This window comes from Pseudomonas brassicacearum (assembly GCF_009601685.2).
Classification (GTDB): domain Bacteria; phylum Pseudomonadota; class Gammaproteobacteria; order Pseudomonadales; family Pseudomonadaceae; genus Aquipseudomonas; species Aquipseudomonas kilonensis_B.
In genome coordinates, this window is record NZ_CP045701.2 from 5,450,714 (window position 1) to 5,506,051 (window position 55,338).

A 55,338-nucleotide genomic window follows, 5' to 3' on the forward strand; every position below is an offset into this window, starting at 1 on the left:
TTGGCCACGACCTTATTCCAGCGCCGCCGCCGGGCCGAAGAATTCGTAACGGCTCTGCTGGTCCGGCACACCCAAGGCCTTGAGATGGCGCTTGACGGCGCTCATGAAACCTTTCGGCCCGAGGAAATAGGCGTCCAGGTCACGTTGTTGCGGCAACCATTGCGCCAGTTGTTCCTGGCTCAACAGCCCCACCTTGTCGGCCGCCGGGCTCAAGCCGTCGTCTTCGTCGTAGCAGTAAAAGCGCTTGAGCTGCGGATGCCGCTTGGCCAGGTCGTCGATCCAGTCGCGGAACGCATGGGCACCGCCGTTGCGCGCGCAGTGAATGAAATGCACCGGCCGCTCGGTTTGCAGCGCCGCCTGCAACATGGCCAGGGTCGGGGTGATGCCGACGCCGCCACTGATCAGCACCAGCGGTTTGTCGCTGGCCGTCAGGTAGAAATCCCCGGACGGCGGGAACAACTGGATGCGACTGCCGACTCCGAACTGATGATGCAAGTGGTTGGACACCCGCCCGCCCGGCTCGCGCTTGACGCTGATACGGTATTGACCATTGTCCGCCAGGGCTGACAGTGAATAGTTGCGGCGTACTTCCTCGCCATCGAGCATGAGCTTCATACCGATGTACTGACCCGGCTCGGCCACCAGGATCGGGCCCTGGTCCGCCGGTTCGAAGTAGAACGAGGTGATCTCCGCGCTTTCCTGGACCTTGGCCGTCAGGATGAATTCACGCTCCCCACGCCAGCCGCCCGGCGCCTCGGCCTTCTTGTCGTACATGCCCGCTTCGGCACCGATGAGGATATCGGCCAACTGGTTGTAGGCTGCGCCCCACGCCGCAATCACTTCGGGCGTGGCGATCTCTGCGCCCAGCACTTCGGCGATTGCCCGCAGCAGGCACGAACCGACAATCGGGTAGTGCTCCGGCAGAATCTGCAAGGCAACGTGCTTGTTGACGATCTTCGCCACCAGGTCGCCCAATTGATCGAGCTGGTCAATATGGCGCGCATACATCAACACGCCGTTGGCCAATGCCCGCGGTTGATCGCCACTGGCTTGGTGAGCCTGGTTGAACAGTGGGCGCACCTGCGGGTATTCGGACAGCATCATGCGATAGAAGTGAGTGATCAGCGCCTCACCGCCACTTTCAAGCAACGGAACGGTGGAGCGAATGATGGCGCGTTCTTCTCGACTGAGCATAGGGTGACTCCTGGCGTAAGGCCGATAACAAGTTACGTAAGCCTTATCAGTTTTCATGCCATAAATTTTTATCTTTAATATCAGCAAGTTAAAAACAGTGTAGTCATATAGACACACCACGCCTTATAGTCGTTAAGACTATATGGAGTCATTATGACCGCAACCGCCCTGCTGACCTCCCTGCTGCCGCTGGTAGCCGATCTGTCCCGCGAGCTGCCTGAGGGCGAACGTTATCGTCGCCTGCTCGGTACCTTGCGAGCCTTGCTGCCCTGCGATGCGGCGGCGCTGTTGCGCCTGGAGGGCGACTGCCTGGTGCCGCTCGCCGTGGATGGCTTGAGCACCGATACATTGGGCCGGCGATTCCGGATCAATGAACATCCGCGCTTCGAAGCGCTGCTGGCCAACCCACAGCCCACCCGCTTCGCTGCCGACAGCGGCCTGCCCGATCCGTACGATGGGCTGGTCGAGGGGCTCGCCGAGCATCTGGAGGTTCACGACTGCATGGGCTGCCCGCTGTTCGTCGACGAACGGCCCTGGGGCCTGCTGACCCTGGATTCGCTGGATCCGGAGCGCTTCGAGCCCATCGACCTGAGTGCCCTGCAGGCCTTCGCCAGCCTCGCCGCAGCCACCGTCAGTGCCGCCGAACGCATCGAGCGCCTGGCCTTGAAGGCCGAGGACGAGCACCGCCGCGCCGAGGTCTATCGCCAGGCCAGCGGCCAGCAGCCTCGCGACATGATCGGCCAGAGCAAGGCCCACAAGCGTTTGGTGGAAGAGATCGCGCTGGTGGGCGGCAGCGACCTGACGGTACTGATCACCGGCGAAACCGGCGTGGGCAAGGAACTGGTCGCCCAGGCCATCCATGCCGCATCGAAACGCGCCGAGCAGCCACTCATCAGCCTCAATTGCGCCGCCCTGCCCGATACGCTGGTGGAAAGCGAACTCTTCGGCCATGTACGCGGCGCCTTCACCGGGGCCACGAGCGACCGGCGCGGCAAGTTCGAACTGGCCGACGGCGGCACCCTGTTTCTCGACGAAGTGGGCGAGTTGTCCCTGACCGTCCAGGCCAAGTTGCTGCGAGTGCTGCAGAGCGGCCAACTGCAACGCCTGGGCTCGGACAAGGAACACCGGGTCGACGTGCGCCTGATCGCAGCCACCAATCGCGACTTGGCCGAAGAAGTGCGCAACGGCCGTTATCGTGCCGACTTCTACCATCGCTTGAGTGTGTATCCGCTGCAGGTGCCGGCGCTGCGCGATCGCGGGCGGGACGTGCTGCTGCTCAGCGGTTTTTTCCTGGAACAAAATCGTTCGCGCATGGGCCTGGGCAGCCTGCGCCTGACCAGTGACGCCCAGGCCGCACTGCTGGCCTACGACTGGCCGGGCAATGTGCGCGAACTGGAACACCTGATCGGCCGTAGTGCCTTGAAGGCCTTGGGCCGGTGCGCGACGCGCCCAAAAATCCTCAGCCTCAGCGCCCAAGACCTGGATTTGCCCCAGGCGCCTGAGCACAACCCCGCGCCTTCGTCCATCAGCCCGGCACCGGCCATGGCGAACGTGACGGGGGATTTGCGTGAAGCGGTGGACGAGTTCCAGCGCAAGCTGATCGCTGCCTGCCTGGAGCGTCACCAGCACAACTGGGCCAGCGCCGCCCGGGAGCTGGGGCTGGACCGGGCGAACCTGGGACGGATGGCAAAACGGCTTGGCCTGAAATAGTGGCCGGGTGCGCTTTTGTGGCAAGGGAGCTTGCTCCCGCTGGGCTGCGCCGTAGGAGCCGCGTAGGAGCTGTGTAGCTGTCGAGTGCAACGAGGCTGCGATCTTTCCACTGGCAATTGAGTCGAGAGCAAAAGATCAAGAGCAAAAGATCAAGATCAAAAGATCGCAGGCTTCGCCAGCTCCTACAGAGCCGAGCAGGAGCAAGCTCGGGAGCCACAAAAGCGGGCTTGTTACAGCGATCCTCGTTATTGACAGTTTTCACCCTAAAGCCTGTCCCCAACGAGTCGATAACCCAATATCAAAAGCTGTTTTGGCGATCGGTATGTTCGCCCCACCTTTTTCCACAGAAGGTTTTTATGTCTTCCAACAAAGCCCGCGCAGATTCACTTTCGCTTCTGCTGTTTACCTTGCGCAGCGGCAAGCTGATGGCAATCAACCTGCTCAAGGTCAGTGAAATCATTCCCTGCCCATTGTTGACCAAACTGCCGGAGTCGCATCCGCACGTCAAAGGCATCGCCACCCTGCGCGGGGCATCGTTGTCGGTGATCGACCTGAGCCGCGCCATTGGCGAGCGGCCGCTGGAAGACCCGGATGGCGGCTGCCTGATCGTCACTGACGTCAGCCGCTCCAAACAGGGTTTGCATGTGCAGGCGGTGAGCAAGATCGTGCATTGCCTGACCACTGACATCAAACCGCCGCCCTATGGCTCCGGCGGTGTGCGTTCGTTCATCACCGGCGTGACCTCGGTGGATGGCACGCTGGTGCAGGTGCTGGACATCGAAAAGGTCATCCATGGCATCGCACCGGCTCAGATCGAAACCGCGCCGACCGAGCTGAGCATGGAAGACGCCGAGGTGCTGGGCAACGCACGGATCCTGGTGGTCGATGACAGCCAGGTCGCGCTGCAGCAATCGGTGCACACCTTGCGCAACCTGGGCCTGCAATGCCACACCGCACGCAGCGCCAAGGAAGCCATCGAGTGCCTGCTGGACCTGCAAGGCACGGCCGAACAGATCAACCTGATCGTCTCCGACATCGAGATGTCGGAGATGGACGGCTACGCCCTCACCCGGACGCTGCGCGAAACGCCGGACTTCGCCCACCTCTACGTGTTGCTGCACACCTCGCTGGACAGCGCCATGAACAGCGAAAAAGCCCGGCTGTCGGGTGCCAACGGCGTGCTCACCAAGTTCTCCTCGCCGGAACTGACCAAGTGCCTGATCACGGCGGCCAAGGCCGTTGCCGAGCAAGGTCACTGAGTCCTATCGGTTGCTCGCTTCTGCGTTCCAGCGCGGGAGCGATCACTGTCCGATAACCTCAGGCATACTCTTGTCCTGGCTTTCCTGGAACAAGGCTCCCTGATGAACATCCGCCTCTTGACGCTCCTTGGCTTCACTGTCCTGGCCTCCCAGGCCCACGCCTCCAGCCCGGACGCCTGGGCCACCTACGACAAAGCCGTGCTGGCCAGTTGCATCAAGGCCAGCGGTTTGAAAAGCGCTGAGCCGGTGGGTACCGCCGCTCAATTCGACGACCGCGTCGGCTACACCGCATTGTTGCTGCAAGGCCAATATCCGCAGAAACACATGAAAGGCGCGATCGGCAACGAGTTGTGCCTCTACCGCAAGAAAACCAAAACCGCCTACGTGACTGAGTGGGACTCGATCCGCCCCGCCGCTACCGAGCAGTGAGTGGCGCATAACTTGCTTCGCACGGTCCATCACGGCGTTTTTCTGTCGCCGTCCCCTGCTTTCTGCGACCGGGCGTTCAATGAACACAACGTTTTCCTGTGTAGGGTGCGGCAAATGCTGCACCGATCACCATGTTCCCCTGACCCTCGACGAGGCCCGGATGTGGGCGGACGACGGCGGCCAGGTGATCGTCCTGGCGGAAGCCTTCCTGCCCAACGGCCTCGGCCTGCCGGCAGGGCAACGCGAGCACGCCGAGCGCCGCTCGGCAGTGGTCCACAGCGGCAGCACCGAGGCCCTTTTGGCGATCACCTTTGCCGCCTACAACGTCGGCCGTTGTCGGAATCTTGACGAAGAAAACCTGTGCCGCATCTATGAGCGCCGCCCCTTGGTATGCCGCATCTATCCGATGGAAATCAACCCGCACATTCCCCTCAACATCGCCGTCAAGGAATGCCCTCCAGAGTCGTGGGAAACCGGGCCACAATTGATACTCGGCGGTGAACTGGTCGACCAGGAACTGGCGCGGTTGATCGAGCGCTCACGCCAGGCCGATCGTGAGGAGATCGCCATCAAGGAGCGCATCTGTTCCGCCCTGGGCATCGGCACCACCGCGCTCAAGGGCGACGGGTTCACTGCGTATCTGCCGGACATGAGCGCATTCGTGGCCGCCCTCGATCAGGCACGCCTGCAACCTGCGCAACAGCACGCCAGTCAATGGCAGTTCCATCTGTCTGGCGATGATGTGGCCAGCCAGGTATTGGCCAGCGGCGCGCAGGTGGTTACTGAGGCGCCGGTCAATTACGCCTTTATTTCGCTGCGGGCGGCATAAGACCCCGGAACGGGCATAACGCCCCTGTGGGAGCGGGCTTGCTCGCGAAAGCGGTGGCACATTCAAGATCACCGTCTCAGGCAGATCGCCTTCGCGAGCAAGCCCGCGCCCACAGGGTTTTGCCGCATCCCAATCAAGATCCCCCCTCGCCTAACCCTCGCCAGGAATGTTAGCGTGCTTGGTATCTTCTCCCCGATGAGCCTTGCACGATGAAAAAAACCGTACTTGCCTTCAGCCGTATCACGCCCCAGGTGGTCGAGCGCCTGCAACAGGACTTCGACGTGATCGTGCCGAGCCCGTCCAAGGGCGATATCAACGCACAGTTCAACGAAGCCCTGCCCCACGCCCACGGGCTGATCGGGGTCGGTCGCAAGCTCGGGCGCGAGCAACTGCAAGGCGCTGCGAACCTGCAAGTGGTGTCCAGTGTGTCGGTGGGCTACGACAACTATGACCTGGCCTACTTCAATGAGCGCGGGATCATGCTCACCAACACCCCCGACGTACTCACCGAAAGCACCGCCGACCTGGCCTTCGCCCTACTGATGAGCAGCGCCCGGCGCGTGGCCGAACTGGACGCCTGGACCAAGGCCGGGCAATGGCAGGCGACGGTCGGCCCGCAACTGTTCGGCAGCGATGTACATGGCAAGACCCTGGGTATCGTCGGCATGGGCAACATCGGCGCGGCCATTGCCCGGCGTGGCCGGCTGGGATTCAACATGCCGATCCTCTACAGCGGCAACAGCCGCAAGACCGAGCTGGAAAGCCAGTTGGGCGCACAATTTCGCGAACTGGACCAGTTGCTGGCCGAAGCGGACTTCGTCTGCCTCGTCGTGCCATTGAGCGACAAAACTCGCCATCTGATCGGCCAGCGCGAACTGGGCCTGATGAAACCGAGCGCCATCCTGGTCAACATTTCCCGGGGCCCGGTGGTGGATGAACCGGCGCTGATCGAAGCCCTGCAGAACAATCGCATCCGCGGTGCCGGGCTGGATGTCTACGAGAAAGAACCGCTGGCCGAATCGCCGCTGTTCCAGTTGAAAAACGCCGTCACCCTGCCCCATATCGGCTCGGCCACCCACGAAACCCGTGCCGCCATGGCCGATCTTGCTGTGGATAACCTGCGCAGTGCATTGCTGGGCGAGCGACCGAAGAACCTGGTCAACCCGCAAGTCTGGAAATAGAACAAACGGTGGCGAGGGAGCTTGCTCCCGCTGGGCTGCGCCTGTAGGAGCTGTCGAGCGAAGCGAGGCTGCGATCTTGTTCCAGACAATTGAGTCGTGAGCGAAAGATCAAGAGATCGCAGGCTTCGCCAGCTCCTACACGCCCAGCGCGACTTTCGCGGCAACTGGCCGGGGTTTGCGAAACACCAGCACGTTCCCCAGCATCACCAGCACCAGCCCCACCAATGCCGGGGCCGTCCACTGATAGCCTTCGGCAAACGCCGAGACGTTCAACGCCACCACTGGGAACAGGACCGTGCAATACGCCGCGCGCTCCGGCCCCATGCGCCCCACCAGCGTCAAATAGGCAGTGAAGCCGATCACCGAACCCGGGATCACCAGGTACAACAGCGAGCCGATGTAGCGCGTGTTCCATTCCATGTCGAACGGGATGCCTTTGAACGCGCACCACACCGCCAACATCGCCGCGCCATAGGCCATGCCCCAGGCATTGGTGGTCAACGGCTTGAGACCGGCCTTCTGTTGCAGGCTCGACAGCATGTTGCCTGCCGAAAAGCACAAGGTGCCCAGCAACGCCAACGCCAACCCAAGCAAGGTTTGCGGGCTTGCGCTATGGCCGGCCAGCTCCGGCCAGAACAGCAGCGCCAGCCCCGAAAGCCCCAAGGCACCGCCCAACAGCACGTTACGCGCAATCCGCTGACCGAAGAACACGCGGGCATTGAGGGCATTCCAGAGCGTGGCGGTGGAAAACACCACGGCGACCAACCCACTGGGAATCCACTGGCTGGCGGTCAGGAAGCACATGAAATTGATGCAGAACAGGCACAGGCCCTGGGCAACGCAAATCAAGTGACCGCGTCGGTTCATCACCTGCAAGCGCCGGCTGAGCAAGAGCATCGCAAACAGGATCAGGGCCGCAAGGCCGAAGCGATAGACAATCGACACCGGGATGGCGACGACGCCCAATTGCAGTTTCAGGGCAATCCAGGTGGTGCCCCAGATGAGCACGGTAAGCAGGTACAACGAGAGGTTCATGGCGACGGCTCCTGACAATGACGCCCAGTGTCACGCCACTGCTGCTGCAGCACTTGCGTAAACTTGCGGTTTTTGTCCGCTGCCAGGCTGGCACGGATGGGCCGACGGAGTAGGATGCAGGCGTTGGAGAACCGATCATGTCCACACTGCAAACCCTGCAAGTCTTTCAAGCCCTCAACAGCTCGCCCAATGCTCGTCTGGAGCACAGCGCCGAGCTCGGGGACGGCTTGGCGGCCGCTTTGTGGAGCAATCACCACGACGCCCGGGACTACGAGGCGCCAACGCACCATACGCTGTCGTGCTACATCGCGGGCGGCACCGGTACGTTTCGCCGCGAGCGGCCCGACACCACAGGGGCGCCCGACAAACTCTGCATCCTGCCGGCCGGGCATGAGTCAGCCTGGGTCATCAACGGCGACATTCGCCTCGCTCACCTGTATTTCAGCGCTGAACAATTTGCCCTTGGTTGCGTCACGCTGCTGGACCGCGAGCCCAGGCAGGTACAACTGCACGAGGAGACTTTCCTCGACGACCCGCGACAGGCACAGCGTTTTCGCCAGTTGATCGCGCTGAACTGGGACGAACCCGGTGAGCGCTTGCTGACCACCAGCCTGGCCCATGACTTGCTCAATCACCTGCTGCTCAGCCAGGTTGGCCAGCGCCAGGGGCTTCGCCTCAAAGGTGGCCTGGCCGCTCATCAGCGGCGGTTGCTGGTGGATTACGTCGACAGCCACCTGGCCGACGCCATCAGCCTTGGCCAATTGGCGGCGCTGTGTGCGTTGTCCGAATATCACTTCGCTCGGATGTTCCGCGAAAGCTTCGGGCTGCCACCTCATCAATATGTACTGGCTAGGCGCTTGACCTGCGCGCGGCATTTGCTGCGCACCACCTCACAACCGCTGGGCGACGTGGCATTGGCCTGCGGATTCGCCAGCGCCAGCCACTTCACCAATCGTTTCCGCCAAGCCCTGGGGGCGACGCCTGGGGAGTATCGGCAGGCGTTTTTGCGCTAGCGCCGGCTATCGGCATCGCGAGCAAGCCCGCTCCCACAGGAGAATGTGATCACTGCAGGAGCGCGAGACCGATAAAAACAAAACGGGCCTGCGATTGCAGGCCCGTTTTTCAGTCGCACGTGAAATGAACGAAGTTTCAGCCGTGAAGGGCAGCCCGTTCGTTCTCCAGGAATTCCTCTTCCAGCAGCGCATCGGCCAAGGCTACGGATTCAGTTGGCGTCGAATCGGCTGCGCGCTTGCCGCGCAGTTTGCCGAACAAATGCTCCAGGGCATTTTCAAGTTTGGTGGCCGCGCCTTCTATCGCCAGCTCCAGCGATTCGGCCTTGTGCGTCACGGAGACCGGCTGATGGCCCTTCGGCCGAGCTTCAAGCTGGCAACGCAGATCATGGGGACCCGGCTTATCGCCGTTCTCGTCCCGCAGATGAACCTCGACCCGTGTCAGGTCCTCTTCATAACGTTCGAGCGTGCTTTCGATGGTAGTACGTACCCACTCCTCCAGTCGGATGCTGCTTTGAATATGGTTATCGCTGTTGACTTGGATTTGCATAGTTCATCCCTTATTTCAGCTAGCTCGCCGGGAGCCGTCGACGTTGATGCAACGGCCCCTTGAATACAGAGTCGGGCTGGCGGAAGAACAATTCAAGCCCTAAAAAAAGATAAATATTCATATGCAAATAAAGCCAGACAACGGGCAAAAGCGCTGTTAATGTCGGGAGTTGCCCCGCCCCGCTATCCCACCGCCTATCGCCTCCCCTCCTGCACCGTCAGCGAACATCCACGCTTTATTGCCCCGAAACGGGCAGCGGCCACAGCCGCATTCCAGAGCGTTTGGCGCCCAGGCTCCGGGATCATTGTCCGACAGTTTTTCCGGCATGCCACTTGCTAACTCCCTGTAGGAGCTGCCGCAGGCTGCGATCTTTTGATCTTGAGGCCTGCCCGGCCCCTGGAATCTTGAGATGAATACGATCATGGAATGGCCGGTGGTCCGGTGTTGCGAACTAATCCCGATCACGGCCGGTCAACAACTGCACGTTCAATCAGGCGGTGACGCATCATGGACAACCCTTTTCAGATCATTACCGACGCCTTTGCGCCGCATTATCAAATCAACCTGAGTATCCAAGGCCTGGACGGCAGCATCATGCTGACCCTGTCCAAGAGCGGGCGCATCGTCGCCAAACGCATGATCAGCGCCCAGCAGCGCAACGACCCGGAGCGGCTCAAGCGCCTGGTGCAAAGCATTCAGTTCGGTATCGCCATCGAGCAGGGCCACAGCGCCGTGGCCATCCTCGAAGCCATGACCGGCGGTGACAACATCAAGCTGCCACCACCGCACGCGCAGGGGCCGGCGTCCTCTGCCGCCGGGATCTAGATTTCTCCTTTCTCCACTTCGGCATGCTCGCTGGAACCCGCGCCGACCTTGCGGTGTGGGTGCTCGATCTTCACCGAGGGGAACTGCGACGAAGCGTAGCGCACCACCAGGATCGAAAACGCCAGCAGCAGGATGCCCCCGCACAGGTAGATGATCCCCAGGTCTGGCGGGCTGTGATGGGAAACGTTGGAAATCAGCAGTCGCGTCAGCGCCGTGATCGCCACGTAGATCAAAAACCGCACCGGCATGTGGTTGGTCTTGAAGTAGATCCCGACCATCGCCCCCAATTCCAGGTAGATGAACAGCAGCAGGATGTCATCGATCTTGATGTGCCCCGCCTCGATCATCTGCAAAAATTCCATCACTGCCGCCCACGCGGTCACCGCACCGATGGCGAACAGGGCCAGGTAATGGAAGGTCTCGACGAACAGGTTGCCCAGGGATTCGGCCAGCTGATGCACGTTCTGGCGCAGATTCTCGGCCCAGTTGATTTTCACGATGTAGTTTCCTTAGGTCGGCTCGACCGGATGATGCGGGTTGGACGTGACGGTTGTTCTGCATGCAGAAAAAAGGCCAGCGACTGAGGGTGAGATGGCGATAGGCTGGCATCCGGCACTTTTGCGAGCTTCATGCGGCCTTATCGCGAGCAAGCTTTGCTCCCACACAAGCTTTGCTCCTGCACAAGCCTTGTCCTCACATGTCGAAATCGGTCTACATTAAAAAGCCACTATCCAAAGCAACAGGATTCGCTTATTCTTTTGCCTGTATATAAATACAGTAGTCACAAAGACAACCAATGTGAAGGCATGTGAGGTGGTGAATGGCCGTCGAAGTGGTATACCGCAGCAGCCGAGATCTGGAGCGCTTGTTCATGGATAAAGCCGAAGCTGACCGTCATGACAAAATGCTGGAACTCGCCGAATTGCTGGCCGAGGTGTTGCAAAAAGCCGTTCCATCGCTGAGCGAGCAACAGGTCGAGGAAGCCGGGATCTACATGGCGAAGAATCGCGATGTGTTTGCCAAGGCATTCAAGAGCCAGCCGGACGCCTTGTCCGAACTGCTCAATCCGTCGGACGAATGACCAAAAGATCGCAGCCTTCGGCAGCGCCTACACCGCGTAGGCGCTGCCGAAGGCTGCGATCTTTTTTTAGTAATAACGGCGCGGATCCGAATCGATCAGGCTCGCCAGCTTGGTCAGGGCGAAACGCAGTTCGTCCTGGCTGGTAGGGGACATCAACACCAGCCGTACACAGCGGGTGGTCCCTGAGCGCTCAGCCTGGAACTGGGTGCCGCTGAGCACCAATACGCCGTTGGCCCGGGCGAGCATGGTGAACTCGTCGCTGGTCCAGGGCTCCGGCAGCGTCAACCAGACATGATAGGAATATGGCTGGGTCTTGAGCTCGAAATTGGCAAAGATTTCCCGGGCGATGGCTTGTCTTCCCGCCGCCTCGTTGCGCTGGATACGAATCAGCTTCTTGTCCAGGCCCTCGGTAATCACATTGCTGGCCAACTGCGCGGTCAATGGTGACGGCATCCAGACGCTGCTGCGCACCATCGAGGTCAGGCGCGACAGCAGTTTCGGCGGGCTGTAGATATAACCGACGCGAAGCGCCGGCATGACCGATTTCGACAAGCTGGTCAGGTAGACCGAACGGTCCGGCGCAAAAGCCGACAGTGGTTTGATAGACGGATCGGTGGCAAGGAAACCATAGATGTCATCGTCCAGGATGATGAAATCGAACTCCTCGGCAAGCGCGGCGATCTGGGCCCGACGCTTCTGCGACATGATCGCCGCTGTCGGGTTCTGGCAGGTCGCCACGCAGACCAGCATCGCCGGCTTCTCTCGCAGGCACAGTTCGCGCAATGCTTCGGGAATGATGCCTTCGTCATCCATAGGCACGCCACGCAGGCGGCGTTCCAGGCCATGGGCCAGGGAAATGATCCCCGGGTAGCAAAGCGCTTCGCAGAGCACCAGGTCACCGGCGTTGGTCAGGGCGCTCATCGCCACCATCAAGCCATGCTGGGCCCCTGCCGTAATCACCACTTGCTGCCATTGCGCGTCGGGCAATGAATGACGCAACCATTGCGCCCCGGCCTCGCGATGCGCCGGGTGCCCACCATCCGGCGCGTAATCGAGTGCGCGCGCGAAATCGGTGCTCTTTGCCATGCCCACCAGCGCGCCACGCAACCAGTACTCCAGGGTTTCGCTGTAGGGCTTGATGATCGAAAGGTCGAGCAGTTCGGATTGCCCCAGGTTCAGCGGCGCGGCGGCGCTGTTGCTGGCCGGCAGCTCCAGTTGCTTCTGGTTGAGCACGTAGGTGCCACGCCCCACTTCCCCCTGCACCAACCGACGCCGATGAGCTTCGCTATAGGCCCGGCTGATGGTGCCCGGCGTGACATTCAAGGTGGTGGCCAGCTCCCGCAAGGTCGGCAGGCGATCGCCCTCGTTCAGCACGCCGTTGTTGATATCGCGCGCCAACGCATCGGCAATCGACAAATACATCGGCTGGCTGAACTCGCTTAGCTGGGGAACCCACATGAATGATCACTGCCCATCGTAGAAATGATGAATATCCGAGCATATCACATGGAGGTTAGGCAACTAATAATTCGACACAATCAGCCATTTGAATCGATTGATTCGATTATTGAATCGTTTCTCAATGCGACACGAATAAATTTTTAGAACAAATATTATTATTAAAAATCAATCAGTTAACTTTAAAAAATCGCAAAAACCGTCCGTCATAGCAGAAAAATATCTCGTAACAATCCAGCTTCCTATTGAATCAACTCAATTCATTCAAATACACTGATTCCGAATCGAAGCAATCGACTCAATCATTCACTGCGTGCTTCTGTCGCGCCAAGTCGAGACATCATGGACACATTCAGAAAGGATCTATCCCTGTCAGCGGTCATCGCGGGTTTCATCGCCGTGATCATCTCCTACGCCGGCCCGCTCATCATCGTGTTCCAGGCAGCCAAGGAAGCGCACCTACCCAACGACGTGGTGTCTTCATGGATCTGGGCCATTTCCATCGGCAGCGGAATTACCGGCCTGTTCCTGAGCTGGCGCCTGCGTGTTCCGGTCATCACCGCGTGGTCGACACCGGGGGCAGCTTTGCTGGTGTCGATGCTGCCCACCGTGACCCTGCCCCAGGCCATCGGTGCCTATGTGGTGGCGTCGGTGATCATCGCGCTGGTCGGTCTGTCCGGTGCGTTCGACAAACTGATGAGCCGCCTGCCCAAGGCCATTGCCGCCGCCATGCTCGCCGGCATCCTGTTCCGCTTCGGCGCCGAGCTGTTCACCTCGATCAAGCTGCAGCCGGCATTGGTGCTGGCGATGATCGCGGCGTACCTGGTCTTCAAGCGCTTTTCGCCACGCTACGCGATCCTGTCGGTGCTGATCGTCGGTTGCGCAGTGGCCGCCTCATTCGGTGAACTCAACAGCAGCTCGATCACCATCGCCGTGGCCCAACCGGTCTTCATCGCCCCCGAATGGAACTGGCACGCAATCATCAACATCGGCCTGCCACTGGCACTGGTGACCTTGACCGGCCAGTACGTGCCAGGCATGGCGGTGTTGCGCACCTCGGGCTACAACACGCCAGCACGCTCGATCATTTCGGTCACCGCGATTGGCTCGGTCCTGATGGCCCCGTTCGGTTCCCACGGCTTTAACCTGGCGGCCATTACCGCAGCGATCTGCACCGGCCGCGAAGCCCACGAAGACCGCGACAAACGCTACATGGCCGGGATCGCCTGCGGGGTGTTCTACATTCTGATGGGTACCTTCGGCGCCACCCTGGCCTCGGTGTTCTCCGCACTGCCCAAAGAATTGATCGCCTCCCTCGCCGGCCTCGCCTTGTTTGGCGCGATCAGTGCCGGGCTGACCGGCGCCATGGCTGACGAAAAACAACGCGAAGCGGCACTGATCACCTTCCTGGTGACGGCTTCGGGCATGAGCTTCCTGGGCCTGGCCGCCGCATTCTGGGGCTTGATCTTCGGCCTCGTGGCGCACTTCGTGCTGACCTACACCCGCGAACGCAAAGCCGCCGTTATCGCCGAGGGCAGCCGACCATGACCGCTCGTTACGACTTCATTGTGGTGGGTGGCGGTATCGCCGGCGTGTCTGTCGCTTATGAATTGGCGGCCCATGGCAGTGTCTGCCTGCTCGAACAGGAACAACAACTGGCTTATCACACCACAGGGCGTTCAGCCGCGATCTCGATGGAAAGCTATGGCAACCAACAGATCCGCTCACTGACCTGCGCGTCCCGGCGCTTTTTCGAAAATCCCCCCGAGGGCCTGGCCGAGCATCCGCTATGGGCGCCCCGGGGCGCGCTGATCGTGGCCCAAGCGGCACGGGTGGACAAACTCAAAGCGCGTTTCAGCGCCGTCTTGGGCCAAGTGCCCACGGCCGAGTTGCTCGACGACAAGCAAGTGCAGGAGCTGGTCCCCTATCTCGCCGAAGGCGCCTGGAGCGCCGGGATCTACGAGCCCAGCGCCTTCGATCTGGATGTGCACGGTATTCACGGCGCCTACCTCGGTGGGCTGCGGGCCCGCGGTGGCGTGATCAAGCGTGAGACCGAAGTGCTGCGTGGCGAATATCGCGACGGGCACTGGCACCTGCAGACCCAGGACGGCCAGCCATTGCAAGCAGCCATCGTGGTCAACGCCGCCGGAGCCTGGGCCGATGAACTCGCCGAGCGCTGCGGCGTGCCCAAGGTCGGTGTCCGACCGTTGCGGCGCACCGTGCTGGCGGTCGACCCACAATGTGACGTGCATCACACGCCCTACCTGGGCACGGTCGACGAGGATATTTTCATCAAGCCTGAAGCCGGGCGGCTGATCGTCTCCCCTTGCGATGAAAGCCCCTCGTTGCCCTGCGACGCCCTGCCGGAAGAGCTTGACCTGGCCATCACCATGGATCGCCTGCAAAACACCACGCGCCTGCGCCCACGCTCGATCATCAACAAATGGGCGGGATTGCGAACCTTCGTCGCCGACCGCTCGCCGGTGCTCGGCCAAGATCCGCAGCAAGAGAGTTTTATCTGGCTCGCCGCCCTCGGTGGCTACGGCATCCAGGCCGCGCCCGCCATTGCACGCCTGTGCAGCCATGCGGCGCTGGGCATCGCCATGCCGGACGACCTGGCGGCGCTGCAACTCAATTACCAGCATTTTTCCCCGGCCCGTTGCCGCGACGAGGAATTTTCCAGCCTGGCCGTCAAGCAGGTTGCCGATTTGCATTAACCCCAATCCACTTAACAAGGAACGTCACTATGCAAACCACCGCTCACATCCAGCCCGCCGCCAAACCTTTCCTTGGCGAAGAGAACGTGATTTTCACCGACAAGGCGCCATTGCCGCTGGGTACCTATTCCCAGGGTATCAAGGTCAATCACGGGCAGACCATCTACCTGTCGGCGCAGACCCCGGTCTCGGCGTTGAACAACGAAGTGCTGGCCAAGGATTTCGAAGGCCAACTGCGCCAGACCCTCGACAACCTGGTGCAAATGGCCGAAGCGGCAGGCGGCACCCTGGCGAACGTGGTCAAGGTCACGGCGTTCATCACTGACTTGAATGAATTCCCGACCCTCAACCGCGTCATGGAAGAGTACTTCACCAAACCCTACCCGGCCCGCACCACCGCCGGCGCCAGTGCACTGGCACGCAATACCCTGGTTGCCATCGACGCCATCATGGTGATCTGAAACACCTTCCGTCAGCGGAGTGCCCGTCGGTCCGGCGAATTGGACCGACGTTGGCAAGGAAAGCACCAGCACAGCGTACTTTCAGAGGGTGACCATGAAAAATTCGTACAGAGAGTATGTATTGCAGTGCCTGGTTTGCGATCGAAGCTACCAGCCCCATGAGGTCAGCTATTACTGCCCTCATTGCAAAGTCGATGGTGCCCTGGACGCGCTTTACGACTACCCGACACTCAAGCGCGAATGGTCCCGGGACAGCCTGGCCCATGACCACGCCCGTGGCATGTGGCGCTATGACCGCTTGATGCCGTTGAGCTCGACGCAGTTCATTCCACCGTTACTGGTGGGCAACACGCCGCTGTACTCGCGCCCGGAATTGCTCGGTAAAGGCGCCCGGATCAAAGTCTTCGTAAAAGACGAATCGCGACAACCGACCGGGTCGTTGAAAGATCGCGCCAGCGCCCTGGCGGTGGCCCACGCCATGCAATCCGGCGCCCGCACCGTGGCGGTGGCCAGCACTGGCAATGCCGCCTCGGCATTGGCCGGAATGAGCGCCAGCCTGGGCTTGCGCAACGTCATCTACCTGCCCAAGAGCGCGCCCCGTGAAAAGCTCGCGCAGATGCAGGGCTACGGCGCCGAGATCGTGCTGGTCGACGGGCAATATGACGAAGCTTTCGAGCAATGCCTCAACGCCTGCGAAGAGCACGGCTGGTACAACCGCACCACCGGGATCAACTCGTACATGAGCGAAGGCAAGAAAACCGTCGCCTTCGAGATGTGCGAACAACTCAACTGGCAGGTGCCGGACCTGGTGTTCGTGCCCGTCGGCAACGGCTGCATCCTGGGTTCGGTCTACAAAGGCTTTTTCGACTTGCTGCAATTGGGCTGGATCGAACGCATCCCACGCTTGATCGGGGTGCAGGCCGAGCACAGCAATTTCATGTACCGCGCCTGGCGCAACGACCGCTCGATGCAGAAAACCGAACGCCGCCCCCCCACCAGCCTGGCCAGCAGCATCAATGTGGCGCTGCCGCGTGATCGCCTCAAGGCCATGCGTGCGGTCACCGCCAGCGGCGGTGAGTTCATCTGTGTCAGCGACCCGAGCATCGTCGCAGCCGCCTCGAGATTGGCCGCCAGCACCGGCGTGTTTCCAGAAGCCGGCGCCGCCAGTGCCTTCGCCGGTCTGCTCAAGTACGCCGAAACACACCCCGACACACCGCAAACCGCCGTGATCCTGATCACCGGCAGCGGTTTGAAAGACACCTCCATTTTTCTATCCGACTCGACCAAAAGCCAGCCACGGGTGTTGCCGCATCACGTGACTGCGCCGCTGGCCGAAGCGCTTATCTAAGGAATCGCACCATGAGCCTGCAAAATTTCGACCCCGCCATTGCCCGCCTGATCGACCGCGAGCGCAACCGCCAGGAAACCCACCTGGAGCTGATCGCTTCGGAAAACTATGTCAGCGAAGAAGTGCTCCAGGCCCAGGGCTCAGTGCTCACCAACAAATACGCCGAAGGCTATCCGGGCAAGCGTTACTACGGCGGCTGCAAGGTCGTCGATGAAATCGAGAACCTGGCCATCGAACGGGCTCGCAAATTGTTCGACTGCGAATACGTCAACGTGCAGCCGCACTCCGGCTCCCAGGCCAACCAGGCGGTTTTCCTGGCGGTACTTGAACCCGGCGATACCATCCTGGGCATGTCCCTGGCCCATGGCGGCCATCTGACCCATGGCGCCTCGGTGAATTTTTCCGGCAAGATCTACCGGGCATTTTCCTATGGCCTGGACACGGAAACCGAAACCCTCGACTACGAAGAAATGGAAGCCCTGGCCAGGGAACACCGGCCGAAGATGATCATCGCCGGAGCCTCGGCCTATTCGCGCACCATCGACTTCCAGCGCTTTCGCAAGATCTGCGATGAAATCGGCGCCTACCTGATGGTGGACATGGCCCACTACGCCGGCCTGATCGCCGCCGGCGTGTATCCGTCGCCGGTTGGCATCGCCGACTTCATCACCTCCACCACCCACAAGACCTTGCGCGGCCCGCGGGGCGGTCTGATCCTGGCCAAGGCGCAATATGGCGCCCTGCTCGACAAGACGATTTTCCCGGTGTACCAGGGCGGCCCGCTGATGCACGTCATCGCCGCCAAGGCCGTGGCGTTCAACGAAGCCTTGGGCGACGGGTTCAAGCACTACCAGCAGCGAGTCATCGACAACGCCCGCGTCATGGCCGACGTCCTGACCCGACGCGGCTTGCGGGTGGTGTCCGGCGGTACCGACTGCCACATGTTTCTGCTCGATCTGCGCGCGATGAACATCACCGGCAAAGACGCCGAGGCGCTGCTGGAAAGTGCTCATATCACCTTGAACAAAAATGCGATCCCCAACGATCCGCAGAAACCGGCCATCACCAGCGGCATTCGCATCGGCACGCCGGCACTGACCACACGCGGATTTGGCGAAGCGGAATGTGCCGAAGTGGCGAACTTGATCGCCGACCTGCTGGAACAGCCAGACAACGCAGCACGCCTGGATAACACCCGGCGCCGGGTGATGCACCTGTGCGAATGCTTTCCGGTGTATCTGCTGAGGTAGGCAGCGGCACACTGTAGGAGCTGGCGAAGCCTGCGATCTTTTGATCTTTTGATCTTTTGATCTTTTGATCTTTTGATCTTTTGATCTTTTGATCTTTTGATCTTTTGATCTTTTGATCTTTTGATCTTTCGCTTGAGATTCAAGTGTCTGGGGAAAGATCGCAGCCTCGTTGCACTCGACAGCTCCTACACAGCTCCTACACAGCTTCTGCGCAGCTCCTGCGCAGCTTCTGCGCAGCCCGGCAGGAGCAAGCTCTGGGCACTTTGATGTTTAACGGTACAGCAAACGCTCCGCCAGCTCATCGGCCACCCGGGCCGGTGAGCGCTTCTCCGCCTGGGCGTGGGCAAAGACCTCTGTGAGCCGGGCACCGATCTTCGACAAGTGCGCGGTGATCGTCGACAGTTCTTCTCCGCGATGCTTCAGGGCGACGTAGATCAGGCCGCCGGAGTTGATCACATAGTCCGGCGCATAGAGGATTCCACGTCTTTCCAATTGGTCGGCCACCTGCAGGTTGCTCAACTGATTATGGGCCGAGCCGGCAACGGCCGAGCAGCGCAGTTGCGCCACGCTTTGGCTGTTGAGCACCCCGCCCAGCCCGCAAGGAGCAAGGATGTCGCAGGGGGTGCTGAGCAACGCGTCGTTGGCGATCGGATGAGCGCCCAGTTGCTCCATCGCCAATTGCACCTTGCCAGGGTCGATGTCGCTGACTAGCAGCTCGGCACCCGCCGCGTGCAGTTGTTCGGCCAGGGCATAACCGACATTGCCCAGGCCCTGGATCGCCACCCGCAGGCTTTCGAGGTTATCGCTGCCCAGACGGGCCATGGCAGTGGCACGGATGCCGGCAAATACCCCCATTGCCGCGTGGGGGGCGGGGTCTCCCGAGGCGGTGGTGCTGGTGACGTGGCGAGTCTGCTGGGCGATGCAATCCATATCGGCCACCGACGTGCCGCTGTCGATGGCCGTGATATAGCGACCGTCCAACTGCTCGATACAGCGACCAAAGGCTTCGAACAACGCCGCCCGACTCTCGACATGGGCCGGGCGCATGATCACCGCCGCCCCGCCGCCGACGGGCAAGCCGGCCAATGCCGCCTTGTAGCTCATGCCCTGGGCCAGGCGCACAGCGTCAGCCACGGCACTTTCGTCGTCGGGGTAGGCAAGATAACGACAGCCCCCCAGGGCGGGCCCCGGACGACTGCAATGAATGGCAATCACCGCCTTCAACCCGGTTGCCGGGTCTACGCTTAGGTGCAGCGATTCAAGGCGGGAGCTTTGCATGAGAGCAAACATCGAAAGGCTCCCGAATCACTTTTGTTTGTTTCGCCAGTATAGGCGTGCGGTCAAAATTTGCTGGAGCACGCCGGAATAAGTCGCCGGGGTTGTCAGTCTATTTCGGCATAACCTGTTACCGCCTCTGCCCGAGGCTGGACGAAAACCCATGGCAGGATTAAAACGGGAACATAGCCCGGAGAGTTTGATGAAACCGCGCCAAGCTTTTTTTGATTGTCTGCACCGCTCACCGCCGGCACTGTTCGAAGCGGCGCTGTGGATCGCTGCCGAACACGATCGCGAGGTCGACGTACCGGCCTTGCTGAAGGATTTCAAAGAACTGCAACAGCGCGTCAGCCACGACCTGCCGATGCTGCCTGTCAGCGAACTGGGCCAGCCTTTGCTGCGACAGCTCAATGACCTGGGCTTCGCCCAAGACGACTTCACGCCCTTGCGGCCACGAGCGGCGTTGCTGGACAAAGTCCTGGCACGCAAGCGCGGGCAGCCCCTGGCCCTCGGGCTGATTGCCCTGGAACTGGCCCGAAGCCTGGAAATTCCGATGGTCGGTGTCAATTTCCCAGGGCATTTCCTGTTGAAGGTGCCCGGCGCCGATCACCTGCTCGATCCCTGCGGCGGCCGCCGGTTGTACCCCAATGACTGCCGGGAACTGCTACAGCGCCAATACGGCGCGAACATGCCACTCAAGGCTGAGCACCTGCTCAACGCCGAGCCGACGCAGATGCTGCAGCGCCTGTCGCGCAACCTGCGTCAACTGCACCTGGCGAACGACGATTACATCGCAGCCCTGATCGACGCCGAACGGGTACTGGAACTGGGCAACGCCAGCGCCGCCGACTACCTGGCCCGCGCCAGCCTGTATCAACGACTCGATTGCCCCAACGCCGAACGCTTCGACCTGGAACATGCCCTGATGCTCAGCGACGATCCGATCCAGCGCATCCGGCTGACGGAGCGGCTGGGGCATTTGCCGCCGAATTCGGTTGTGCATTGAGCGGTTGCAGGCGAGCAGATTCAAGTTGCTTATTGAATCGCCATCGAGAGCAAGCTCCACAGTTGACCCGAGTGTACGCAGATCAAATGTGGGAGCGAGCTTGCTCGCGATGGCGATGGAACGACCTACATCAATATCAAGTAGGGGTATCCGGCTGATTCGCCGGATGCGCCTGTTGGAACGCCGCATGCCCGGCTGCCAACGTCGCAACACGACGGATCCGCGGATACGCCAGCAACGAAACATTGAACCGCTCGGCGGCGTACAACTGCGGGATCAGGTACACGTCCGCCAGCCCCGGCGCCGCACCGAAGCAATAGCCGTCGTCGCCAATCAACTGCTCCACCGCCGCCAATCCCTGGCTGATCCATTGCCCGATCCACTCCGTCACCTGCGTTTCATCGTGGCCCCACTGCCGCAGTTTGTTGAGCACGCTGACGTTGTGCAGGGGGTGAATATCGCAACCGATCAGCGCGGCGACGCCACGCTCGTGGGCGCGTACCGCCAGGTCGGCGCTGAGCAGCGGCATTTGGGGATAACGCTCCTCCAGGTATTCGATAATGGCGGGCGATTGCACCAGCAACTCGCCCTCATCGGTACGCAGCGCCGGCACCCGGCCCTGAGGGTTGATCGCCAGATAGGCCGGCTGGCGATGCTCGCCCCCAGGCGCAGCGATCAGATTAACCGGCAAGGCCTGGTAATCCAGGCCCTTGAGCGCCAACGCAATGCGCACCCGGTAGGACGAGGTGGAACGGTAGTAGGTATAGAGTTCCATGCCCTGCCCCTCAACGTGCCGGCAGGATCTTGCCCCGGCACTCGCCGAAACCGATGGAGGCGAAACCCTCGCGGCGGCAACGGGCGCGCAAGATGATTTCGTCACCGTCCTCGAGGAATCGGCGCACTTCGCCAGACGCCAGTTCGATCGGTTTTTTACCGCCTTCGGTGATTTCCAGCAGGCTGCCGAATTGATGGTTTTCAGGCCCCGACAAGGTGCCCGAGCCAAACAGGTCGCCGGCCTGCAACTGGCAACCGTTGACACTGTGATGCGCGACCATTTGCGCCACGGTCCAGTACATGTACTGGGTGTTGCTCAGGGTCAGGCGCTGGGCCGGCAGATTTTGCTCGACCATGGCCTCGGTCAGCAACAGCACCTCCAGTTCGATATCGAAGGCACCGCCGGCCTGGTCACGCTTGTCCAGCAGGTACGGCAGCGGTTGCGGATCGCCTTCCGGGCGCGCCGGTTGCGGGCGACGGAACGGTTCCAGGGCTTCAGCCGTTACCACCCACGGCGAAATACTGGTCAGGAAACTCTTCGACAGAAATGGCCCCAAAGGCTGGTATTCCCACGCCTGGATATCCCGGGCCGACCAGTCGTTGAGCAGGCAGAACCCGCCGATGTGCTCGGCGGCATCGCCGATAGGGATCGGTTCACCCAGGGCATTACCCTTGCCGATCCAGATGCCCAGCTCCAGCTCATAGTCCAGACGCGCACACGGGCCGAAGGTCGGCTCGGCCTGGCCGGCCGGCAGGGTCTGGCCCTTGGGACGGCGCACGTCGGTACCGGACGGGCGAATGGTCGAGGCGCGACCGTGGTAGCCGATGGGGACGTATTTGTAGTTGGGCAGCAATGGATTGTCGGGGCGAAACAACTTGCCGACATTCTGCGCGTGCTCGATACCAACGTAGAAGTCGGTGTAGTCGTTGATCCTGGCCGGCAGGTGCATTTGGCAGTCGGCAGCGAGCAGCAGCAGTTTCGCGCCCTGGGCTTCGACCTTGCCACGCAGGGGGCTGTCCTCGCGCAGCAGTTCCAGCAGTCGTTCACGCAGGGCAGCCCGGGCGCCGCGGCCCAGGTCGAAAAACCCATTCAACTGGCCGTCGGCCATGGCTTCGACGGCTCGACGTGCCGCGCCGTCAAACAAACCTGCATGCAGCGCCGCCTGCAGGTCGAAAATCCGCTCGCCAATCGCCACGCCGCTGCGCAGGGCACCGCCATCGACACTGAAGATACCCAATGGCAGGTTCTGCAACGGGAAGTCGGCGTGGCCGTTGGCGCTGGCGACCCAGCTACGGGCAGGGGAAAGTTGAGTCATGGGTTATCTCCGGGTCGGGTCGAACGTGACAGGCAGCGAGGCCCAACATGCATCGTAGTCGGTTTGCAGTTGCGGACAGTCCAGGGCGAAACGGCTTGGACGCAGCACCTGGCTGGTCTCGAACATGAACGCCATGGTGTTGTCGATTTTTGCCGGCTGAAGATCGGCGTTGATCGCCTTGGTACAGGTCTCGCCGTCCGGGCCATGGGCGCTCATGCAACTGTGCAAGGACGCGCCGCCCGGCAGGAAACCTTCGGCCTTGGCATCGTAGGCGCCCTGGATCAGGCCCATGAATTCGTTCATCAGGTTGCGGTGGAACCACGGTGGACGGAAGGTGTTCTCTGCCACCATCCAGCGTGGCGGGAAAATCACGAAATCGAGGTTGGCCAGGCCGTGAACGCTGGTGGGCGAGGTCAACACGGTGAAAATCGATGGGTCCGGGTGATCGAAGCTGACCGTGCCCATGGTGTTGAAGCGGCGCAGATCATATTTATACGGCACGTTGTTGCCGTGCCAGGCCACCACATCGAGGGGCGAATGATCCAGCTCGCACCCCCACAACTCACCGAGGAATTTCTGCACCAGGGTGGTCGGTTGCGCGAGGTTCTCGTAATGGGCGACCGGCGTCAGGAAGTCACGCGGGTTCGCCAGGCCATTGCTGCCGATGGGGCCGAGGTCCGGCAGGCGCAGCGGCGCGCCATGGTTTTCGGCGAGGTAACCACGGGCCTGCGGGTCGAGCAGTTCAATGCGAAATTTCAGGCCCCGGGGCAGCACGACGATTTCCAGCGGTGCCAGTTCCAGCACGCCCAACTCCGTGGCGATCCGCAGCCGTCCCAGTTGCGGCACGATCAGCCATTCACCGTCGGCATTGAAAAACACTCGCTTCATGGAACGGTTGGCCCGGTACTGATAAAGGCTGATGCCGGCCGGTTTGTCCGCACCGGCATTGGCCGCCATGCACACCAGCCCGTCGATGAAGTCGGTGGACTCGGCAGGAATCTCCAGCGGGTTCCAACGCAGGCGATTAGGCGTGACGTCGCCCAATGGGCCGCCCGCCAATTGCCGTTCGAGCTTGGTGAAGGCCGGGTGATTGGCCGACGGCCGGATGCGATACATCCAGGTACGCCGCGCTTCGCTGCGGGCCATGGTGAACGCCGTGCCGGAGAACAACTCGGCATAGAGACCGTACGGGGCTTTCTGCGGCGAGTTCTGGCCGACGGGCAAGGCGCCGGGCAAGGCTTCGCTGGCAAATTCGTTGCCGAAGCCTGATTGGTAAGCCAGGTCCGACGCTGGGGAATCGAGGTTCATGGAGCCTCCAGGGAATGCGGCCCGTCACTCAACGGAGTGGTTGAGGCGCACCGGGTTATTTTTATCGTAATTCGATTACGCATAACGTAATTTGCTCGACAGCGACCGTCAAGCTATAAAGACGCCCATTCGCCTCTGGACCCAGCGCCTCCATGGAAATCCCGCTCAGCAACGGTAAACAGAAAGTCCGCTCGGCCGAAGTCGGCACCGACATCCTCAAGGCCCTGGCTGAACTATCGCCCTCCACGTCGCTGTCGCGGCTGGCCGAACACGTGCAAATGCCGGCGAGCAAGGTTCATCGGTATCTGCAGGCCTTGATCGCCAGCGGGTTTGCCGAGCAGAACGCCGCCACCAACCACTACGGCCTGGGCCGCGAGGCCCTGCGCGTAGGCCTGGCAGCGCTCAACGGCATGGACGTGCTGCAAGTGGCCGCCCTGCCCCTGGCCGAATTGCGCGACGACTTGAACGAAACCTGCTTCCTGGCGGTGTGGGGCAACCATGGCGCGACCGTGGTGCGTATCGAACCCGCCGTACGGGCCGTGACCGTGGTGACGCAACTGGGTTCGGTATTGCCGCTGCTCAGTTCGTCCACGGGGCTGGTGTTCAGCGCTTATCTGCCGGAGCGCGAGACCATCGGCCTGCGCGAGCAGGAAGTGCAAGGCACCGAGCATCACGCCCTCGCCGACGACCGCGCTTATGCCGCGTTGTGCGAGCAGATTCGCAGTCGCGGCCTGCACCATGTGCATGGCTTGCTGATGCCAGGCGTGGATGCCTTGTCCGCCCCGGTATTCAATGCCGTCGGCGAGGTGAAAGCGGTGATGACGATCGTTGGACCGACCTCGCTGTTCCACGCCGACGAAAATGGCCCGGCGGCGCAACGCCTGTTGGCGGCGACCCGGGCCGTGAGTTGGCGGATGGGGTATGAAGCGAGTCCAGGATCAGCCCAGGAAATCCGGGACAATCTTGATCAGTAAATCGTTGAGGTGAGCGGGGGCCAGCCGCGGATGGAGATGACGTTCTTCGCCGCTGAAGGCAACCATATAAATAGCCTGGTGATCACCTTGGCAATGATAGGGAATATCGTTATTGCTGAAATGGTCCAGTAGATAGTCGACCAACCGCTGAGAAGACGACACCACTCGCTCACCCGTGTCATGGTGTATAAAGCCAGTGATATAGACTTTATCCAGATCGACTTCGGGCAAGTGCACTTTCAATGCGCCATGAACGTCCTCGGCGGACAATGGCATGATGGATCGCCAGGATAAATCCATCGACGGTTTTTCAGTCAGGCTGGTGACAATGTCCGCTACGATTTTTTCAAACGCTATCAAACTCAATCCCTTGATACGGTCTTGCGCGGCAAAGGAATAACGCTTGCTGAAAATGTTACTGGCGCCTTGCGTATAGTGGGGCATCTGTTGTTTTTCAACCCAGGCCATCGCCTCATCGAACAGGGTTTCGGACGATTCCACTTCAGGATTCGCAAAGGCCGCCAATGTATTCAGGTAAGTGCTGAGCGGGTTGACGCCCGACGCCTCCAGATAACGCCCCAACAACACCTGCACGGCAAAATCCACGCGAGTACGCTTCAGTGCGAGCAGTTTTTCAGAGTAAGAAGAAAATAACTGAGTGTTCATAAACATCCTTGTCATGTCATGGTCGAACTTCCTGTTCGATCCGTCGACTCAGTTATACATCAGCCAAGCCCATTACTGTAAAAAGACAAATGTAAGAACGCGTAAAGACGGCCACCCTTTTTTTCAAACTAACTCATCACCCCCATGACTTTCGCTTTCGCGACCGCTTGTGTACGCCGTTGTACCCCCAACTTGCTATGTATTCGACGCGCATGGGTTTTTACTGTGTGCAACGATATGAACAGCTGTTCGGCAATCTGTTGGTTTGAATGACCTTGTGCAATCAACTCCAGCACTTCAAGTTCCCGGTGACTGAGCAAGGTATCTTCGGCGCCAGGGGCCCGCGGTTCGATGGGCTCAGCTGACTGCGTCCAGTGCAACAGCTCAGGTTGGCGCAAACGCAACTCACGCAAGGCTTGCTGAGCCCGATAACAGGCAACTCGTTTGAGGCCCTCTTGCAGGAGCGCGTGAACCTGGCAACGATCGCTGGACAACCAGACCACTTCAACCAGCGCCAGTTGCAATTCGGTTTCCAGCCCATGCATTTCCAATTGCTGCGCCTGGGCGATCATGGCCTCCAGGCGGGCCTGCGGGTCCCGCTCCCGATGCAGGTAGACCTCGGCCAGCACCAGCAGATATTCCAGGCGCGGAATCAACTCCAGTGTCGCAGGCGGCGCGTGCTTGGCCTGCGGCCCGCGAAAATGCCGCAACACCCGGGTCAAGGCTTCATGGGCCAGTTCCGGACGTCCTTGCTGCAACCAGAATTGACAGCTGGTTTGCAGTAACACGCCGCGGTACACCGTGTCGGGGATGTGCCGCTGCTGCATGATCCGCTCGGCATCGCGCAGCTGCATGAACGCTTCAGCGTAATCACCTTGGTTGGCGGCCAGGGTCGCTTTACCGAGAAAGCCATAAAGCACTTGTTTGTCCTGGCTAAGCAGACCGGTTTCCAGGCCGGTTTGAAACTGCTCGGCGGCCAACTCGTCAAACCCCATGCGCATTGCCAGACGCCCGCGCCGCAGGGCGATACGTCCCGACAACGCCGAAAAATCCTGGCCAGGCTTATCAAGCAATGCCAGGACTGCGCTCAGCAGATGATCGGCCCGATGGGGAGCCCCACGCTGTTCCAGCACTTGGGCGTGATCCAGTTCCAGCAGCCCTTCAAACACCAGCGAGCCATGGGCCCGCGCCAGGCATAACGCCTGCCGGTTGATCCACTGGGCAGAAGCCAGTTCCCCCTTGAGCAGCGCTTGCTGCGTCAGCCCTGACAGGCACAGCAGCCGTAAGGCCCAGGCTTCTGGTTCCAGGCTGGCCTGGGCCTGGAGGAAATGCTCGCGTGCCGGTTCGCCATCGCCCGAGAGATGCAGCAGCCACCCCCGCAAGACCTGCCAGCGCGCCAGCACCTGTCGCTGCTGGCAGGCCTGGGGTTGCGGCACGAACCTGGCCAATTGCTCGATGCACGCCGAAGCCTGATCGAAGCGCCCGGCGAACAGCAGGGCCGCAGTCACCAACCCGACTGACTGTGGCGTGCCGAGCATCAACGCTTCACCTTGCTGGTCATGCAGGTTCAGCAACAGCACCACGTTGTTGCGCTGCAATACGTGCTCGAAGTTCAGGTGCTGTAAAAAGCTGACGGCGTTCTCAAACTCTTCGGCCAACATGGCTTGCTCGAATGCCATCTGCCAGTCCTGCTCGGCGGCGAACCACTGGCAGGCCCGCCGATGCCAGGAGCGCCCCTGCGGCCAAGGCTCCTCACGTACCAGCCGGGCCAGGGCCGGGAAGATCTGCAACCAGTCCGACGTCTGCTCCCATGGCTCGATGAAACATCCCAGCTCCAGCAACAAAGGCAGGCATTGCGCGCCTACGGTGTCGCCGAACAGATGCTCGCACAGCCGGGCATTGAAGCGTGGCAGATGCGCCAGCACGCGCCAGGCCTGCGCCAGATCCTGGGTCAGCGTGCTGAACAGCTCGTACTCCAGGTAGTCGACCAAGGTCCCCGGCCGTCCCGGCGTTGCATGACTGCGCGCCCATTCGCAGCGCTCCAGCAGCGTGATGCGCACCCCGGCACACCAGCCGCCACTGCGCTGAATCACCTCGCGGGCAGTGCGGGCAGCCTGGGGGCCGGGCAGATGACGCAGCAATGGCAGGATATCGTCAGGGGTGAAGAACAACGCCTGCGCATCGAACTCGTGCAACTCGTCGTCGAGCAACAGCCGCGGCCAGTTGCAGTGGGGACGGCGGCGGCCATTGAGCCACAGGTGCAACGCAGGACTGCTGCTGTTCAACAGACGATCGAGCAACTGGTCCAGCTCGGGATTCGGCACCCGGCAGTAATCATCCAGAAACAACCAGGTGGGTGCCTGCAAACGCGCCAGGTGGGCCAACAGTCCCGCTTCATCCAGCATCGGCAGCCCGAGGGCCTGGGCCAGGCGCTCGCACATTTGCACCGCGTTCAACGCCGCGCCGCCCAGTGGCAACCAATGCAGCCGACACCCGTCAGGCGCCTGCAGGAAACACTCGGCGAACAGCGCACTCTTGCCACTGCCCGCTGGCGCGCAGAGCAGTTTTACCCGCGCTTCGGAAGTCAGCAGCGGCTCGCTCAGGGACCGCCGCGGCACGTGCGTCGAGGACAGGCGGGGCAGCAATCCTGGACGGTCCGGACACGGGGTCATGGCGGTCATGTGTGAAGATCCTGTTTATTGTTATTTCACCACCCTAGTCCTGTGTCGCCGAGCTTTGGAGAAGTATTCAGCGCGCTGATTGGCGCCCATAAAAAAACGACCGGCAGGAGCGCTGCCGGTCGTTAACAAATCTCAAGCCAGAGCTTGCTTGCGCTGGCCGTAGGAGCTGCCGAAGGCTGCGAGCTTTTGATCTTTCGCTTTAGATGCAAGTGTCTTTGGAAAGATCGCAGCCTCGTTGCACTCGACAGCTCCTACACAGTTCCTACACAGCTCCTACATCCCAGCAGGGCCAAGTTCCATCGCTGCGGGTCCTCTCTATCGAACCCCGGTCGAACGCAGCGCTGCCGGTGTGTAGTCGGCGGCCCTGGCTTCGAAGTCGTACTCGTAGCTGTGTCTCTCTTCGTTCTTCATGCCCAGCGCGATGTAGCGGCCGGCGATGATGTCGTAGAGCGCCTCGAGGGTGTAGCCCGGGTTCTGATGGTCGTAGTAGAACTGGGCATGCCCCTCGGCCACCCGCCACAGTTGGCCGCGACCGTCGTAGTGATCCACCAGCGCCGCCTGCCAGCTGTCCTCGTCGAAGTACATGTGGCGCTTGGCATAGATGTGCCGCTCGCTCGGCTTGACCGTGCCGACCACTTCCCAGACCCGGTGCAACTCATAACGAGTCAGGTCCTGGTTGATGTGGCCGGCCTTGATCACATCGTCGTACTTGAGGCTTGGCGAATCGAGCTTGTAGCTGTTGTAAGGAATATACATTTCCTTCTTGCCGATCAACTTCCAGTCGTAGCGGTCCGGCGCACCGGAAAACAGGTCGAAGTTGTCGGAGGTGCGCAACCCATCGGCGGCGGTGCCCGGGCCGTCGTAGGCCACTTGCGGAGCACGACGCACGCGACGCTGGCCGGCGTTGTAGATCCAGGCCAGGCGCGGCTCCTTCACCTGATCGAGGGTTTCATGCACCAACAGCACGTTGCCGGCCAGGCGCGCCGGGGCGGTGACCGACTGCTTGAAATAAGTCAGCACGTTGCTGGCCTTTTCCGGGTCGGCATCCTTGATCAGGAACGGCACGGCGATTTCTTCTTCGAAACGGATCGGCGTGAAGCTGCCATTGGTCTGCGGTGTGGCCTGGGTGATGACACGTCGCAGATTGCCACCGTGATAGCGAGTGATGTGGTTCCACAACACTTCAACGCCGCTCTTGGGAATCGGGAAGGCGTAGTAGCGGTTGCCGGTGAAATTGGCCAGGCCATTGCCGTCGTTGATGGCGTTCACGTTGAGGGCGCTACGCTTGGCCGCCTCGTAGATCTCCGGCGGCAGGCCCACGCTGCGATGCGTCGGGTAGACCGGGATCTTGTAGGTCTCTGGGTAGCGCTTGAACATCGCGACCTGGCCTTCGGACAGCTTGTCCTTGTACTGGTCCACGGTCGCGGCGGTGATGGTGAACAGCGGCTTTTCATTGGCGAACGGGTCGGCCAAAAAGCCCTTGCTGTCCACGGCACCGGCGTTTTTCGGGATGCCGCCGGTCCAGGCCGGAATCGAGCCATCGGCATTGCCGGCTTTTTCCGCGCCCAACGGCGTAAGGCTGGTACCCAGTTTGTTCGCTTCCTCCGGCGAGACCGCCGCCATCACGTTCGCGGCCAGCAGGCTCAGGGCCAGGGCACCGCATTGCAGGATCATCTTGCGCATTGGGTTTTCCTTGTCAGCCAGATCAGAAGTTCACGCCGAAGCTCAACGCGAGGAAATCGCGGTCTTCGAGAACGTTGTAATCGCCGCCAAAAAAGTCGGTGTAGCTCAGGCTGGCGGTGTAGGTGTTGCGGTAGTCGGCATCGACACCGACGCTGATAGCCTTGGCACCTTCGTTGAACAAACCGTTGGGACCATAGCCGGCCACGTCGTGGGACCAGGAGACGTTGGGCTTGAAGTTCACCCCGCCGATCACGTTGGCGTAGTCGAGAATCGCCCGGGCGCGATAACCCCAGGACGTCGAGGTAACGAAGCCATCGGTGTCGCCATTGAACCCGTACTGGCCATAGACAGAATCGCGGCCGTAACGCAGCTTGTCCTTGGACTCCAGCCCGCCGACGTGCACCACCGCCGCCTCGCCCACCAGCGTCAGGCGTTCGGCGCCCAGTACCTGATCGACAAAATGCGTCAGGGTGCTCTGGACCTGGGTGATTTCCTTGCGCCGGTAACCGGTATTGTCCGCCCCGGCCGAGGTCGCGATGGGTGAAGCCGCGCCTCCGGCAATCGGGTTGAGCAGCGCCAGGGTCAGGTCGTTGGTGTTGAGCTGTACCGGTGCATTGGGGCGATAACTGATTTCCCCGGTCCATGCGGTGCCGGTGGGCAGCGTAGTGGCGAAACTGGCACCGTACAGGCGAATGTCTTCGGGGTATTCAAGGTAATACTGCCCGCGTCCCAGCATCACGCTTTGCGCCAGCCCCGCACCGCTACCGGGGGCCAGCCCATTGGCAATCGCAACCATTCCGGGCAACGCCGCCAGCGTCGAGAGCCCCGCCGTGGTGGTCCCGACGGTAGGCGTGCGGCTGTGGTAGTTCATGAAGTACAGGCCGTATTCGGTGTCATCGCCGAGCCAGCGCAGCGCGGTGCCCCACTGGCCGGAGTCACGGGCATCGCGGTCGCCACCGCGAGCAATGACAACGCCTTCGTCATTCACCTGGATGCCTTGGCCAAAGGCCTGGGTCAGGGGTACGAATGGCGCAATCGCCGGGCTGCCTACGGTGTAGCCACTGGTGCAACCATCGGCCACCACATCGTTACCGAAGAACGTGCCGCAGTTATCCACCACCGTCTGGTCCCACTCCAACTGGTAGAAACCTTCGATGGTGAGCTTGTCGGTCAGGCCCTGGGACGCGAACAGCATGTTCACCGGGATCAGACCTTCCTTGATCTCCGCACCGGGGCGACGGAACGCGGACACGTCCACCGGGTTGATGCTGTTGATGGAGTTGCCGATGAAAGTACTTTCCCCCCAACTGACCACCTGCTTGCCGGCGCGCACGGTGCCCGGCAAATCGGCGATGGAATAGTTGTGATAGACGAAGGCATCGAGAATCTGCGCGCCTGACGACTTGGCGCCTTCCTTGCGATTGCTGTCGCTGATGTCCTTGAACGGACGGCTTTCGTCCTTGAGTTCGAAGTCATACCAGTACTTGCCCCGCACGAACACGCCGGTATCGCCGTACTTGAGTTCGAGGTCGTGCAGGCCTTTGAAGATTTTGGAAAAGGTCTCGCCCTTCTTGAAATTCAACCGCCCATCATCACCGGTGGAGGATTGCCCCCGACCGCCGTTGACCGTGCCGATCAAGTCCTTGTCGGCATCGCGCATGCCCCAGCTTGCGCCCACGGACAGCGACGAATCGAACTGACCCTCGATCTCGCCAATGTTGAATGAAACGGCCTGCGCCTGGGCACAGCAACCCAAGGCCACCGCAGCGGCCAGCGCCTGCGGCTTGAAGATGGCGCGCATTGTTATTGTTGTCATGCGTCTTCCCCGGTGAGTGACAGAGCCTTCACCCTACTGCCGCACGCTATAGGCGATAAGCGCACCAAGGAGGTATTCGCGCTGTACCTAAAAAGGATTACAGCCCATGCGAGGCGGGCCTTTGCGCGGCGCATGGATGGACTGGATGATGGGTCATCAGCGCCGCGCATACTCATGCCCGGCCTTCGACTGTTACGCGCCCTGCAACGGTGCATGTCTGGATCCGGGCTGTTTCCCGCAAGGCTCGATGCCTATGCTTGCCGGGCTTTCAGGGTAACGGGCCTGCAAGCACTAGCCTCATGGCATCCCTCATGCCTGGCGCACCGTCTTCGGATGGATTGGCGTATCGGTCCATCATCCCGTGTGTACCGACGTTGGTTTGTAGCTCCTTTGCAACGTCACGCTTAGGCCGCTGCTTTTTGCAGCGGCCTTTTTTATGTGGAAAACCAACGCGCCTGACATGCGGGGATGAAAAGTTGGGGGGGGAAATCGAGATAACCTGAACGAAGCCTTGAAAGGCGCTTCAGCGCCCTGCCCGATCAACCGGCAAATCGAGGCGATCGAAAGGCTGGCCCTGGTCTTCCAGCAGCACGTCCATCCGCAGAAATATGACGGTGTGATGGATATCGAAACCGCCGCGAAGCGGGCGGCCCTGGGAAAGGTATTGTCCATGAGCGCGGTTGCCGCAGCTGACGGCAACCGGCCCGGGCAATGAGGCTTAGATGGCGTAGCGTTGCAGGTTGGCCATCATTTCTTTCAAGGCTTCCAGGTTGTCGTTCGGGTGCACGGCATTTTCAAAGTCGCAGATCTGCTGCCAATGGGCGGCGACGTCTTCAGGCGAAAACCCTTTGCGCGGATCGAAGCCCGCCCCCAGGCTGCGCTCCCAGCGCACCTTGCCCATCCAGCCGCCGCCCACTTCGAACAAGCCGGAGGTTTCCTGGCAGGTCTCGCTGGCCAGGTACACCACCAGCGGGCTGACGAGTTCGGGCTTGAGTTGTTCGAATACCTGCGGCGGGATCAGGCCTTCGGTCATGCGGGTGCCGCCGGTGGGGGCGATGGCATTGACCAGGATGTTGTTCTTGCGGCCTTCGATGGCCAGGGTCCGGGTCAGGCCATAAAGGCCGAGCTTGGCCATGCCGTAGTTGGATTGGCCGAAGTTGCCGTAGATGCCGGAGGTGGAAGCGGTGAAGATCACCCGCCCATAGTTCTGCTCACGCAGGTGCGGCCACGCGGCGCGGGTTACCTTGTAGGCGCCCTCGACGTGGACACGGTAGACCAGGTCCCAATCGGCGTCGTCCATCTTGTGGAACGTCTTGTCCCGCAGGATCCCGGCATTGTTGACCACCACATCGACGCGACCGAACGCATCGAGCGCGTTTTGTACCAGCTTGTCGCCATCGGTCACCGAGTCGTGGTTGGCCTCGGCGATGCCGCCCGCCTCACGGATTTCGGCGACCACCCGGTCTGCTGCCGAGGCGTTGGCCCCTTCCCCTTGAGCCGAGCCACCCAGGTCGTTGACCAGCACTTTCGCCCCTTGTCTGGCGAACAGCAGCGCATGGGCGCGCCCCAGGCCACCGCCGGCTCCGGTGACGATCACGACTTTATCTTCGAAGCGCACAGACTCACTCATGGCAGAACTCCAGCAGGCGGATAGGACAATGGGCATGAGTGTCCGGCACAAGTCGGCCGGTCACAATCAACACGGTTGCAAGTGAATGGTGGCCGATAAGGTGAGGGGATGATGCAGGCCCAGGCCACGGCGGCGCATTCGATTTCCGGCACCGCTATCGCGAGCAAGCTCGCTCCCACAAGGGATTTGCAGTGGAATGCAATCTCGTAAACACCCGCTCCCACAGATTGCTGCCGTGCCAAGTCGTCATGAACAAGCCATTTGTCGGCGCGGCGCGGCGATGGCTTCGCGAAACGCCAGGTAATGCTCGAGCACCTGCACCGGCGCCTCGGTATGCGGGTAGTGACCGATGTCGGGCAACAACACCGTGTCTGGGTTTGGAATCAGGGCTTCGTAGCGCGCCACCATGTGTTTACCGGAAATCGGGTCGACTGCGCCGTCGATCACCCGCAACGGCACGTCGCCGCGCTGCATCGCCTGTACCCAGCGATCACGCTGCACACGACGTTCGGGAATATAGGCGATGAGCTTGTGCATGATCCGCGGGCCACGATTGGCTTCTACCAGGCTCCAGAAATCATCCAGCTCGCTTTCAGTGGGGCCGGTGCCGGGGCCGAAAATCTGCCGGAAACTGCTGACCAGACTTTCCCGGGAGAACGCCCGCCCCAGCAGCCACCCCAGGGGGCTGAGCAAGAGTTTCTGGGCCCAGACCGGATGATGGGTTTCCGGGAACAGGCCGCCATTGAGAAAGACGCAACTGGCCAGGTGGATGCGTGCTTCGTAATGCCGTGCCAGCAGCTCCTGGGCCACGCTGTCACCGTAATCGTGGGCCAGCACATGCAGCGCCCCCCTCACATTCAGGTGCGCCAGCAAGGCCTGTTGCAGATCGGCCTGCTCCAACAGGCTGTAGACGTGATCCGTCGGTTTGGCGGAGTCGCCGAAACCGAGCATGTCACAGGCGATCACCCGGTAGCGTTGCGCCAACGGTTGCCAAAGGTAATGCCAATCCCAACTGGCGGTAGGAAAACCGTGGATCAGCAGCAGCGGCTCGCCCTGCCCGGCCACCCAGTAACGGATGGCATGGCCACGGAACATGAATATCTGGCTGCGCTGGCGCCAGATACGCAGGGGAATCTGGGCCAGGGCCATCAACTTCTATACCCGGCGTCTTGCTGATCGAGCTTGCGCAGCAACGCCGGCCAGGCCAACGCGCCGCCCATGCCTTGGGCGCTTTTGGTCACCCCGGCGATCATCGCCCGGGCGCCGGCCAGGATCTGCGGCTCGATGGCAATCAGTTCGGCCCCGCCGCTCTGCGCCATGACCTGGATGTCACAGGCACGTTGAAAGGTGAACATCATCAGGAAGGTATCGGCGATGGTCCCGCCGCAGGTCAGCAGGCCATGGTTGTGCAGCATCAGGAAGTTGCTCTCGCCCAGGTCCGCCTGCAGGCGAGCCTTTTCTTCGTGATTCAAGGCCACCCCTTCGTAGGCGTGATAGGCCAGGCTCGACAGCACGAACAGCGATTGCTGACTGATCGGCAGCACCCCCTGCTTCTGGGCCGATACCGCCACGCCAGCGGCGGTATGGGTGTGCAGCACACAGGCCACATCATGGCGCACCTCATGCACCGCGCTGTGGATGGTGTAGCCGGCCGGGTTGATCTCGTAGGGGCTGTCCATCAACTTGTTGCCGGCCTGATCGACCTTGACCAGGCTCGAGGCGGTGATTTCATGGAACATCATCCCGAACGGGTTGATCAGGAAATCCTCGGTACCGGGAACCTTCGCCGAAATATGGGTGAAGATCAGGTCATCCCAACCATGCAACGCGACAAGCCGATAACAGGCGGCAAGGTCCACCCGGGTCTGCCATTCGGCCGCACTGACCTGATCCTTGATGCTGAGTGTCGTTTGGATGGGTGCTACGCTCACGGCTCTGACCTCTGGTTTCTTGTTATATGTCTCGATCGAAACGTCATACGCAAGAAAATCAGTCTAGTCAGCTCTTCCAGAGGCGGTAGTTGCATTGGCAGCCAGCTTACTGGCCGAACGAGTCAGCGCATCCGCGTCAAGGTCGCAACGTATCGACCAACTCAGCGAGCCACGGCTCGGCGTCGGTTTCCGGCGTGACGCTTTCGCTGGCATCCAGACGCAGCATCGGCAGCACCTCACGTACACCCAATTCGACGAACAGCTCGCGCATCTGCTCGCCGCCGGCGCAGAAGGTATCCCCATAGCTGGCGTCACCCAGGCCGATCACCGCGCCAGGCAAACCGCGAAAGAACCCGGGCAACTGATCGCGGATAATTGAATACAACGGCATCAAATTGTCCGGCAACTCGCCCATGCCGGTGGTAGAAGTCACTGCCAGTACGGCCTCTGGCGCGAATTCCTGCACATCCGCCAGGGTCGCACGAGGGTTGTGCCAGGTTTCAAAGCCTGCTTCGCGAAGCAGTTTGGCGGCGTGCCGGGCGACTTCTTCGGCGGTGCCATACACCGAGCCGGAAAGAATGGCGACTTTCATCAATCTGATCCTGAACCTGAAAAAAGAGCCGGGATAGTAACAGTTGCACCTGTCAGGCTGCGAATGGCTCTCAACGGCCCTAATGGCCAGTGGACAGCCTATCGATTTCTTTTAGAATGCTGCTCCTACAAGGACGTTCAAAGGATTATCCCCATGATCAACGCTCAACTGATGCAACTGGTCATCAACGCTTCGAACGACGGGATTGTCATCGCCGAAAAAGAAGGCGAAGACAATATCCTGATCTACGTGAACCCGGCCTTCGAACGATTGACCGGTTATCACCGCGACGAGATCCTTTACCAGGATTGCCGGTTCCTGCAATCGGGTGATCGGGACCAGCCCTCGCTGGAGCCCATTCGCAAAGCCTTGAAAGAGGGTGGCGCCTGTCGCGAGGTGCTGCGCAACTACCGCAAGGACGGCACGCCGTTCTGGAATGAGTTGTCACTGTCCACGGTCAAAAACCAGGCTGACGGGCATACCTATTTCGTGGGAGTGCAAAAAGACGTCACGATCCAGGTCAAGGCCCAACAGCGTGTCGCCCAGCTGGAAAAGGAACTGGCCGAAGCGCGGGAGACCATTGCCCGGCTTGAAGCGACGAACGGTTCAAACAAAACCACGAATTAACGGTCAGTCACTACAATCACCAGTGAACACGTAAATAATCATTTCGAGCAGATCATGCAGCGCGATGCCCTCCTGACGCAGGATGAACTTGATTTCATCCGGACCATGCAACACAACCCGCAGTTGAACGAGCGGGATGTCACGTCGAGCTTGCTGGTTAACGGTGGGTCGCAGATTCGTGACTTGCTGACACGTCTGGCGGCAAATGAGCAGGTTACGCTGCAAGCCAATTTCGAAAACCAGCAAATGACCTTTCCGCTGCATCTGGTGGAAGACGAATTCCATGCGATGCACCTGCGCCTGGGTGTGCCGAGCATCTACGAGGACGGACCGAAGATACGCCCGTGGCGCCTGACGCTCGAAGAGCCGGTGGCGCTGGAAAATATCAAGGGGCAGCCGGGACCGTTGTGGGTCCACGAAGTCTCCTGCAAGGGCGTCTTGCTGCAAAACCACAGTCGCGCCAAGCCGCCGAAGCAGTTTGCCTTGTGGTTCAGCCCATCAGGCTACGAGAGAATTTCGTTGCGAGGCACCTTTGAACGGGAAACCGATCGCGGTCTGTTTGCCTACCACCTGAGCCAGAATGACCAGGACGAGACGGAGCGTCTGCGCCAGTACATCCTGCAGCAACACCGCCTGACCCATCCGACCATGCATCTCTAAGTATCCAGGTTGCCTGCCAGAAATTGACGCAGGCGCTGGCGCATCACTGTCCCCTCATTGCCCAGGCAACCGATTGACGACCCCGTCAGGCTTTCCTGCGCCAAGTCGGATGCATCACCAGCGAGCATCAACGGACAGTCCAGGCTCATCGCCAACTTGCCCAGGCGCTTGGGCAGGTCTGGAGCTGGCGCATGATTGGAAACCAGCACCAATGCCACAGGCTGGACCTTCTGGCACACCAGGGTCAGTTCCTCGAACGGCAGACCGATGGACAACAGCCTGACGCCCACCTCCGCCTTGGACAGGAACAGCGCCGTAACCAGCAACTCCAGCTCATGGCAATGATCGGCAATCGCGCAGACCAGCACACGCGGGGATGCACCTTCGCGCTTGAGCAAAAGCCGTTGGATAATGCGCGAACGCAGGAAACCGTCGAAAAACACCCATTCACTGATCTGCCCGAATTCCGGTTGGCGATGCAGCAGTTGTCGCCAAAGCGGCATCAGGATGTCCTGGAAGACGATCGGCACGGTGTAGGTGGAAAAGACCTGCCCATAGACGCGATCCAGCTCCACATCGTCAAAGTTGCTGACCGCGTCCGCCACCTGTTGTTGCCAGCGGGCATGATCGGCCCTGATCAGATCGGATGAGATCAGCGTGGAGACCGGTTGCACCGACTCGGTCTTGGCCAGGATCTTTCCCACCTTGCTGACGGCCACCCCGCGTTCTATCCATGCCAGGATGCTGCGCACCTTTTCGATATCGCCCAACGAATACAGGCGGTGCCCACTTTCGGTGCGGGTGGGCTGGATCAAACCATAGCGCCGCTCCCAGGCGCGCAGGGTCACGGGGTTCACGCCGGTCATGCGCGCGACCTCCCGAATGGGAAACAGGTCTTCCCGTTTCAAGGCACTTGATGCCTGGAAAACAAAGCCATCTTCTGTGATTGCACTCATTTTGGCAGACAATTCCGGCTGGCAAATTGGATCCCAGTTTACTCCCCCCAAGACATGTCATGACAAGGACAAACGTATTCGATGCGCGGTTTTGTTGATTGATGTGCAATCGGGAATAATCCTTGCCTGCTTTTTTGGCGACCAGACGCTACCCACCACCCCGGGGCGTCTCCCCGCGAACCTCCTACCCGGAGTGCCGTGCCTGTCTTACGGAGATACATAATGTCTACCTCACCCGTCACCTTGATGGTTGCCCGCCGTGTCGCCAATGGACGCTATCAGGATCTGATCGCCTGGCTGCGCGAAGGCGAACAACTGGCAACCGACTTTCCCGGCTACTTGGGTTCCGGCGTTCTCGCGCCACCGCCCCAGGACGATGAATTCCAGATCATCTTCCGTTTTGCCGACGAGCAGACGCTGCATGCCTGGGAATACTCTGCCTCCCGCACGGCCTGGCTGGGACGGGGCAGCGAGCTGTTTGCCCATCCCTCCGAACACCGGGTGCGGGGCATCGATGGCTGGTTCGGCGCGGTCGGCCAACGTCCGCCACGTTGGAAACAGGCCGTGGCCATCTGGCTCGCGTTCTTTCCCGTGTCGCTGTTGTTCAATTTCCTGTTGGGGCCGCTGCTGGGCGAACTGGGCCTATTGAGCCGCGTGCTCATCAGCACGCTGATCCTGACACCACTGATGGTCTACCTGTTCATCCCATTGTCGACCCATCTGCTGGCGAACTGGCTCAATGGTGCGCCGCCGCGGGCGTTACCGGCTACGCAGAATCATTGATGTCGCCAGCCTGCGCATTGATCGCTGTGGGAGCCTCGGCTTCATGGGCGACAAAAAACCTGTGGGAGCGAGCTGCTCGCGATGAGGCCGGTATATCCACACCAGATGTTGCCCGTCAGTCCGCTATCGCGAGCAAGCTCGCTCCCACAGGGGAACTCTGGATTCACCTTTGTACATAGGAGGCGCCCCGCGTCGCTGTTATAGTTTTGCTCTTGCCGTGAACCGAGCCATCCTATGTCCAGCGCCATCGCTCCGATCCTGATCACTGGCGCAGCCCAGCGCGTCGGCCTGCATTGCGCCCGGCGATTGCTGGAAGACGGGCAACCGGTGATCGCAACCTATCGCACCGAACGCCCCGGCGTGCAGACGCTGCGGGACCTGGGCGCGGTCATGTTGTTTGCCGACTTCTCCAGCGAAGCGGGTATCCTGGCCTTTATCGAACAACTCAAGCAGCACACCGACCGGCTGCGGGCCATCGTACACAACGCCTCGGCCTGGCTGGCCGAAGACCCAGGCAGCGAAGCGGCGGCCTTCAACGCCATGTTCGGCGTGCACATGCTTGCGCCTTACCTGATCAACCTGCACTGCGCCGAGTTGCTGCAGCGCTCGACCCCGGCGGATATCGTGCACATCAGCGATGACGTCACCCGCAAGGGCAGCGCCCGGCATATCGCTTATTGCGCCACCAAGGCCGGCCTGGATAGCCTGACCCTGTCGTTCGCGGCGAAGTTCGCCCCGGCGATCAAGGTCAACGGCATCGCCCCGGCCCTGCTACTGTTCAACCCCGAAGACGACGCGGCTTATCGCGCCAAGGCCCTGGCCAAGTCCGCGCTGGGTATAGAACCTGGCAGCGAAGTGATCTACCAGAGCCTGCGTTATCTGCTGGACAACCCTTATGTCACCGGCACGACCCTGACCGTCAACGGCGGGCGGCACGTCAAATAGCCTTGTTTCGAGGATGCACCATGACGCTATCCCTGCCCCAGAACTACCGCGAGATCCTGATCGGCCTGGGGGAAAACCCCGAGCGCGAGGGTTTGCTCGATACCCCGGTCCGTGCCGCCAAGGCCATGCAGTACCTCTGCCATGGTTATGAACAAAGCGTCGAGCAGATCGTCAATGGCGCGCTGTTCGCCTCTGACAGCGATGAAATGGTGATCGTCGCCGACATCGAACTTTACTCACTCTGCGAACATCACCTGTTGCCCTTCATCGGCAAGGCCCATGTGGCTTATATTCCTACGGGCAAGGTCCTGGGGCTGTCGAAGATCGCCCGGTTGGTGGACATGTTCGCCCGCCGCCTGCAAATCCAGGAGAACCTGACCCGGCAAATCGCCGACGCGGTGCAGCAGGTCACCCAGGCCGCCGGCGTGGCGGTGGTGATCGAGGCCCAGCACATGTGCATGATGATGCGCGGTGTCGAAAAACAGAACTCGACCATGAACACCTCGGTGATGCTCGGCGCCTTTCGCGATTCCAGCACCACGCGCCAGGAGTTCCTGCAATTGATTCGACGGAGCAATTAAATGCCACAACTTCAGCCAGCCATGGCACGCATCAAGGTCAAGGACCTGCGCCTGCGCACTTTCATCGGCATCAACGAAGATGAAATCCTCAACAAGCAGGATGTGTTGATCAACCTGACCATCCTCTACGCCGCCCAGGAGGCGGTGCGCGACAACGACATCGATCACGCGCTGAACTATCGCACCATCACCAAGGCGATCATCGCCCATGTGGAAGGTAACCGCTTCGCCCTGCTCGAACGCTTGACCCAGGAATTGCTCGACCTGGTCATGGCCAACGAGTCGGTGCTGTACGCCGAAGTCGAAGTCGACAAGCCCCACGCCTTGCGATTTGCCGAATCGGTGTCGATTACCCTTGCGGCAAGCCGGGCGGCTTCGTAGCCGCTACACGCTGCAAGCGGTAAACTTCAAGCCTGATCGACACCATCCAATTTGCAGCTTGAAGCTCGCCGCTTGTAGCTGCCCGTCAGGGAACACCATGAACGACCAACAACGCCTCGAGCTCGAAGCCGCCGCTTTCCGTCGGCTGGTTGCCCATCTGGACAGCCGCAAGGATGTGCAGAACATCGACCTGATGAACCTTGCCGGCTTCTGCCGCAACTGCCTGTCCAAGTGGTACAAGGCCGCCGCCGATGAACGCCAGGTCGAGGTCAGCCTCGACGACGCCCGCGAAGTGGTCTACGGCATGCCGTACGCCGAGTGGAAAGCCCAATACCAGAAAGAAGCCAGCGCCGAACAGCAAGCGGCGTTTGCCAAAGGAAAACCCGATGCCTGACCTGAACAACCTGCGCGCCAGTCTCAAGAGCGGCGAACACCTCTTTGCCGCCACCCTGGCCTTCATCACCGCCGGCTATGACTACCACCCCCAGGCCTTCACCAACGGTGGCGTGCAAAATGCCGCCGGGCAGAACGAAGGCTCGTGCAAGACCCTGGGCCTGGCGCTGCTCGAAGGCTTGAGCGATGAAGAAGCGCTCCTGGCCTTCGGCGAACATTACCGTTCGGTGCTGGGCACGCCCGAAGGCAGCGATCACAGCAATATCCGCGCGCTGATGGCCCATGGGCTGGCCGGTGTGACGTTCCAGGCACAGCCACTGCAACGGCGCTGATCGACCTGCTTTTTGTGGCGAGGGCTCCCGCAGGACTCTGTAGGAGCTGGCGAAGCCTGCGATCTCTTGATCTTTCACTTGAGACTCAAGTGTGTACGGGCAAAGATCGCAGCCTCGCTTCGCTCGACAGCTCCTACAAGCCCAGCCCCCACAAGCTCCCTCGCCACGGGTTGCACGCCCCAAGTAAGCGGCACCTCACCACATCCCGACTTTTAAGATTGACCCGGCAACTTTATTTCGTTTGCCGGCCCCCTCTGCTCGCGGCTTAGATAACGCAAATTTCTCCTTCGTCCGAGCCGTCATCCATGAGCAGCGAAACCATCAGCCAATCGATCTCCATCGTGCATCCCGTCAGCCTCAGCCACGGCAAGAATGCCGAGGTCTGGGACACCGACGGTAAACGCTACATCGATTTTGTCGGCGGCATCGGTGTGTTGAACCTCGGCCATTGCCATCCGCGCATCGTCGAGGCGATCCGTGAACAGGCCAGCCGGCTGACGCACTACGCATTCAATGCCGCCCCCCACGCGCCCTACATTGAATTGATGGAACGCCTGGCGGCGTTTATCCCGCTGGACTACCCCGTCAGCGGTATGCTCACCAACAGCGGCGCCGAGGCGGCGGAGAACGCCTTGAAGATCGTACGCGGCGCCACGGGCCGTACCGCCGTGATTGCGTTTGATGGCGCCTTTCACGGCCGCACCCTGGCGACCCTCAACCTCAACGGCAAGGTCGCGCCTTACAAACAGAAAGTCGGCGTCCTGCCCGGGCCGGTGTATCACCTGCCGTACCCCAGTAAGGACAACGGCGTCACCGGCGAAGAAGCCTTGAAGGCCATGGAGCGGTTGTTCAGTGTCGAGATCGACGTGAATGACGTGGCCTGTTTCATTGTCGAGCCGGTGCAGGGCGAGGCCGGTTTCCTGGCGATGGACGTGCCCTTCGCCCAGACCCTGCGGCAGTTCTGCGACGACAAAGGCATCGTGCTGATCATCGATGAGATCCAGTCCGGCTTCGGCCGCACCGGCCAGCGCTTTGCATTTTCACGGCTAGGCATCGAACCGGACCTGATCCTGCTCGGCAAAAGCATTGCCGGCGGCGTGCCCTTGGGCGCAGTGGTGGGACGCAAGGCGCTGCTGGACAACCTGCCCAAGGGCGGTCTGGGCGGCACTTATTCGGGTAACCCCATCGCCTGCGCCGCCGCCCTGGCGACCCTGGATGAAATGACCGACGCCAACCTGCACGCCTGGGGCTCGCAACAGGAGGAGGCGATCGTCAGCCGCTACCAATCCTGGCGCAGTCGTGGGCTGACGCCTTATCTCGGTCGCTTGACCGGCATCGGCGCGATGCGCGGCATCGAGCTGACCCACGCCGACGGCACCCCGGCCTCGGCACAACTGACGCAACTGCTGGCCCTGGCGCGGGAATCGGGCTTGCTGCTGATGCCCAGCGGAAAATCGCGGCACATCATTCGGCTGCTGGCGCCGTTGACGACCGAGCCGGCAGTGCTGGAGGAAGGGTTGGATATTCTGGAGGCGTGCCTGGCGCGACTGTCCTGAAATGCGCTGTTCCTGACCACGCAAAAAACCTGTGGGAGCGAGCTTGCTCGCGATAGCGTCAGGTCAGCCGACATCGATGTTGACTGACATACCGTCATCGCGAACAAGCCCGCTCCCACAAGGGTTCGGTGTCCATCCGTTGATCATGTGACAGGCAGTAAAAAACCGGCCGAAGCCGGTTTTTTTGTGCCCGCTGAATCAGAACGAAGCGTTCTGCAGGCCATCGAGGTAGCGCTCGGTGTCCAGGGCTGCCATGCAACCGGCACCGGCCGAGGTGATCGCCTGGCGGTAGACGTGGTCGGCCACGTCGCCGGCCGCGAAGATACCTTCGACGCTGGTGGCAGTGGCGTTGCCGTCACGGCCGCCCTTGACCACCAGGTAGCCGTCCTTGAGTTCCAGCTGGCCTTCGAACAGCGAGGTGTTCGGGGTGTGGCCGATGGCGATGAAGACGCCGTCAACCTTGATCTCGTCGAAGCTGCCGTCGTTGTTCTTCAGGCGGGCACCGGTCACGCCCATGTTGTCGCCCAGCACTTCGTCCAGGGTCGCGTTGAGCTTGAGGATGATCTTGCCTTCGGCGACACGGGCATTGAGCTTGTCGATCAGGATCTTCTCGGCGCGGAAGGTCTCGCGGCGGTGGATCAGGGTGACCGTGCTGGCGATGTTGGCCAGGTACAGCGCTTCTTCAACGGCGGTGTTGCCACCACCAACCACAGCCACAGGCTTGTTGCGGTAGAAGAAACCGTCGCAGGTGGCGCAGGCGGAAACACCTTTGCCCATGAAGGCTTCTTCCGACGGCAGGCCCAGGTAGCGAGCACTGGCACCGGTGGCGATGATCAGCGCATCGCAGGTGTAGGTCGCGCTGTCGCCGGTCAGGGTGTATGGCTTGGCGGCGAAATCCACGGCATTGATGTGGTCGAAAACGATCTCGGTCTCGAAGCGCTCGGCGTGTTCCTTCATGCGCTCCATCAAGGCCGGACCGGTCAGCCCGTGGACATCGCCCGGCCAGTTGTCGACTTCGGTGGTGGTGGTCAATTGACCGCCGGCCTGCATGCCGGTGATCAGCAGCGGCTTGAGGTTGGCACGGGCCGCATAAACCGCAGCGCTGTAACCGGCAGGGCCGGAACCGAGAATAATCACTCGCGAATGACGCACTTCAGACATGACCTGCTCCTGTTGACCGGACCTTGCGGGCCGGAACGCCGGGTGAGCGGCGTGAATAAAAAAGGACCGTTGACGCACTTGGGGAAGGCTTGGGTTCGACAGTCCTGGAAAAGAATGGGTGCAGCGTATCGAGGGAGCGAAGATTAAGGAAATACGGTTTAACAATCCAGCTCATAGGTGGGCTCTATCCCCAACGGTCCCTTCAATAGGCGCCATCGCCTCAAGAAACGTTGTTACACGCCATGTCGCCGCTTTCCCGGGCAGGGCAAAGCCGGTAAGGTCGGCGCGTTTACCTTCGCTCGGAGCCACCTATGCCCGCCCCCGTCCTGTCCGGCCCGCAATATTTGCGAGAGGGCCTCAAGCTGGTCTTGAGCCCGGGCCTGCGCCTGTTCGTACTCTTGCCCCTGGCGATCAACCTGGTGCTGTTCGTCGGATTGATTTACCTGGCCGGCCATCAGTTCAGCCTGTGGGTCGATACGCTGATGCCGTCGCTGCCAGACTGGCTCAGTTTCCTCAGCTATGTGCTCTGGCCGCTGTTCGTGGTGCTCGTCGTGCTGATGGTGTTTTTCACCTTCACCATGCTTGCCAACGTCATCGCCGCGCCGTTCAACGGTTTTCTCGCGGAAAAAGTCGAAGTGGTCATCCGTGGCACCGACGACTTTCCGGCCTTCAGTTGGGCCGAGTTGATCGCCATGATCCCACGGACCCTCAGCCGGGAAGCACGCAAGCTCGGCTATTTCCTGCCCCGCGCCCTGGGGCTATTCGTGCTGTCGTTCGTCCCCGTGGTCAATCTGGTGGCCGCCCCCCTGTGGCTGCTGTTCGGCGTGTGGATGATGGCGATCCAGTACATCGACTACCCGGCGGACAACCACAAGCTGGGCTGGAACGAGATGCTCGCCTGGCTGCGGGAAAAACGCTGGCAGAGCCTGGGCTTTGGCGGCAGCGTGTACCTGGTGCTGCTGATCCCGGTGGTGAACATCCTGATGATGCCCGCAGCGGTGGCCGGCGCGACGTTGTTCTGGGTCCGTGAGCAAGGCGCCGAGACCGCGTTGGCCCGCCAGGGCTGAGCCGTCACAAATCCATCATCCTGTCGTCACAATGACGAAATGGCCCCGGTCGACACTGGGGTCATGACCACACCCCTGCATATCACCCTGATCACCGAAACCTTCCCGCCGGAAATCAATGGCGTGGCCAATACCCTGGGCCGCCTGTACGACGGCCTGCGCGCCCGCGGGCATCAGGTCGAGCTGATACGGCCGCGCCAGGTCGACGACCAACGCCAGGCCAGTGACGAGCAGTTGTTGCTGTGCCGGGGCTGGCCGCTACCGGGCTACCCGGGTTTGCAGTGGGGCCAGGCGTCGATGCACAAACTGCTCAGGCGCTGGAAACGCCATCGTCCGGACGTGCTGTACATCGCCACCGAAGGACCGCTGGGTTTGTCGGCCCTGCGCGCGGCACGACGCTTGGGCATTTCGGTGGTCAGCGGTTTCCACACCAATTTCCAGCAATACACCCAGCAGTACGGCCTCGGACTGTTGAGTCGCGTGCTCACCCATTACCTGCGCTGGTTTCACAACCGCTCCAACCTGACCCTGGTGCCCAGCGTCAGCCAGCGCCTGGAACTGGAGCGACGACATTTCGAGCGCGTGGCGCTGCTCTCACGCGGCGTGGACAGCCAACTGTTTCATCCGGTCAAGCGTTCGGCGAGCCTGCGGGAGGCGTGGGGCCTGGGCGAGGATGACATCGCGGTGATCCACGTCGGACGCCTGGCTCCGGAGAAAAACCTCGGGCTGCTCAAACGCAGTTTCGCCACGCTGTGCCGCGCGTTCCCGGGACGACGGATGAAACTGGTGGTAATCGGCGACGGCCCGCAGCGCTGCGCCCTGGAGCAGGAACTGCCCGAAGCGATCTTTTGTGGCTCGCAACGCGGCGAGGCGCTGGCCAGTCATTATGCGTCTGGGGATGTGTTTGTCTTTCCGAGCCTGACCGAAACCTTCGGCAATGTGGTGCTGGAGGCGCTGGCGTCCGGGCTGGGCGTGGTGGCCTACGATCAGGCTGCGGCGGCCCAGCATATTCGCCACGGCTACAACGGCGTGCTGGCAATGCCGGGAGATGAGGAGGCGTTCTGCGATGCCGCCCGTTGGCTGCTGGAAGAGCGCGAGACCTTGCGTTGCGTGCGGCTCAATGCGCGCCAACATGCCAGCCGCCAGGGCTGGGCGTCGGTGATCGAGCAGTTCGAGGCGCAGTTGCGCGGGGTTTGTCAGGTCGAATCGTCGCTGCCCCAGGCCGTGTCGCCACGCTGAAAAGCATTGCGGGCAAGCCTTGCTCCCACAGGATTATCAACTGTTCACAAGTCATGTGTTCACTGAAGATCCATGTGAGAGCAAGGCTTGCCCGCGATGAGGCCCTACAAGTCGCCGCTTAAACCAGGGTCATCAACGCCTCGCGACTGAACGGCAGGATTTCCTGCTCCCGCCCTTCGCGCACTTTCTGCGCCCAGTCCGGATCCACCAGCAGCGCACGCCCTACCGCCACCAGGTCGAACTCGTCGTTGTTCAGGCGTTCCAGCAGTTTTTCCAGGCTGGCCGGTTGCGCGACTTTGTCGGTGTTGACCATGAACTGCAGGAACTCGCCATCCAGGCCAACGCTGCCAACGGTGATGGTGGGCTTGCCGGTAAGCTTGCGGGTCCAGCCGGCCAGGTTCAGCTCGGAGCCTTCGAACTCCGGCTCCCAGAAACGCCGTGTCGAACAGTGGAAAATATCCACGCCGGCGTCAGATAACGGCTTGAGGAATTCGCCCAAGGCTTCAGGGCTCTGCACCAGGCGCGCGGTGTAGTCCTGCTGCTTCCATTGGGAGAACCGGAAAATGATCGGGAAGCCCTCGCCCACCGCCGCGCGCACGGCACGGATCAATTCGATCGCCAAGCGTGAACGATTGGCCAGGCTACCGCCGTAACCGTCGGTGCGTTGGTTGCTGCCTTCCCAGAAGAACTGGTCCACGAGGTAGCCGTGGGCGCCGTGGATCTCCACGCCGTCCATACCGATGCTTTGAGCGTCTTTTGCCGCCTGGGCGAATGCCGCGATGACGTCGTCAATGTCCGCCTGGGTCATGCCGTGGACCACCACCTGACCGTCCTTGAGCTTTTCGGTCGGGCCATAGCCCGGCACGCTGGCGTCCGGCTCGGTGCCGATGCGTCGCACACTGCCCACATGCCACAACTGTGGAACGATCTTGCCGCCTTCGGCGTGCACTGCATCGACCACTTTTTTCCAGCCGGCCAACGCGGCGTCACCATAAAAATGCGGCACATTCGGGTAGCCGTTGGAGGCCTTGTGGCCAACCGTGGTGCCCTCGGTGATGATCAGCCCGACCCCAGCCGCCGCGCGGCGACGGTAATACTCGATGACCTTGGCGTTCGGCACGCCGCCCGGCGAAAACGAACGGGTCATCGGCGCCATCACCACCCGAGTCGGCAACTCGAGCGCGCCGAGGTGGAAAGGTTTGAACAGGGCTTTTGCAGGCATGAGGCACTCCACGGGACGAAGTCATAGATCGGATATGACGACGATAATATGGAGCATGGTGAGCGCTGGGTAGCACTATTGATTGGAGTGATTAAGGATCAAAAGGAAGCTGCGTAGGGCTGTGTTGGCGCTGCGTAGAAGCTGCATAGAAGCTGTGTGAGCTGTGTAGGAGCTGTCGAGTGCAACGAGGCTGCGATCTTTCCCCAGACACTTGAGTCTCAAGCGAAAGATCAAAAGATCAAAAGATCAAAAGATCGCAGCCTTCGGCAGCTCCTACAGCTGCAATTTCCAGGGGGATCAAGCCAACGCTTTTTCAATCGCCTGGATCACGGCAGGATCATCCGGCACCGTACGCGGCGAGAAACGCGCCAGTACCCGACCGTCCTTGCCGAGCAGGAATTTTTCGAAGTTCCAGGTAATGTCCCCGGGAAACTCGGCCCCCTCGCCCGCCAGCAGACGGTACAACTGGTGACGATCAGGACCGTTCACGTCCAGCTTGCTCGACAGCGGAAACGTCACGCCATAGTTGAGACTGCAGAACTCCTGGATTTCCTGCTCGGTCCCAGGCTCCTGTCCGGCGAACTGATTGCAGGGCAGGCCCAGCACGGTGAAGCCCTGGGCTTTGTATTGCTGATAGAGATTTTCCAGCGCAGCGTACTGCGGCGTCAGGCCACACTTGGAGGCGACGTTGACCACCAGCACGACTTTCCCCTTGAACGGCGCCAGAGCAAGCTCCTGACCATCCAGGGCTTTGAGTTTAAGGTCGTGGAAAGCACTCATGACGAACTCCAGGTTTGCAGATCTTTTCGAAACAGCCATGGGTGATGCTAACAGCAACCGACTAAAAAGGCGCCGTATGGCGCCTTTCCAGTTCACTGGTCATTTGAGCGTAGCGCACAAATCAGTGGTGATGGCCGCCTTCGCCATGGACGTGACCATGGGCGATTTCTTCCTGGCTGGCGTCACGGATGTCGACGATCTTGACCTTGAAGTTCAAGCGCTGGCCGGCCAACGGGTGGTTGCCGTCAACGGTGACGTCGTCGCCTTCCAGGTCGCGGATGGTGACGATCTGCATCTGGCCATCGGGTGCCGAGGCGTGGAACTGCATGCCCACTTCCAGCTCGTCGACGCCTTCGAACATGCTGCGGCTCAGGGTGCTGACCAGTTCGGCGGAGTACTCGCCATAGGCGTCTTCCGGCTCGACGGTAACGTTCAGGTCGTCACCGACCGTTTTGCCTTCCAGGGCTTTTTCCAAACCCTGGATGATGTTGCCTGCGCCATGCAGGTAGACCAGCGGAGCGCCGCCGGCAGAGCTGTCGATGACCTCACCAGCGTCGTTGGTCAGGGTATAGTCGATGGAGACAGCCTTATTGGCGGCGATCAGCATGGGGCGAGACCTTTTGCATAAGAATGAAGAACGGACAAGTCTAAACAAGGATTTGCCCGAAAGCGAACGGAACCCGGACAAACGGGCCTGCTCGAACAGACCGACGGTCACCGGTTTCCATCAGGACGAGGACGGGCACTGGGTGGCCGAGCTGTCCTGCGGCCACACCCAGCACCTGCGCCACCAGCCACCGTGGCAGTCCCGGGCCTGGGTGCTGGACCCTGGGCAACGTATTGAAAAAATAGGCCAGCCCTTTGATTGCGGCTGGTGCGCGCAGGGCCCGGTTAGCGATAACCTTGGCAACTGAATTTGACGGTAGACGGCCAGTCATAGGCCGCGCCCGGTGTCCCGTGATACAGGACACTAGCCATGCTCCTTTAGAGAATCCGCATGCAAACTTTTTTTATCGCACCCACCGATTTTGGTGTGGGCCTGACCTCCATCAGCCTCGGGCTGGTGCGTACCCTTGAACGGGCCGGGCTGAAAGTCGGCTTTTTCAAACCCATTGCCCAACCTCACCCCGGCGACACCGGGCCGGAGCGCTCCACCGAGCTGGTGGCCCGCACCCATGGCCTCAAACCGCCGCAGCCCCTGGGCCTGGCCCACGTAGAGCGCATGCTTGGCGACGGCCAGCTCGATGAGCTGCTGGAAGAAATCATCACCCTTTACCAGCAGGCGGCCATCGGCAAGGACGTGCTGGTCGTCGAAGGCATGGTCCCGACCCGCAACGCCAGCTACGCCGCCCGGGTCAACCTGCACCTGGCCAAGAGCCTGGACGCCGAGGTCATCCTGGTGTCGGCGCCGGAAAACGAAGTGCTGACCGAACTGTCTGGCCGGGTAGAGTTGCAGGCGCAGTTGTTTGGCGGGCCGAAGGACCCGAAAGTCCTCGGGGTGATCCTGAACAAGGTCCGCACCGACGAAAGCATGGAGGCGTTTTCCGCACGCCTGAAGGAGCACTCGCCTTTACTGCGCAGCGGCGATTTCCGCCTGCTCGGTTGCATCCCGTTTCGCCCCGAACTCAACGCCCCGCGTACCCGTGACGTGGCCGACCTGATGGGCGCCCAGGTGCTCAACGCCGGCGACTACGAAACCCGGCGCATGAGCAACATCATCATTTGCGCCCGCACCATGCGCAACACCGTGGAACTACTCAAGCCCGGCGTGCTGGTGGTGACCCCCGGCGATCGCGACGACATCATCCTGGCCGTGAGCCTGGCCGCGATCAACGGCGTGCCGCTGGCCGGCCTGCTGCTGACCAGCGACACCCTGCCCGACCCGCGCATCATGGACTTGTGTCGCGGTGCCTTGCAGGCGGGGTTGCCGGTGCTGTCGGTGAGCACCGGCTCTTATGACACTGCCAACCTGCTCAACAGCTTGAACAAGGAAATTCCCATCGATGACCGCGAACGTGCGGAGATCATCACCGATTTTGTCGCCAGTCACCTGGACGCCAAGTGGCTGCACCAGCGCTGCGGTACGCCACGGGAAATGCGCCTGTCGCCGGCAGTGTTCCGCTATCAGTTGATCCAGCGCGCCCAGGCCGCCAACAAACGCATCGTCCTGCCCGAGGGCAGCGAACCGTTGACCGTCCAGGCCGCCGCCATTTGCCAGGCCCGGGGCATCGCCCGCTGCGTGTTGCTGGCAAAACCGGCCGACGTCGAGGCGGTGGCCCGTGCCCAAGGTATCGAGCTGCCGCCGGGGCTGGAGGTTCTCGACCCGGATTCGATTCGCGAGCGTTATGTCGAGCCGATGGTGCGGTTGCGCAAGAGCAAGAGCCTGAACGCACCGATGGCCGAGCAGCAACTGGAAGACACCGTGGTCATTGGCACCATGATGCTGGCCCTGGATGAAGTGGATGGGCTGGTATCCGGAGTCATCCACTCCACCGCCAACACCATCCGCCCGGCGTTGCAACTGATCAAGACCGCGCCAGGATGCTCGCTGGTGTCTTCGGTGTTTTTCATGCTGTTTCCCGAAGAAGTGCTGGTCTACGGCGACTGCGTGATGAACCCGCACCCCAGCGCTGCGGAACTGGCGGAAATTGCCCTGCAAAGTGCCGACTCGGCCGCCGCGTTCGGCATCACGCCACGGGTGGCGATGCTCAGCTACTCCAGCGGCGAGTCGGCCAGTGGCGAAGAAGTGGAGAAAGTTCGCGAAGCCACCCTGCTGGCCCACGAGGCCCAGCATGGCTTGTTGATCGATGGTCCGCTGCAATACGACGCCGCCGCCAACGAAACCGTGGCACGGCAATTGGCGCCCAACAGCCAGGTGGCTGGCCGGGCGACGGTGTTCATCTTCCCGGACCTCAACACCGGCAACACCACCCACAAGGCCGTGCAACGCAGCGCCGATTGCGTCAGCCTCGGGCCGATGCTGCAAGGCTTGCGCAAACCGGTGAATGACTTGCCGCGCGGCGCCCAGGTCGACGACATCGTGTACACCATCGCCCTGACCGCGATCCAAGCCGCCAACCGACCTTTGGACATTTAAATGCTGGATTTCCTGCCCGCTCCACTGCGGGGCGTGATTGCCTCGCTGCTGTTGGCGCTGAACACTATCGCCTGCTGCACGCCGCTGTTCATCGTGGCGATTTTCAAATTGCTGCTGCCCTTCCCCGCCGCCCAGCGCTTCACCGATTGGTTGATGAGCCACATCCACGAGGCCTGGATCAGCAACAACAAGGCCTGGATGACCCTGCTGCGTCGCACCCGCTGGCACCTCAGCGGCCTGGAGGGCCTGGACTACCAGCATTCGTACCTGATCACCAGCAACCACCAGAGCTGGGTCGACATCATGGTGTTGCAGTACGTACTGAACCGACGCATCCGGCCGTTGAAGTTTTTCCTCAAGCAGCAACTGATCTGGGTGCCGGTGATCGGCCTGGCTTGGTGGGCACTGGGGTTCCCGTTCATGAAGCGTTACTCCAAGGCGTACCTGGAAAAGCATCCGGAAAAGAAAGGCAAGGACCTGGAAACCACCCGCAAGACCTGCGCGAAGTTTCGCAACAACCCCGTGGGCATTTTCAATTTTGTCGAAGGCACGCGCTTCACCGAAGGCAAGCATGCCCAGCAGCAGTCACCGTTCCGCTACCTGCTCAAGCCCAAGGCTGGCGGCATCGCGTTTGTACTCGATGCCATGGGTGAGCAACTGGAGTCGATCATCAACGTGACCATTCATTATCCGGGCGGTCGTCCGGGGTATTGGGATTTGCTCTGCGGCAACGTTGCAGAGGTGGTGGTGCATTTCCAGGAACTGAAGATCCCACCGCAGTTCATTGGCAAGAACTACGATCAGGATGGCGTATATCGCCTGGAGTTCCAGGGTTGGATCAACCAGTTGTGGCAGGACAAGGATGCGTTGCTTGCGCAGATGCACCGGGAGTATCCAAGCCCCCACAGTTGACCGAGTTGCTCTCTGGAAATGAAAAAGCCCGCAGATGATCACTCATCTGCGGGCTTTTAGTTACGGCGGCGAACCTTAGATCGCCCCACGCTGGCGCAGCAGATCGAGCACCTGCTTGACGCTCTCTTCCAACGACAGCGACTGGGTATCGATCACCAGATCGGCATCCAGCGGCACGTCATACGGGAAGGATTCGCCCGGGATGTTGTCGCCAGCGGCGGCATACAGGCCTTGCGGATCACGCTGGGCACACACCGTTGGCGAGGCCTGGACGTAGACCGTCAGCAGACGCTCCTTGCCGATCAGCGCCTTGGCCTGTTCGCGGCCTTCGGCATCCGGGGCAACAAACGCGGCGAGGGTCAGCAGGCCGGCTTCGTTGAACTGACGGGCGACGTGAGCCGCACGGCGCCAGTTCTCGGTACGCCCGGCGCGGTCCTGCGGCAAGCCCTTGTTCAGGTCATGACGCAGGTTCTGGCCATCGAGGACAAAGACCGCACGGCCCGAGTCGAACAACTTGCGCTCGACCGCATAGGCCAGCGTGCTTTTGCCAGCGCCCGACAGGCCGCTGAACAGGACCGTGGCCGGCTGCTGGCCGAAGCGCTGGGCGCGTTCTTCCACCGACACATGGGCCAGCTTGCCGTGGTGCGTGCTGCTGCCGTGAGCCAGCGGCTGGGCGACGATCATGCCGGCACCGACCGTGCCGTTGGTCAGGCGATCGATGACGATGAACGCGCCGGTGGTGCGGTTGCTCTCGTAACCGTCCAGGGCGATCGGCGCATCCAGGGCGATTTTCACCTGGCCGATTTCGTTGAGTTGCAACGCGTTGGCCGGACCTTCTTCAAGGGTGTTCACGTCCACCTTGTTGACGATGCTGGCAATCGAGCCCGGCACGTAGCTGGTGGCACGCTTGATGTCGTATTTCTTGCCCGGCAGCATCGGTTCTTCGGCCATCCATACCAGCATCGCTTCAAAGCTGTCGGTGACCGGTGGCACGTTGTCGGCATGCACCAGCAAGTCGCCCCGGGAGATGTCGATTTCGTCTTCCATGGTCAGCGTGACCGCCTGGCCAGGGCCTGCGTGTTCCAGCTCGCCTTCGAAGGTGACGATGGATTTCACGCGGCTGCTCTTGCCCGATGGCAACACCACCACTTCGTCGCCCTTGTGCACGATGCCGCTGGCGAGGGTGCCGGCGAAACCGCGGAAGTTCAGGTTCGGACGGTTGACGTACTGCACCGGGAAGCGCAGGTCGGTGAAGTTGCGGTCGCCCGCCACTTCCACGGTCTCGAGGATTTCCATCAGCGACTGGCCGGTGTACCACGGCGAACGCTCGGACTTGTTCACCACGTTGTCGCCCTTGAGGGCGGACATCGGCACGAAGTGCATGGTGGTGGGCTTCATCTTCAAGCCTTCGGCGAACTTCAGGTAGTCGGCCTTGATCGACTCGAACACGCCCTGGTCGAAGTCCTTGAGGTCCATCTTGTTGATGGCCACGACGATGTGCTTGATGCCCAACAACGAGGCGATGAAGCTGTGGCGACGGGTCTGGGTCTGCACGCCGTAGCGGGCGTCCACCAGGATGATCGCCAGGTCACAGGTGGAGGCACCGGTGGCCATGTTGCGGGTGTACTGCTCATGGCCGGGGGTATCGGCGATGATGAACTTACGCTTGGCGGTGGAGAAATAGCGGTAGGCGACATCGATGGTGATGCCTTGCTCGCGCTCGGCCTGCAGGCCGTCGACCAGCAACGCCAGGTCGATGTCGTCACCGGTGGTGCCGACTTTCTTCGAATCGCGGGTGATGGCTTCCAGATGATCTTCGTAGATCATCTTGGAGTCGTGCAGCAGGCGCCCGATCAGGGTGCTCTTGCCGTCGTCGACGTTACCGCAGGTCAAAAAACGCAGCAGCTCTTTGCGCTCGTGCTGGCCCAGGTAGGCGAGGATGTCCTCGCTGATCAAATCAGATTGATGCGACATGACAGCCCCTTAGAAATAACCTTGACGTTTTTTATCTTCCATCGAGCCTGCGCCATCGTGGTCGATGACCCGGCCCTGGCGCTCGGAAGTTCGCGTCAGGAGCATTTCCTGAATGATGTCCGTCAGGCTTTCGGCCTCGGACTCCACCGCGCCCGTCAATGGGTAGCAGCCAAGGGTACGGAAACGCACTTTTTTCTTGACGATGCGGGCCTTGTCTTCGTCGGACAGGTGCTCGAGGATGCGCTCGTCGTCGATCATGATCAGCGTGCCGTTCTTCTCGATCACTTCGCGCTCGGCGGCAAAGTACAGCGGCACGATCGGGATGCCTTCGAGGTAGATGTACTGCCAGATGTCCAGCTCGGTCCAGTTCGACAGCGGGAATACCCGGATCGACTCGCCCTTGTTGACCTTGCCGTTGTAGACGTTCCACAGCTCCGGGCGCTGGTTCTTCGGGTCCCAGCGGTGCTTGCTGTCGCGGAACGAGTACACGCGCTCCTTGGCGCGGGACTTCTCTTCATCGCGGCGGGCACCGCCGAACGCGGCGTCGAAACCATATTTGTCCAAGGCCTGCTTGAGCCCTTCGGTCTTCATGATGTCGGTGTGCTTGGCACTGCCGTGGGTGAACGGGTTGATGCCCTGCGCCACGCCGTCCGGGTTCACATGAGTGATCAGGTCCAGGCCCA

General features: G+C 61.1%; 54 protein-coding genes (1 of these 54 running past the window's edge). 30 read left to right on the forward strand and 24 right to left on the reverse strand.

Annotation, left to right across the window (positions count from 1 at the left end; all coding sequences use genetic code 11):
- Window positions 1-12: 12 nt before the first annotated feature.
- Window positions 13-1,194 carry an NO-inducible flavohemoprotein gene (hmpA, locus tag GFU70_RS23535; protein ID WP_153388883.1) on the reverse strand — a complete coding sequence of 394 codons (1,182 nt, stop codon included), beginning with the start codon at window positions 1,192-1,194 and terminating at the stop codon, window positions 13-15.
- Window positions 1,195-1,347: 153 nt separating this feature from the next.
- On the opposite strand from hmpA, the gene norR reads away from it, so the two are divergent.
- From norR to GFU70_RS23560, 5 genes are all read left to right on the forward strand, one after another.
- Window positions 1,348-2,904 (forward strand): nitric oxide reductase transcriptional regulator NorR, encoded by a 1,557-nt coding sequence (gene norR / locus GFU70_RS23540; protein ID WP_153388884.1) that lies wholly within the window; start codon window positions 1,348-1,350, stop codon window positions 2,902-2,904.
- Between the two features lie 356 nt (window positions 2,905-3,260).
- A complete protein-coding gene (locus tag GFU70_RS23545) occupies window positions 3,261-4,163 on the forward strand; it encodes a chemotaxis protein CheV (protein ID WP_058543607.1) in 903 nt (300 codons plus the stop codon).
- A 102-nt stretch (window positions 4,164-4,265) separates the two neighbouring features.
- A complete protein-coding gene (locus GFU70_RS23550) occupies window positions 4,266-4,592 on the forward strand; it encodes a hypothetical protein (protein WP_058543606.1) in 327 nt (108 codons plus the stop codon).
- 79 nt (window positions 4,593-4,671) lie between these two features.
- On the forward strand, window positions 4,672-5,421 hold the full coding sequence (locus tag GFU70_RS23555) for a YkgJ family cysteine cluster protein (RefSeq protein WP_058543605.1): 750 nt from the start codon (window positions 4,672-4,674) through the stop codon (window positions 5,419-5,421).
- A gap of 209 nt (window positions 5,422-5,630) precedes the next feature.
- The gene (locus GFU70_RS23560) at window positions 5,631-6,602 is read left to right on the forward strand and encodes a 2-hydroxyacid dehydrogenase (protein ID WP_116641360.1); all 972 of its coding nucleotides are present in this window, start codon (window positions 5,631-5,633) and stop codon (window positions 6,600-6,602) included.
- A gap of 135 nt (window positions 6,603-6,737) precedes the next feature.
- Here GFU70_RS23560 and GFU70_RS23565 read toward each other — a convergent pair whose 3' ends face one another.
- A complete protein-coding gene (locus GFU70_RS23565) occupies window positions 6,738-7,637 on the reverse strand; it encodes a DMT family transporter (RefSeq protein ID WP_116641359.1) in 900 nt (299 codons plus the stop codon).
- A 137-nt stretch (window positions 7,638-7,774) separates the two neighbouring features.
- Here GFU70_RS23565 and GFU70_RS23570 point away from each other — a divergent pair, with 137 nt between their 5' ends.
- On the forward strand, window positions 7,775-8,650 hold the full coding sequence (locus GFU70_RS23570; RefSeq protein ID WP_058543602.1) for a helix-turn-helix domain-containing protein: 876 nt from the start codon (window positions 7,775-7,777) through the stop codon (window positions 8,648-8,650).
- 136 nt (window positions 8,651-8,786) lie between these two features.
- Here GFU70_RS23570 and GFU70_RS23575 read toward each other — a convergent pair whose 3' ends face one another.
- Window positions 8,787-9,197: an HPF/RaiA family ribosome-associated protein gene (locus GFU70_RS23575; protein WP_058543601.1), complete on the reverse strand. Its 411-nt coding sequence runs from the start codon at window positions 9,195-9,197 to the stop codon at window positions 8,787-8,789.
- A 507-nt stretch (window positions 9,198-9,704) separates the two neighbouring features.
- Here GFU70_RS23575 and GFU70_RS23580 point away from each other — a divergent pair.
- The gene (locus GFU70_RS23580; RefSeq protein WP_058543600.1) at window positions 9,705-10,022 is read left to right on the forward strand and encodes a DUF3509 domain-containing protein; all 318 of its coding nucleotides are present in this window, start codon (window positions 9,705-9,707) and stop codon (window positions 10,020-10,022) included.
- On the opposite strand, the gene GFU70_RS23585 is transcribed toward GFU70_RS23580, so the two are convergent.
- Window positions 10,019-10,519 (reverse strand): phosphate-starvation-inducible protein PsiE, encoded by a 501-nt coding sequence (locus GFU70_RS23585; protein ID WP_047699631.1) that lies wholly within the window; start codon window positions 10,517-10,519, stop codon window positions 10,019-10,021. The two genes, GFU70_RS23580 and GFU70_RS23585, sit on opposite strands and share 4 nt — an antisense overlap.
- A gap of 323 nt (window positions 10,520-10,842) precedes the next feature.
- On the opposite strand from GFU70_RS23585, the gene GFU70_RS23590 reads away from it, so the two are divergent.
- On the forward strand, window positions 10,843-11,103 hold the full coding sequence (locus GFU70_RS23590) for a YebG family protein (protein WP_003205410.1): 261 nt from the start codon (window positions 10,843-10,845) through the stop codon (window positions 11,101-11,103).
- A gap of 66 nt (window positions 11,104-11,169) precedes the next feature.
- On the opposite strand, the gene GFU70_RS23595 is transcribed toward GFU70_RS23590, so the two are convergent.
- On the reverse strand, window positions 11,170-12,561 hold the full coding sequence (locus GFU70_RS23595; RefSeq protein WP_058543599.1) for a PLP-dependent aminotransferase family protein: 1,392 nt from the start codon (window positions 12,559-12,561) through the stop codon (window positions 11,170-11,172).
- A gap of 342 nt (window positions 12,562-12,903) precedes the next feature.
- Here GFU70_RS23595 and GFU70_RS23600 point away from each other — a divergent pair, with 342 nt between their 5' ends.
- From GFU70_RS23600 to glyA, 5 genes are all read left to right on the forward strand, one after another.
- Window positions 12,904-14,109, forward strand: coding sequence for a benzoate/H(+) symporter BenE family transporter (locus GFU70_RS23600; protein WP_058543598.1), 1,206 nt, complete (start codon window positions 12,904-12,906; stop codon window positions 14,107-14,109).
- Window positions 14,106-15,278, forward strand: a complete 1,173-nt coding sequence (locus GFU70_RS23605; protein WP_058543597.1) for an NAD(P)/FAD-dependent oxidoreductase — start codon at window positions 14,106-14,108, stop codon at window positions 15,276-15,278. Before GFU70_RS23600 ends, GFU70_RS23605 begins: the two co-directional genes overlap by 4 nt.
- A 29-nt stretch (window positions 15,279-15,307) precedes the next feature.
- Complete coding sequence (locus GFU70_RS23610) at window positions 15,308-15,739, forward strand: Rid family detoxifying hydrolase (protein WP_153388885.1); 432 nt, start codon at window positions 15,308-15,310, stop codon at window positions 15,737-15,739.
- A 94-nt stretch (window positions 15,740-15,833) separates the two neighbouring features.
- Window positions 15,834-17,087 carry a threonine synthase gene (thrC, locus tag GFU70_RS23615; protein WP_058543595.1) on the forward strand — a complete coding sequence of 418 codons (1,254 nt, stop codon included), beginning with the start codon at window positions 15,834-15,836 and terminating at the stop codon, window positions 17,085-17,087.
- An 11-nt stretch (window positions 17,088-17,098) separates the two neighbouring features.
- The gene (gene glyA / locus GFU70_RS23620) at window positions 17,099-18,337 is read left to right on the forward strand and encodes a serine hydroxymethyltransferase (protein ID WP_058543594.1); all 1,239 of its coding nucleotides are present in this window, start codon (window positions 17,099-17,101) and stop codon (window positions 18,335-18,337) included.
- 270 nt (window positions 18,338-18,607) lie between these two features.
- Here glyA and GFU70_RS23625 read toward each other — a convergent pair whose 3' ends face one another.
- Window positions 18,608-19,627: a Glu/Leu/Phe/Val dehydrogenase family protein gene (locus GFU70_RS23625; RefSeq protein WP_058543593.1), complete on the reverse strand. Its 1,020-nt coding sequence runs from the start codon at window positions 19,625-19,627 to the stop codon at window positions 18,608-18,610.
- 187 nt (window positions 19,628-19,814) lie between these two features.
- Here GFU70_RS23625 and GFU70_RS23630 point away from each other — a divergent pair, with 187 nt between their 5' ends.
- Window positions 19,815-20,618 carry a SirB1 family protein gene (locus GFU70_RS23630; RefSeq protein WP_058543592.1) on the forward strand — a complete coding sequence of 268 codons (804 nt, stop codon included), beginning with the start codon at window positions 19,815-19,817 and terminating at the stop codon, window positions 20,616-20,618.
- 136 nt (window positions 20,619-20,754) lie between these two features.
- Here the strand turns inward: GFU70_RS23630 and maiA are convergent, their stop codons facing one another.
- From maiA to hmgA, 3 genes are read right to left on the reverse strand one after another with little or no spacing between them, the layout of a single operon-like run.
- Entirely contained in the window at window positions 20,755-21,393 is a 639-nt protein-coding gene (gene maiA / locus GFU70_RS23635; RefSeq protein WP_153388886.1) for a maleylacetoacetate isomerase, read from the reverse strand.
- A 10-nt stretch (window positions 21,394-21,403) separates the two neighbouring features.
- Entirely contained in the window at window positions 21,404-22,708 is a 1,305-nt protein-coding gene (gene fahA, locus GFU70_RS23640) for a fumarylacetoacetase (protein WP_153388887.1), read from the reverse strand.
- 3 nt (window positions 22,709-22,711) lie between these two features.
- Window positions 22,712-24,016, reverse strand: coding sequence for a homogentisate 1,2-dioxygenase (gene hmgA, locus GFU70_RS23645; RefSeq protein WP_058543589.1), 1,305 nt, complete (start codon window positions 24,014-24,016; stop codon window positions 22,712-22,714).
- Window positions 24,017-24,168: 152 nt separating this feature from the next.
- Here hmgA and GFU70_RS23650 point away from each other — a divergent pair, with 152 nt between their 5' ends.
- Complete coding sequence (locus tag GFU70_RS23650; RefSeq protein ID WP_058543588.1) at window positions 24,169-24,990, forward strand: IclR family transcriptional regulator; 822 nt, start codon at window positions 24,169-24,171, stop codon at window positions 24,988-24,990.
- On the opposite strand, the gene GFU70_RS23655 is transcribed toward GFU70_RS23650, so the two are convergent.
- The 4 genes from GFU70_RS23655 to GFU70_RS23670 all read right to left on the reverse strand — a co-directional run bounded on the left by GFU70_RS23655 (window position 24,955) and on the right by GFU70_RS23670 (window position 31,836).
- Window positions 24,955-25,656, reverse strand: a complete 702-nt coding sequence (locus tag GFU70_RS23655; RefSeq protein ID WP_153388888.1) for a hypothetical protein — start codon at window positions 25,654-25,656, stop codon at window positions 24,955-24,957. The genes GFU70_RS23650 and GFU70_RS23655 overlap by 36 nt on opposite strands.
- A 128-nt stretch (window positions 25,657-25,784) precedes the next feature.
- Window positions 25,785-28,337: a helix-turn-helix transcriptional regulator gene (locus GFU70_RS23660; RefSeq protein WP_153388889.1), complete on the reverse strand. Its 2,553-nt coding sequence runs from the start codon at window positions 28,335-28,337 to the stop codon at window positions 25,785-25,787.
- 315 nt (window positions 28,338-28,652) lie between these two features.
- On the reverse strand, window positions 28,653-30,020 hold the full coding sequence (locus tag GFU70_RS23665; protein ID WP_058543585.1) for a DUF1329 domain-containing protein: 1,368 nt from the start codon (window positions 30,018-30,020) through the stop codon (window positions 28,653-28,655).
- A 22-nt stretch (window positions 30,021-30,042) separates the two neighbouring features.
- On the reverse strand, window positions 30,043-31,836 hold the full coding sequence (locus GFU70_RS23670; protein ID WP_153388890.1) for a DUF1302 domain-containing protein: 1,794 nt from the start codon (window positions 31,834-31,836) through the stop codon (window positions 30,043-30,045).
- Between the two features lie 511 nt (window positions 31,837-32,347).
- Between GFU70_RS23670 and GFU70_RS23675 the strand changes: the two genes are divergently transcribed.
- Window positions 32,348-32,551 carry a hypothetical protein gene (locus GFU70_RS23675; protein ID WP_116641354.1) on the forward strand — a complete coding sequence of 68 codons (204 nt, stop codon included), beginning with the start codon at window positions 32,348-32,350 and terminating at the stop codon, window positions 32,549-32,551.
- Between the two features lie 3 nt (window positions 32,552-32,554).
- Here the strand turns inward: GFU70_RS23675 and GFU70_RS23680 are convergent, their stop codons facing one another.
- The 4 genes from GFU70_RS23680 to GFU70_RS23695 form a co-directional block, all read right to left on the reverse strand.
- A complete protein-coding gene (locus GFU70_RS23680) occupies window positions 32,555-33,466 on the reverse strand; it encodes an SDR family oxidoreductase (protein WP_058543582.1) in 912 nt (303 codons plus the stop codon).
- 246 nt (window positions 33,467-33,712) lie between these two features.
- Complete coding sequence (locus GFU70_RS23685) at window positions 33,713-34,615, reverse strand: alpha/beta fold hydrolase (protein ID WP_058543581.1); 903 nt, start codon at window positions 34,613-34,615, stop codon at window positions 33,713-33,715.
- Window positions 34,615-35,397 (reverse strand): class II aldolase/adducin family protein, encoded by a 783-nt coding sequence (locus GFU70_RS23690; RefSeq protein ID WP_058543580.1) that lies wholly within the window; start codon window positions 35,395-35,397, stop codon window positions 34,615-34,617. The genes GFU70_RS23685 and GFU70_RS23690 overlap by 1 nt, the downstream gene beginning before the upstream one ends.
- 136 nt (window positions 35,398-35,533) lie before the next feature.
- Window positions 35,534-35,989, reverse strand: coding sequence for a flavodoxin (locus GFU70_RS23695; protein WP_058543579.1), 456 nt, complete (start codon window positions 35,987-35,989; stop codon window positions 35,534-35,536).
- Between the two features lie 153 nt (window positions 35,990-36,142).
- On the opposite strand from GFU70_RS23695, the gene GFU70_RS23700 reads away from it, so the two are divergent.
- Both GFU70_RS23700 and GFU70_RS23705 read left to right on the forward strand, forming a co-directional pair.
- Entirely contained in the window at window positions 36,143-36,616 is a 474-nt protein-coding gene (locus GFU70_RS23700) for a PAS domain-containing protein (RefSeq protein ID WP_058543578.1), read from the forward strand.
- Window positions 36,617-36,670: 54 nt separating this feature from the next.
- Window positions 36,671-37,276, forward strand: coding sequence for a hypothetical protein (locus GFU70_RS23705; protein WP_058543577.1), 606 nt, complete (start codon window positions 36,671-36,673; stop codon window positions 37,274-37,276).
- Here GFU70_RS23705 and GFU70_RS23710 read toward each other — a convergent pair.
- A complete protein-coding gene (locus GFU70_RS23710) occupies window positions 37,273-38,232 on the reverse strand; it encodes a MerR family transcriptional regulator (RefSeq protein ID WP_058543576.1) in 960 nt (319 codons plus the stop codon). The genes GFU70_RS23705 and GFU70_RS23710 overlap by 4 nt on opposite strands.
- 222 nt (window positions 38,233-38,454) lie before the next feature.
- On the opposite strand from GFU70_RS23710, the gene GFU70_RS23715 reads away from it, so the two are divergent.
- From GFU70_RS23715 to GFU70_RS23745, 7 genes are all read left to right on the forward strand, one after another.
- Entirely contained in the window at window positions 38,455-39,015 is a 561-nt protein-coding gene (locus GFU70_RS23715) for an antibiotic biosynthesis monooxygenase (protein ID WP_058543575.1), read from the forward strand.
- A gap of 234 nt (window positions 39,016-39,249) precedes the next feature.
- Window positions 39,250-39,960, forward strand: coding sequence for a dihydromonapterin reductase (folM, locus tag GFU70_RS23720; RefSeq protein ID WP_058543574.1), 711 nt, complete (start codon window positions 39,250-39,252; stop codon window positions 39,958-39,960).
- Window positions 39,961-39,980: 20 nt separating this feature from the next.
- Window positions 39,981-40,541: a GTP cyclohydrolase I FolE gene (gene folE, locus GFU70_RS23725; RefSeq protein WP_003205453.1), complete on the forward strand. Its 561-nt coding sequence runs from the start codon at window positions 39,981-39,983 to the stop codon at window positions 40,539-40,541.
- Complete coding sequence (gene folX, locus GFU70_RS23730; protein ID WP_014340149.1) at window positions 40,542-40,922, forward strand: dihydroneopterin triphosphate 2'-epimerase; 381 nt, start codon at window positions 40,542-40,544, stop codon at window positions 40,920-40,922. It abuts the gene before it with no gap.
- Window positions 40,923-41,019: 97 nt separating this feature from the next.
- Complete coding sequence (locus GFU70_RS23735; protein WP_003205454.1) at window positions 41,020-41,316, forward strand: DUF1244 domain-containing protein; 297 nt, start codon at window positions 41,020-41,022, stop codon at window positions 41,314-41,316.
- A complete protein-coding gene (locus GFU70_RS23740; RefSeq protein WP_058543573.1) occupies window positions 41,309-41,647 on the forward strand; it encodes a HopJ type III effector protein in 339 nt (112 codons plus the stop codon). The genes GFU70_RS23735 and GFU70_RS23740 overlap by 8 nt, the downstream gene beginning before the upstream one ends.
- Before the next feature lie 305 nt (window positions 41,648-41,952).
- Entirely contained in the window at window positions 41,953-43,203 is a 1,251-nt protein-coding gene (locus GFU70_RS23745) for an aspartate aminotransferase family protein (protein ID WP_058543572.1), read from the forward strand.
- Window positions 43,204-43,401: 198 nt separating this feature from the next.
- On the opposite strand, the gene trxB is transcribed toward GFU70_RS23745, so the two are convergent.
- Window positions 43,402-44,364, reverse strand: a complete 963-nt coding sequence (gene trxB, locus GFU70_RS23750; protein WP_003205459.1) for a thioredoxin-disulfide reductase — start codon at window positions 44,362-44,364, stop codon at window positions 43,402-43,404.
- A 311-nt stretch (window positions 44,365-44,675) separates the two neighbouring features.
- On the opposite strand from trxB, the gene cysZ reads away from it, so the two are divergent.
- Both cysZ and GFU70_RS23760 read left to right on the forward strand, forming a co-directional pair.
- A complete protein-coding gene (cysZ, locus tag GFU70_RS23755; RefSeq protein ID WP_153388891.1) occupies window positions 44,676-45,431 on the forward strand; it encodes a sulfate transporter CysZ in 756 nt (251 codons plus the stop codon).
- A gap of 39 nt (window positions 45,432-45,470) precedes the next feature.
- Entirely contained in the window at window positions 45,471-46,670 is a 1,200-nt protein-coding gene (locus GFU70_RS23760; RefSeq protein WP_153388892.1) for a glycosyltransferase family 4 protein, read from the forward strand.
- A gap of 118 nt (window positions 46,671-46,788) precedes the next feature.
- Here the strand turns inward: GFU70_RS23760 and GFU70_RS23765 are convergent, their stop codons facing one another.
- The 3 genes from GFU70_RS23765 to GFU70_RS23775 form a co-directional block, all read right to left on the reverse strand.
- Window positions 46,789-47,892 (reverse strand): NADH:flavin oxidoreductase, encoded by a 1,104-nt coding sequence (locus GFU70_RS23765; protein WP_058543570.1) that lies wholly within the window; start codon window positions 47,890-47,892, stop codon window positions 46,789-46,791.
- 297 nt (window positions 47,893-48,189) lie between these two features.
- Window positions 48,190-48,672, reverse strand: a complete 483-nt coding sequence (locus tag GFU70_RS23770; protein ID WP_153388893.1) for a glutathione peroxidase — start codon at window positions 48,670-48,672, stop codon at window positions 48,190-48,192.
- 121 nt (window positions 48,673-48,793) lie between these two features.
- Complete coding sequence (locus tag GFU70_RS23775) at window positions 48,794-49,279, reverse strand: FKBP-type peptidyl-prolyl cis-trans isomerase (protein ID WP_003205467.1); 486 nt, start codon at window positions 49,277-49,279, stop codon at window positions 48,794-48,796.
- Between GFU70_RS23775 and GFU70_RS23780 the strand changes: the two genes are divergently transcribed.
- From GFU70_RS23780 to GFU70_RS23790, 3 genes are all read left to right on the forward strand, one after another.
- Window positions 49,248-49,586, forward strand: coding sequence for a DUF3565 domain-containing protein (locus GFU70_RS23780; protein ID WP_058543568.1), 339 nt, complete (start codon window positions 49,248-49,250; stop codon window positions 49,584-49,586). The genes GFU70_RS23775 and GFU70_RS23780 overlap by 32 nt on opposite strands.
- Window positions 49,587-49,669: 83 nt before the next feature.
- Window positions 49,670-51,769 (forward strand): phosphate acetyltransferase, encoded by a 2,100-nt coding sequence (pta, locus tag GFU70_RS23785; RefSeq protein ID WP_058543567.1) that lies wholly within the window; start codon window positions 49,670-49,672, stop codon window positions 51,767-51,769.
- Window positions 51,770-52,681 carry an acyltransferase gene (locus tag GFU70_RS23790; protein ID WP_058543566.1) on the forward strand — a complete coding sequence of 304 codons (912 nt, stop codon included), beginning with the start codon at window positions 51,770-51,772 and terminating at the stop codon, window positions 52,679-52,681. It abuts the gene before it with no gap.
- A 75-nt stretch (window positions 52,682-52,756) separates the two neighbouring features.
- Here the strand turns inward: GFU70_RS23790 and cysN are convergent, their stop codons facing one another.
- Both cysN and cysD read right to left on the reverse strand, forming a co-directional pair.
- Complete coding sequence (gene cysN, locus GFU70_RS23795; protein WP_116641350.1) at window positions 52,757-54,655, reverse strand: sulfate adenylyltransferase subunit CysN; 1,899 nt, start codon at window positions 54,653-54,655, stop codon at window positions 52,757-52,759.
- Between the two features lie 9 nt (window positions 54,656-54,664).
- Window positions 54,665-55,338 carry the 3' portion of a sulfate adenylyltransferase subunit CysD gene (gene cysD / locus GFU70_RS23800; protein WP_003178041.1) on the reverse strand. The gene runs 244 nt beyond the window's last position, so the window shows 674 of its 918 coding nt (coding positions 245-918); the start codon falls outside the window, past its right edge; the stop codon is at window positions 54,665-54,667.

What these genes read in the sequence shown, in the direction of transcription:
- hmpA (WP_153388883.1), bottom strand. Translation starts at nt 1,194, where the DNA reads ATGCTCAGTCGAGAAGAACGCGCCATCATTCGCTCCACCGTTCCGTTG.
- norR (WP_153388884.1), top strand. Translation starts at nt 1,348, where the DNA reads ATGACCGCAACCGCCCTGCTGACCTCCCTGCTGCCGCTGGTAGCCGAT.
- GFU70_RS23545 (WP_058543607.1), top strand. Translation starts at nt 3,261, where the DNA reads ATGTCTTCCAACAAAGCCCGCGCAGATTCACTTTCGCTTCTGCTGTTT.
- GFU70_RS23550 (WP_058543606.1), top strand. Translation starts at nt 4,266, where the DNA reads ATGAACATCCGCCTCTTGACGCTCCTTGGCTTCACTGTCCTGGCCTCC.
- GFU70_RS23555 (WP_058543605.1), top strand. Translation starts at nt 4,672, where the DNA reads ATGAACACAACGTTTTCCTGTGTAGGGTGCGGCAAATGCTGCACCGAT.
- GFU70_RS23560 (WP_116641360.1), top strand. Translation starts at nt 5,631, where the DNA reads ATGAAAAAAACCGTACTTGCCTTCAGCCGTATCACGCCCCAGGTGGTC.
- GFU70_RS23565 (WP_116641359.1), bottom strand. Translation starts at nt 7,637, where the DNA reads ATGAACCTCTCGTTGTACCTGCTTACCGTGCTCATCTGGGGCACCACC.
- GFU70_RS23570 (WP_058543602.1), top strand. Translation starts at nt 7,775, where the DNA reads ATGTCCACACTGCAAACCCTGCAAGTCTTTCAAGCCCTCAACAGCTCG.
- GFU70_RS23575 (WP_058543601.1), bottom strand. Translation starts at nt 9,197, where the DNA reads ATGCAAATCCAAGTCAACAGCGATAACCATATTCAAAGCAGCATCCGA.
- GFU70_RS23580 (WP_058543600.1), top strand. Translation starts at nt 9,705, where the DNA reads ATGGACAACCCTTTTCAGATCATTACCGACGCCTTTGCGCCGCATTAT.
- GFU70_RS23590 (WP_003205410.1), top strand. Translation starts at nt 10,843, where the DNA reads ATGGCCGTCGAAGTGGTATACCGCAGCAGCCGAGATCTGGAGCGCTTG.
- GFU70_RS23595 (WP_058543599.1), bottom strand. Translation starts at nt 12,561, where the DNA reads ATGTGGGTTCCCCAGCTAAGCGAGTTCAGCCAGCCGATGTATTTGTCG.
- GFU70_RS23600 (WP_058543598.1), top strand. Translation starts at nt 12,904, where the DNA reads ATGGACACATTCAGAAAGGATCTATCCCTGTCAGCGGTCATCGCGGGT.
- GFU70_RS23605 (WP_058543597.1), top strand. Translation starts at nt 14,106, where the DNA reads ATGACCGCTCGTTACGACTTCATTGTGGTGGGTGGCGGTATCGCCGGC.
- GFU70_RS23610 (WP_153388885.1), top strand. Translation starts at nt 15,308, where the DNA reads ATGCAAACCACCGCTCACATCCAGCCCGCCGCCAAACCTTTCCTTGGC.
- thrC (WP_058543595.1), top strand. Translation starts at nt 15,834, where the DNA reads ATGAAAAATTCGTACAGAGAGTATGTATTGCAGTGCCTGGTTTGCGAT.
- glyA (WP_058543594.1), top strand. Translation starts at nt 17,099, where the DNA reads ATGAGCCTGCAAAATTTCGACCCCGCCATTGCCCGCCTGATCGACCGC.
- GFU70_RS23625 (WP_058543593.1), bottom strand. Translation starts at nt 19,627, where the DNA reads ATGTTTGCTCTCATGCAAAGCTCCCGCCTTGAATCGCTGCACCTAAGC.
- GFU70_RS23630 (WP_058543592.1), top strand. Translation starts at nt 19,815, where the DNA reads ATGAAACCGCGCCAAGCTTTTTTTGATTGTCTGCACCGCTCACCGCCG.
- maiA (WP_153388886.1), bottom strand. Translation starts at nt 21,393, where the DNA reads ATGGAACTCTATACCTACTACCGTTCCACCTCGTCCTACCGGGTGCGC.
- fahA (WP_153388887.1), bottom strand. Translation starts at nt 22,708, where the DNA reads ATGACTCAACTTTCCCCTGCCCGTAGCTGGGTCGCCAGCGCCAACGGC.
- hmgA (WP_058543589.1), bottom strand. Translation starts at nt 24,016, where the DNA reads ATGAACCTCGATTCCCCAGCGTCGGACCTGGCTTACCAATCAGGCTTC.
- GFU70_RS23650 (WP_058543588.1), top strand. Translation starts at nt 24,169, where the DNA reads ATGGAAATCCCGCTCAGCAACGGTAAACAGAAAGTCCGCTCGGCCGAA.
- GFU70_RS23655 (WP_153388888.1), bottom strand. Translation starts at nt 25,656, where the DNA reads ATGAACACTCAGTTATTTTCTTCTTACTCTGAAAAACTGCTCGCACTG.
- GFU70_RS23660 (WP_153388889.1), bottom strand. Translation starts at nt 28,337, where the DNA reads ATGACCGCCATGACCCCGTGTCCGGACCGTCCAGGATTGCTGCCCCGC.
- GFU70_RS23665 (WP_058543585.1), bottom strand. Translation starts at nt 30,020, where the DNA reads ATGCGCAAGATGATCCTGCAATGCGGTGCCCTGGCCCTGAGCCTGCTG.
- GFU70_RS23670 (WP_153388890.1), bottom strand. Translation starts at nt 31,836, where the DNA reads ATGACAACAATAACAATGCGCGCCATCTTCAAGCCGCAGGCGCTGGCC.
- GFU70_RS23680 (WP_058543582.1), bottom strand. Translation starts at nt 33,466, where the DNA reads ATGAGTGAGTCTGTGCGCTTCGAAGATAAAGTCGTGATCGTCACCGGA.
- GFU70_RS23685 (WP_058543581.1), bottom strand. Translation starts at nt 34,615, where the DNA reads ATGGCCCTGGCCCAGATTCCCCTGCGTATCTGGCGCCAGCGCAGCCAG.
- GFU70_RS23695 (WP_058543579.1), bottom strand. Translation starts at nt 35,989, where the DNA reads ATGAAAGTCGCCATTCTTTCCGGCTCGGTGTATGGCACCGCCGAAGAA.
- GFU70_RS23700 (WP_058543578.1), top strand. Translation starts at nt 36,143, where the DNA reads ATGATCAACGCTCAACTGATGCAACTGGTCATCAACGCTTCGAACGAC.
- GFU70_RS23705 (WP_058543577.1), top strand. Translation starts at nt 36,671, where the DNA reads ATGCAGCGCGATGCCCTCCTGACGCAGGATGAACTTGATTTCATCCGG.
- GFU70_RS23710 (WP_058543576.1), bottom strand. Translation starts at nt 38,232, where the DNA reads ATGAGTGCAATCACAGAAGATGGCTTTGTTTTCCAGGCATCAAGTGCC.
- GFU70_RS23715 (WP_058543575.1), top strand. Translation starts at nt 38,455, where the DNA reads ATGTCTACCTCACCCGTCACCTTGATGGTTGCCCGCCGTGTCGCCAAT.
- folM (WP_058543574.1), top strand. Translation starts at nt 39,250, where the DNA reads ATGTCCAGCGCCATCGCTCCGATCCTGATCACTGGCGCAGCCCAGCGC.
- folE (WP_003205453.1), top strand. Translation starts at nt 39,981, where the DNA reads ATGACGCTATCCCTGCCCCAGAACTACCGCGAGATCCTGATCGGCCTG.
- folX (WP_014340149.1), top strand. Translation starts at nt 40,542, where the DNA reads ATGCCACAACTTCAGCCAGCCATGGCACGCATCAAGGTCAAGGACCTG.
- GFU70_RS23735 (WP_003205454.1), top strand. Translation starts at nt 41,020, where the DNA reads ATGAACGACCAACAACGCCTCGAGCTCGAAGCCGCCGCTTTCCGTCGG.
- GFU70_RS23740 (WP_058543573.1), top strand. Translation starts at nt 41,309, where the DNA reads ATGCCTGACCTGAACAACCTGCGCGCCAGTCTCAAGAGCGGCGAACAC.
- GFU70_RS23745 (WP_058543572.1), top strand. Translation starts at nt 41,953, where the DNA reads ATGAGCAGCGAAACCATCAGCCAATCGATCTCCATCGTGCATCCCGTC.
- trxB (WP_003205459.1), bottom strand. Translation starts at nt 44,364, where the DNA reads ATGTCTGAAGTGCGTCATTCGCGAGTGATTATTCTCGGTTCCGGCCCT.
- cysZ (WP_153388891.1), top strand. Translation starts at nt 44,676, where the DNA reads ATGCCCGCCCCCGTCCTGTCCGGCCCGCAATATTTGCGAGAGGGCCTC.
- GFU70_RS23760 (WP_153388892.1), top strand. Translation starts at nt 45,471, where the DNA reads ATGGCCCCGGTCGACACTGGGGTCATGACCACACCCCTGCATATCACC.
- GFU70_RS23765 (WP_058543570.1), bottom strand. Translation starts at nt 47,892, where the DNA reads ATGCCTGCAAAAGCCCTGTTCAAACCTTTCCACCTCGGCGCGCTCGAG.
- GFU70_RS23770 (WP_153388893.1), bottom strand. Translation starts at nt 48,672, where the DNA reads ATGAGTGCTTTCCACGACCTTAAACTCAAAGCCCTGGATGGTCAGGAG.
- GFU70_RS23780 (WP_058543568.1), top strand. Translation starts at nt 49,248, where the DNA reads ATGGAGACAGCCTTATTGGCGGCGATCAGCATGGGGCGAGACCTTTTG.
- GFU70_RS23775 (WP_003205467.1), bottom strand. Translation starts at nt 49,279, where the DNA reads ATGCTGATCGCCGCCAATAAGGCTGTCTCCATCGACTATACCCTGACC.
- pta (WP_058543567.1), top strand. Translation starts at nt 49,670, where the DNA reads ATGCAAACTTTTTTTATCGCACCCACCGATTTTGGTGTGGGCCTGACC.
- GFU70_RS23790 (WP_058543566.1), top strand. Translation starts at nt 51,770, where the DNA reads ATGCTGGATTTCCTGCCCGCTCCACTGCGGGGCGTGATTGCCTCGCTG.
- cysN (WP_116641350.1), bottom strand. Translation starts at nt 54,655, where the DNA reads ATGTCGCATCAATCTGATTTGATCAGCGAGGACATCCTCGCCTACCTG.